At 75.2% G+C, this 49109-nt stretch carries 6 protein-coding genes (1 of these 6 only partly in view); all 6 read right to left on the bottom strand.

The window, feature by feature from the left end; genetic code table 11:
- Nucleotides 1–86: 86 nt before the first annotated feature.
- Nucleotides 87–10904, bottom strand: a complete 10818-nt coding sequence (locus tag ABZ877_RS31035) for a type I polyketide synthase (protein WP_361077853.1) — start codon at nt 10902–10904, stop codon at nt 87–89.
- 37 nt (nt 10905–10941) lie between these two features.
- Entirely contained in the window at nt 10942–21144 is a 10203-nt protein-coding gene (locus ABZ877_RS31030) for a type I polyketide synthase (protein WP_361077850.1), read from the bottom strand.
- 69 nt (nt 21145–21213) lie between these two features.
- A complete protein-coding gene (locus ABZ877_RS31025; RefSeq protein WP_361077847.1) occupies nt 21214–46290 on the bottom strand; it encodes a type I polyketide synthase in 25077 nt (8358 codons plus the stop codon).
- Between the two features lie 292 nt (nt 46291–46582).
- A complete protein-coding gene (locus tag ABZ877_RS31020; protein ID WP_361077844.1) occupies nt 46583–47368 on the bottom strand; it encodes a futalosine hydrolase in 786 nt (261 codons plus the stop codon).
- Nucleotides 47365–48432: a glucose-1-phosphate thymidylyltransferase gene (locus ABZ877_RS31015; protein WP_361077841.1), complete on the bottom strand. Its 1068-nt coding sequence runs from the start codon at nt 48430–48432 to the stop codon at nt 47365–47367. The genes ABZ877_RS31020 and ABZ877_RS31015 overlap by 4 nt, the downstream gene beginning before the upstream one ends.
- Nucleotides 48433–48527: 95 nt before the next feature.
- Nucleotides 48528–49109, bottom strand: partial view of a type I polyketide synthase gene (locus tag ABZ877_RS31010; RefSeq protein ID WP_361077838.1) — the 3' portion only. Its footprint extends 14280 nt past the window's final position; only the last 582 of its 14862 coding nucleotides appear in the window; its start codon lies beyond the right edge, outside the window; the stop codon is at nt 48528–48530.

Genomic DNA, 49109 nt, shown 5'->3' with positions numbered 1-49109 from the left:
CTTGGGCCCGTTTCCCCCACTCTGGCTTTACCGCCGTGGCGCCCCCACCGACGGCGGGGGGGGCCCCCTTCGGCTGTCGGCGGTGGTCAGGCGCCGAGGCCGGTCAGCCAGGTGTCGGTGGTCTCGGCGGTGGAGCGGGCGTGGTCCTCCATCATGGTGAAGTGGTTGCCGGGGACGTCGAGCACGGTGTGCGCCCGCTCCCACGACGTCTGCCACTCCTCGGGCCGCAGCTCCTCGCCGGGCGCGGCGGGCACCGGGGGCTCGGTGGAGCGGACGAGGAGGACCGGGCAGTCGAGCGGGCCCGGCTCCCATTCGCCGATCATCGCCACGTACCAGCTCATCGCGGTGAGCCGGTCCGTGTCCATGTGCGCGAACATCGACTCGCGGTCGAACATGCCGCCCAGCATCTGCTGGGAGAACCGCAGGAACGGTGAGTCCGCGCGCGGCATGTAGGTGTCGAGGAGGACGACGGCGGCCGGTGGGGCGCCCCGCTCCTGCATCCGCCGGGCCGTGGACAGCGCGAGGACGCCGCCGGAGGACGAGCCGAGCAGGACGGCCGGGGCGTCGCCCACCGTGCGGTGGACCGCGTCCGCGTGCAGGTCGGCGACGGCGTCGAAGGTGGCGGGCAGCGCCTCCCCGGTGCCGAAGCCCTGGGTGGGCAGCGCCCAGACGTCGCGCCGCCCGCGGAAGGCGGAGGCGAACCGGGCGTACTGGTGGACGCCGGCGAGGGCGACGTAGGAGCTGAAGCAGACCAGCGGGGCCGCGGCTCCACCGGCCGAGAGGCGGATCGCCTCGGGGACGGTGGCGAGTTCGTCCGGCGAGGTGAAGGTCGGGCGCAGTTCGGCCGCGGCCTGCAGCAGCGTGAACCCGTCGTCGACCCGGCCGTCCAGGCATGCCTGCTTGAACAGGCCGCCGATGGTGTCCTCGACCCGTACGGCGGTGGAGGGCGCCGCCGTACGGTCCTGGCCGCTGTCCGGGGCGGCCCGTTCGCCGAGCCTGCTGTGCAGGTGGGCGGCGAGCGCCTCGGGGGTGGCGTGGTCGAACAGCAGGGTGGGGGCGAGTTTCAGGCCGGTGGCGGTGGCGAGGTGGTTGCGCAGTTCCACCACGGTGAGGGAGTCGAAGCCCTGCTCGGTGAAGAGCCGGTCGGGTTCTATCCCGTCCGGTCCCGCGTGTCCGAGGACGGTGGCGGCCAACTCCCGCACCAGGCCCGTCAGCAGGGCGCGGCCCTCCTCGGCGGTGCGTCCGGCGAGGAGGTCCCCGGTGGTCGCGGCGGGGGCGTCGGCCGCGGCCCTGCGGGCGGGCGCCGGGGCGGCGGGCCGCACCATCGCCCGTACGCCGGACCGGCCGGAGGCGGCGGCGACGGCGATCACCGACGGGTCGGTGGTGGCGAGGGCGTCGTCCAGGAGGGCGAGGGCGTCCTCGGTGGCCAGAGGGCGCAGTCCGCCCCGGGCGAGCCGGCCGCGGTCGGTGTCGGAGAGGCGGCCGGTGATGCCGCTGTCGTCGCCCCACAGTCCCCAGGCGACGGAGGCGGCGGGCAGTCCGGCGCGGTGCCGCAGGGCGGCGAGTCCGTCGAGGAAGCCGTTGGCGGCGGCGTAGTTGGCCTGGCCGGGGGCGCCGAAGGTGCCCGCCGCGGAGGAGAACAGCACGAACGCGGCGAGCGGGTGCGTGGCGGTGAGGTCGTGCAGGTGCCAGGCGCCGTCGGCCTTCGGCCGGAGCACGGTGTCGAAGCGTTCGCCGTCGAGGGCGGTGAGGACGGCGTCGTCGGTGACGCCTGCCGCGTGGACGACCCCGGTCAGCGGCAGGTCGGCGGGGACGTGGGTCAACAGGCGTGCCAGGTCCGCGCGTTCGGCGGCGTCGCAGGCGGCCAGGTGGACCCGGGCGCCCAGGCCGGTGAGTTCGGTGACAAGGGCGTCGGCTCCGTCGGCCGCGGGTCCGCGCCGCCCGGCGAGGAGCAGGGAGCGTACGCCGTGCCGGGTGACGAGGTGGCGGGCGACGGCGCGGCCCAGGGTGCCGGTGGCGCCGGTGACGAGCACCGTGCCGTCCGCGAGGGCGGGCGCGTCGCCGGTCCCGGCCGGTGCGACGTCGGGGTGCAGGACACGGCCGCCACGGACGGCCGTCTGCGGGTGTCCGCAGGCGATGGCGGCGAGCAGGGCGAGGTCGTCGCCCTCCTCGACGCCGTCGGCCAGGTCCACCAGGTGGAAGCGGCCGGGGTGTTCGGCCTGACCGGAGCGGACCAGACCCCACAGGGCGGCGCCCGCCACGTCGGGCCGACGCACGCGCCCGGTGGTGTCGGTGACGGCGGAACGGGTGACGAAGGTGAGGCGGGCGTCGGCGTACCGTTCGTCGGCGAGCCAGCCGCACATCAGCTCGTGGGCGCGGGCCAGGTGGCCGCGGACGGCCTCGGGCACGACCTGACCGTGGGCCTCCGGCGCGGCGAGGACCACGTCGGGCAGGGTCATGCCGGTGTCGACGGCCTTGCCGAGGGCCTCCAGGTCGGCGTAGGTCTCCAGGTGGACCCCGGCCGCGTCGAGCGCGGCGGCCACCCGGTCGTCGCCCTCACCGAGGAGGATCCAGCGCACGGTGCGCGGAGCCGGGACCTCGGGGGCCGGGCGGACCTCCTGCCAGTCGAGCCGCAGCAGTTCGGGCCGGCTCGCGTCGACGGCGGCGGACACGGCCCGCAGGGTGATCGAGTCGGCGGTGGCGACGGGCCGCCCCATGGTGTCGGTGACCAGGACCCGGTAGCCGTGGTCGTGGCCGGCCGGGGTCAGGCGCACCCGCAGCGCGGTCGCGCCGGTGGCGTGCAGGGTCAGGCCGGTCCAGGCGAACGGCAGCATGGGCCCGGTCTCGTCCTCCTCCCGTGCTCCGGGGCGGCGGACGAGGAGCGTCTGCACGGCCGCGTCGAGCAGCGCCGGGTGCAGGGCGTGCCGCGCGGCGTCCTGCCGGTACGGCTCGGGGAGCGCGACCTCGGCGTACACCTCGTCGCCGCGCTCCCACGCGGTGCCGAGCCCCTGGAAGCTGGGCCCGTAGGCGAACCCGGCGGCGGCGAAGGCGGCGTAGGGGTCGGCGGCGTCGGCGATCTCCACCGCGCCCGGCGGGGGCCAGGCGGTGAGGTCGTCGGCCGGGGCGGACGGCGCTTGCGGGGCGAGAACGCCCTGCGCGTGCCGCCGCCAGTCGCCGTCGTCCCCGGCGGGCCGGGACCAGACGGTGAAGGCGCGGCGGCCGGTGTCGTCCGCGCGGTCGACGGTGACCTGGAGCCGCACGGCGCCCTCGTCGGGCACGACGAGCGGGGAGAGGAGCGTGAGTTCGCTCAGGTGGCCGCACCCGGTGCGGTCGCCGATGTGCACGGCGAGGTCGAGATAGCCGGTGGCGGGAAGGATGACCTGGCCGAGGACGGTGTGGTCGGCGAGCCAGGGGTGGCTGCGCAGGGAGAGCCGCCCGGTGAACAGCAGCTCGTCGGAGTCCGCCCGGGTGATCTCCGCGCCGAGGAAGGGGTGTTCGGCGGTGCGCAGTCCGGCGGCCTCGGGGTCACCGGCCGGTTCCACGGTCGGCAGCCAGTACCGCTGCCGCTGGAAGGCGTAGGTGGGCAGCGGCACGACGCGGGCGCCGGGCAGCATGGCCGCCCAGTCGGGTGCGACACCGTGGGTGAACAGCGTGCCGACGGCGGTGAGCAGACGCTCCACCTCGGGCTTGTCACGCAGCACGGCGGCGACGAAGACGGACGCGTCCGTGCCCGACGCCTCCTGCTCGCCGAGCGCGCTCTCGGCGAGCGTGGTGAGCGGGCCGTCGGGTCCGACCTCGAGGAAGCGGCGTGCGCCGAGGCCGTGCAGGTGGGTGACGCAGTCGTGGAAGCGGACGGCTTCGCGTACGTGGCGTACCCAGTACTCGGGGTCGGTGAGCAGTCCGGGCGTGACGCTCTCGCCGGTCAGCCCGGAGACCAGGGGCAACGTCGGTTCGCTGTAGGAGACGCGGGCGGCGACGGCACGGAAGTCGTCGAGCACCGGGTCCATCAGGGGCGAGTGGAAGGCGTGGCTGACCCGCAGCCGGGTGGTGCGGCGTCCGGCCGCCGAGAAGTGGGCGCAGATCTCGTCCACGGCCGCCTCGGTGCCGGAGACCACGGTGGCGTCCGGCCCGTTGAGGGCGGCGATGCCGATCTCGTGCTCGCGGCCGGCGAGGAGCGGCGCCACCTCGTCCTCGGAGGCCCGTACGGAGGCCATCGCCCCGCCGGACGGGAGCGCCTGCATGAGGCGGCCACGGGCGGCGACGAGGGCGCAGGCGTCGTCCAGGTCGAACACGCCCGCCACGTGAGCGGCGGCGATCTCACCGATGGAGTGCCCGGCCACGAGGTCGGGCCGCACGCCCCAGGATGCGAGCAGGTGGTGGAGGGCGACCTCGAAGGCGAACAGGGCGGGTTGCGCGTACTCGGTGCGCTGGAGCAGCTCGGCGTCGTCGCCGGACAGGGCCTCGGCGAGTCCGGGGACGCGCGCGCAGACGGCGTCGAAGGTCTCGGCGAACACCGGGAAGGCGGCGCGCAGTTCGCGGCCCATGCCGAGGTGCTGGGCGCCCTGCCCGGTGAAGAGGAACGCCGTCCGGCCACCGGAGCGGGCCGTGCCGGCCGGTCGGGCCCCCTCCGCCAGCTCCCTCAGCTGGGCGGTGAGCGTGTCGTGGTCGGCGCCGACGAGGACGGCCCGGTGCGTGAAGGCTGTCCGGGTGGTCGCCAGCGCCAGCGCGGTGTCGGCGGGCCGGACGTCGCGGTGCGCGGTGACGTGGTCGAGCAGCCGGGCGGCCTGGTCGCGCAACGCCTCCTGACCGCGGGCGGACAGGACCCAGGGCACCGGACCGGTCCAGGCGGCCGGTTCGTCGCTGTCGGCTCCCTCGCTCTCGGGTTCCTCGGGCGGGGCTTCCAGGACGACGTGGGCGTTGGTACCGCTGATGCCGAACGAGGACACTCCCGCCCGACGCGGACGCCCGGCCGTCTCCGGCCACTCCCGCGCCTCGGTCAGCAGCGCCACAGAACCCTGCTCCCAGTCCACGTGCGAGGACGGCGCATCCACATGCAACGTCGCGGGCAGCACACCGTGTCGCATCGCGAGCACCATCTTCATCACACCCGCCACACCGGCACCCGCCTGCGTATGACCCACATTCGACTTCACCGACCCCAGCCACAACGGCCGGTCGGCATCACGCCCCTGCCCATACGTGGCGAGCAACGCCTGCGCCTCGATCGGGTCACCCAACCTGGTGCCCGTGCCATGGGCCTCCACCGCGTCCACGTCCCGCGCGGACAGCCCGGCGGAGGCGAGGGCGGCGCGGATGACCCGCTGCTGCGAGGGCCCGTTCGGTGCGCTCAGCCCGTTGGACGCACCGTCCTGGTTGACCGCCGAACCCGCCACCACCGCGAGCACCGGATGCCCATTGCGGCGCGCGTCCGACAACCGCTCCACCAGAAGCAGGCCACCACCCTCCGAGAACCCCGTACCATCCGCCGCATCGGCGAACGCCTTGCACCGGCCGTCCGCCGCGAGCCCCTGCTGGCGGCTGAAGTCCACGAAGAGACCCGGGGTCGACATCACGGTCACGCCGCCGGCGAGCGCGAGGTCACACTCCCCGGCGCGCAGGGCCTGTGCCGCCAGATGCAGGGCGACCAGGGACGACGAGCAGGCCGTGTCGACGGTGACCGCCGGCCCTTCGAGGCCGAACGTGTAGGACATGCGGCCCGACAGGACGCTGGCCGAGTTGCCGGTGCCGAGGTGGGCGCCGACCTCGTCACCGGGTGCGAGGGGACGGGACGTGTAGTCCTGGTAGTTGGTGCCCGCGAAGACCCCGGTACGGCTTCCGCGCAGGGAACGCGGATCGATGCCCGCCCGCTCGAACGTCTCCCACGCCATTTCGAGCAGGAGCCGCTGCTGCGGGTCCATCGCGAGGGCCTCGCGGGGCGAGATGTTGAAGACGCCGGGGTCGAAGTCGGCGAAGCCGTCGAGGAAGCCGCCGGTGCGGGTGGAGGTGCGGCCCGCCCTGCCGGGCTCGGGGTCGTACAGGGCGGCCACGTCCCAGCCCCGGTCCTCGGGGAAGGGCCCCATCGCGTCGGCGCCGTCGCGCAGGAGCCGCCAGAACCGCTCGGGGGTGTCGGCGTCGCCGGGGAAGCGGCAGGCCATCCCCACGATGACGACCGGGTCCTCCTCGGTGGCCTGCGGGCGGGCCGGGACAACGGCGTCGTCGGGCACGGCGCGGTCGGCGGCCGGGGCGAGGCGCTCGCTGAGGTGTTCCGCGAGCGCGGCGGGGGTCGGGTAGTCGTAGACGAGGGTGGCGGGCAGGCGCATGCCGGTCGCCTCACCGAGGGTGTTGCGCAGCTCGACGGCGGTGAGGGAGTCGAAGCCGAGTTCGCGGAAGGCGCGGGCGGGTTCGACGTCGTCGGGGCTCGGGTGGTTGAGGACGTAGGCGATGTGCGCGCAGACCAGTTCGAGCAGGGCCTGGCGGCGGTCGGCCTCGCCGAGGGCCGCGATGGCGGTGAGCACGTCGTCGCCGTCGTCGGCGGAGCCGCTGGGCGCGGCGGGTCGCCGGTCCCGCAGCCGTTCGAGGTCGGGGAGGCCGGTGTAGAGGCGGCGCGGGCGGCCCTTGTCGAGTTCGGCGCCGAAGACCTCCCAGTCGATGTCGGTGACGACGAGGGTGGTGTCGTCCTGTTCGAGGGCGTCCTGGAGGGCGGTGAGGGCGCCGGCGGGGTCCATGAGGCGGACGCCGTGGCGCTGGAGGCGTTCGCCGACGGTGCCGGAGGCCATGCCGCCGTCGGCCCAGCCGCTCCAGGCGATCGCGGTGGCGGGCAGGCCGCGGGAGCGGCGGTCCTCGGCGAGGGCGTCGAGGTAGGCGTTGCCGGGGGCGTAGTTGCCGTGTCCGGGGCTGCCGAAGACGCCCGACGAGGAGGAGAAGAGGACGAAGGCGGACAGGTCGAGGTGGGCGGTGGCGGCGTCCAGGTTGCGGGCGCCGCCGACCTTGACCCGGAGGACTTCGGCGAGGCGGTCGGGGGTGAGGGAGCCGATCACGCCGTCGTCGAGGACGGCGGCGGTGTGGAAGACGGCGGTCAGGGGCCGTTCCTCCGGGATGGACGCGAGGAGGGCGGCGAGATCGGCCGGGTCGGCGATGTCGCAGGCGACGAGGTCGGCCGTGGCGCCGGTGGCCGTGAGTTCGGCGAGCAGTTCCTCGGCGCCGTCGGCGTCCGGGCCCGAGCGGCTGGCCAGCAGGAGGTGTGCGGTGCCGGTGCGGGCGAGCCAGCGGGCGACGTGGCGGCCGAGGGCGCCGGTGCCGCCCGTGACGAGGACGGTGCCGTGCGGGTTCCAGGCGCGGCGGGCGGGCCGTCCGCCGATGGCGGCGCGTTCGAGACGGCGGCCCAGGACGCCGGTGGCGCGGACGGCGACCTGGTCCTCGTGATCGGTTCCGGCGAGGACGGCGACGACCCGGTCGGCGGCGCGCGCGTCGCACTGCTCGGGGAGGTCGACGAGGCCGCCCCAGCAGTCGGCCTGTTCGAGGGCGACGACGCGGCCGAAGCCCCAGACGAGCGCCTGGGCGGGGTGCTCCGGCGCGGCGTCGGTGCCGGTGGCGACGGCGCCGCGGGTCAGGAACCACACCGGGAGACGGGCGTTGAGGTCGTCCATCGCCTGGACGAGGGCGACCGTGGCGGCGAACCCGGCGGGGAGCTGCGCGTGGTCGGGGTGCGGTGTGTCGTCCAGGGCGAGCAGGGAGAGCACGCCGCGGGCGTCGGTGACGGAGTCGGCCAGCGCGGCGGCGAGGTCCGCGCGGTCGGCGGCGCCGTCCACGACGACGGGCAGGCACTCCGCGCCCGCGCGGGCCAGCGCATCCCGTACGGCGGTGGCTTCGGGTCCGTCCTCGTGTCCGCGCGGCACAACGAGGGCCCAACGCCCGCCGAGCGAAGGCGTGTCGGTGACCGGGACCGGCGCCCAGGCGATGCGGTAGCGCCAGCGGTCGGCGGTGGCGCGGTCGGTGCTGCGGCGCCGGTATCCGGCGAGGGCCGGGGCCAGGGTGGCGACGGTCGCCTCGTCCAGGTCGAGGGCGGCGGCGAGGGTGGTGAGGTCACCGGAGTCGACGGCTTCCCAGAAGGGACCGTCGGCCGTGTCCGCGTCAGCCCCGGAGTCTTCGTGGGCGCTGAAGGCGGGCCAGTAGCGGCGGCGTTGGAAGGTGTAGACGGGCAGGTCGACGCGGTGGGCGGGTTCGTCGTGGACGGCGGTCCAGTCGACCGGTCCGCCGCGCACGGCGAGCGCGGCCACGGAGGCGAGGAACCGCTCGGGTCCGCCCTCGGAGCGGCGCAGGGAGCCGAGGACCGCGCCGTCGGTGATGCCGAGGTCCTCCAGGATGTCGCCGACGGCGGTGGTGACGACGGGGTGCGGCCCCGCCTCGACGAAGACGCGGTGCCCGGCCTCGGCGAGGGAGCGCACGGTGTCCTCGAAGCGGACGGTGCGGCGGATGTTCTCGTACCAGTAGGCGCCGTCGAGGGTGGTGGTGTCCTCGACGCGGGCGCCGGTGACGGTGGAGTGGAAGGGGATCTCGGCGGGGCGTGGACGCACGGGCGCGAACCCGGCGAGCAGAGCGTCTTTGACCTCCTCGACCTGGCCGCAGTGCGAGGCGTAGTCGACGGGGACGCGGCGGGCGCGGATGCCGTCGTCGGTGAGGCGGGTGAGGAGTTCGGCGAGCGGTTCGGCGTCGCCGGAGACGGTGACGGAGCGCGGTCCTGTCACCGAGCCGACGGAGATCCGGCCCTCGTACGGTGCGAGGAGCCGCTCCACCTCGGCGAGGGGCAGCGGGACGGCGACCATGCCGCCGCGCCCGGTGATGGCGGTCAGTTCGCGCGAGCGGGTGACGACGACGCGGGCGGCGTCCTCCAGGGTGAGGACGCCCGCGATGTGCGCGGCGGCGATCTCGCCCTGGCTCTGTCCGGCGACGGCGGCCGGGCGCACCCCGCACGCCATCCACAGGCGGGCGAGGGCGACGCAGACGACGAAGAGGGTGGGCTGGACGACGTCGAGGCGTTCGAGGGGCGGGGCGCCGGGGGCGCCGCGCAGGACGTCGAGGACGCGGTAGTCGGTGAACGCCTCGACGGCGGTGGCGGCTTCGTCGAACGCGGTACGGAACCGGGCGTCGGCGGCGTGCAGTTCGAGGGCCATGCCCTCCCACTGGGGGCCCTGGCCGGGGAAGAGGAAGACGGGGTCGCCCTCGGTGTCGGCGACTCCGCGCACGACGGCCGGGTCGGGTGCGCCGTCGGCGAGGGCGGTCAGGCCGCGCAGGAGCACGTCGAGGTCGGGGGCGACGACGGCGGCGCGGTGTTCGAGCGCCGGGCGGGTGGCGGCGAGGGACCAGGCGAGGTCGGCGGGGCGGCGCGCGTCGTCCGGGGCGGCGCGCAGATGGGCGGCGAGGCGGGCGGCCTGCGCGCGCAGGGCGGCGGCGGTGCGCCCGGAGACGGTGAAGGCGCGAGGGCGGGGGGCCTGGTCGCCGGGTACGGCGGTGGCGTCCTCGGCGGGCGGGGCCTGTTCGAGGATGACGTGGGCGTTCGTGCCGCTGACGCCGAAGGAGGAGACGCCCGCGCGGCGGGGCCGGTCGCCGGTGTCGGGCCAGGTGCGGCTCTCGGTGAGGAGTTCGACGCGGCCCGCGCTCCAGTCGACGTGCCGGCTGGGCCGGTCGACGTGGAGGGTGGCGGGCAGCCGTCCGGCGCGCAGCGCGAGCACTGTCTTGATGACGCCCGCGACTCCGGCGGCGGCCTGCGTGTGACCGATGTTCGACTTCACGGAGCCGAGCAGCAGCGGCCGGTCGGCGGGCCGGTCCTGGCCGTAGGTGGCGAGCAGGGCCTGGGCCTCGATGGGGTCGCCGAGGGTGGTTCCGGTGCCGTGCGCCTCGACGGCGTCGACGTCGGCGGGCACGAGGCGCGCCGCCTTCAGGGCCTGCCAGATGACACGTTCCTGCGAGGGGCCGTTGGGGGCGGTGAGGCCGTTGGAGGCGCCGTCCTGGTTGACGGCGGAGCCGCGCAGGACCGCGAGGACGGGGTGGCCGTTGCGGCGGGCGTCGGAGAGCCGTTCGACGACGAGGACGCCCGCGCCCTCGCCCCAGGCGGTGCCGTCGGCGGCGTCGGCGAAGGCGCGGCAGCGGCCGTCCGGCGACAGGCCGCGCTGCCGGCTGAACTCCAGGAAGATCGTGGGCGTCGACATGACGGTGACGCCGCCCGCGAGGGCGAGGTCGCACTCCCCCGCGCGCAGTGCTTGCGCCGCTAGGTGCAGGGTGACCAGGGAGGACGAGCAGGCGGTGTCGACGGAGACGGCCGGGCCCTCCAGGCCGAGGGTGTACGAGATCCGGCCGGACAGGACGCTGGGCGAGTTGCCGACGCCGTCGTCGCCCGCGTTGTCGGAGTGGCTGAGCAGTGTCGGGTAGTCCTGAAGGTTGGTGCCGGAGAACACGCCGGTACGGCTGCCGCGCAGGGCGAGCGGGTCGATACCGGCGCGTTCGAGGGCCTCCCAGCAGATTTCGAGCAGGATGCGCTGTTGCGGGTCGGTGCCGACGGCCTCGCGGGGCGAGATGCCGAAGAACCCGGCGTCGAAGTCGGCGACGCGGTCGATGAATCCGCCGGTACGGGTGTAGCTGCGGCCCGGGGTTCCGGGCGTCGGGTCGTAGAGCGCGTCGGTGTCCCAGCCTCGGTCGCGCGGCCACTCGGTCATGGCGTCGGTGCCCTGGTCCAGCAGGCGCCACAGGTCGTCGGGGTCGCTGACGCCGCCGGGGAAGCGGCAGCCCATCGCGACGATCGCTATGGGCTCGCTTTGTTGTGCCTCGGCCGCGGCCAGGCGCTGACGCGTCTGGTGCAGGTCGGCCGTGACCTTCTTCAGGTAGCCGAGGAGCTTGTCCTCATCGGTCATGTGTTCTCACCCGTTCTCAGGTCCCGTGGCCGTCTCGTCAGGAGATGCCGAGGTCGTTCTCGATGAAGTCGAAGATCTCGTCCGCGCCCGCGGAACGGAGCCGGTCGCTCACGTCGCCGCCGTCGGCGGCGGTGGGGGCGGTGCTGACCGGGCCGCCGAACCGCCCAAGGAGGGACTGGAGCCGGGCGGCGATGCGGTCGCGCCGGGTGTCGTCCTCGGGCAGCCCGTCGAGGGCGGCCTCCAGGGAGTCCAGTCCGGCGAGGACCGCGGCCGCGCCGTCGGTGTCCTCGGTGAGCCGGCCGCGCAGATATCCGGCGAGGGCCTGCGGGTTCGGCTGGTCGAAGAGGAGCGTGGCGGGCAGGGCGAGGCCGGTGGCGGCGCCGAGACGGTTGCGGAGCTCGACGGCCATGAGGGAGTCGAACCCGAGCGCGTTGAACGCGGTCGTGGCGCCCACCCGGTCGGTGCCCGTGTGCCCCAGTACGGTGGCGGCCTCGGCCCGCACGAGAGCGGTCAGGGTGCGTTCGCGCTCGGCGGCGGACTGTCCGGCGAGCCGGTCGCGCAGGGCCCCGGGCGCGTCCGTGCCGGTCTCCGGGCGCTGGGCGAGCACGTCGCGGACCTCGGGGAGGTCGGCGAGGAGCGGGCTGGGCCTGGAGGTGGTGAAGCCGGGGGCGAAGCGGGCCCAGTCGATGTCGGCGAGGACGAGGGCCGCGTCCGTGCGGGCCGTGGCCCGGCCCAGGGCGTCGGCCGCCTTGACGGGGTCGAGCGGGTTGACGCCGCTGCGGCGCATCCGGGCCTCCGTGTCGGCGTCGGCGCTCGCCATGCCGCCGCCGCTCCAGGGGCCCCAGGCCAGGGAGGTGCCGGGGCGCCCGGCGGCCCTGCGCGACTCGGCCAGGGCGTCCAGGTAGGCGTTGGCGGCGGCGTAGTTGGCCTGGCCGATGGTGCCGAGGGTGCCGGAGACCGACGAGTACAGGACGAACGCGGTGAGGTCGCGGTCGCGGGTCAGCTCGTCGAGGTTGCGGGCGGCGGCCAGCTTGGGTCGCAGGACGCGGTCCAGGGCGCCCGCGTCCATGCCGTCCAGGAGCCGGTCGTCGAGGACGCCCGCGGTGTGCACGACGGCGTCCACGGGGTGCTCCGCGAGGAGGGCGGCGAGGGCGTCGCGGTCGGCGGTGTCGCAGGCGGCCAGGACGAGTTCGGTGCCGGTGCCTTCGAGGGCGTCCTTCAGACGGGCCGCGCCGTCCGAACCCGCGCCGGACCGGCTCACCGCGACGATGCGCTTGGCGCCCCGCGCGGCCAGCCAGGTCGCGGTACGCAGGCCGAGCGCGCCGGTGGCCCCGGTGAGCAGGACGGTACCGGTCCAGTCCGGGCCGTCCGGGGTCGCCCCGGCCGGGGCGTGCTCGATGCGGCGCAGGAAGGTACCGGCGGACCGGACGGCGACCTGGTCCTCACCCTCGCCCGAGGTCCCCGCGAGGGCGGCCACGAGGCGCCGGGCCACGTCGGCCGGGACCGCGGTGCCGGTCCCGGCGGGCAGATCGACAAGACCGCCCCAGAGCTGGGGGTGTTCCAGGGCGGCGGTCCGCCCCAGACCCCACACGGCGGCCTGCTCAGGCACGGCGGGAGCCTCGGCACCAAGAACCCCGACGGCCCCTGCGGTAACGGCCCACAACCGAACCGGGTCGTCCCCGGCGGCCCCATCGGCAAGCGCCTGAAGCAGAGCGGCGCTCGCGGCCAGCCCAGCGGGAACGGCTTCGTGCCCGGGCAGCGGCTCGGTGTCAACGGCGAGCAGGGAGAGGACGCCTGCCCAGGTGGGGGTGAGGTCTCGGTTCGGGCCGTCGAGGACGGGCACCGGACCGGCGGGATCGCCGCCCGCAGCGACGCCCTCGCCCTCCCGGCGCAGACCCGTGAGGGTCGCGGTCAAGTCGGGTCGGTTTGCTGTGGCGCAGTCCACCGGGAGGACCCGGACGTCCGCCCCGTGCGCGGCGAGCGCGTCCGTGACGGACCGCGCCCACGGCGTCCCGGCAAGGCGGCTCGGGACTGCCACCAGCCAAGTCCCCGTCAGCGTCGCGGCGCCGTCCTCCGCCGCCGGGCGCCACACCACGCGGTGCTCCCAGCGCCGCATCTCACCCCGCGTACGGTCCTCCTCCCGCCAGGCGGCGAGCGCGGGCAGGACGGTGCTGAGCGGGGCGTCGGTCGGGACGGAGAGGCGTTCGGCGAGGGCGGTGGGGTCGGCCGACTCCACGAGGTCCCAGAACGCGGAGTCATCGCCGGACGCGGTCGGGGCCGCGGAGGATTCCAGCCAGAACCGCTCGCGCTGGAAGGCGTACGTCGGCAGCGGCACGGTCCGCGCCTCCGTGTCGAGCGGCGCGGCGGGCACGTCGGCCCGGCCCTCGACGTGCAGGGTCGCGGCGGCCAGCAGGGCGGTGCGCTCCTCGGGCCGGTCACGGCGCAGCAGGGACACGGCGGTGACGGCGGCGGAGTCGGTGACACCGTCCCGTACGAGCGTGGTGAGGGTCGTGTCGGGGCCGAGTTCGAGGTAGTGGGTGACACCCGCGGCCTCAAGCGCGCCCACCCCGTCGGCGAAGCGGACGGCCTGGCGGACATGGCGTACCCAGTAGTCGGGGGTGACCAGGTCGTCGCCGGAGGCGAGCGCGCCGGTGAGGTTGGAGACGACGGGCACCGTCGGGGCCTCGTAGCGGACGCGCGCGGCGACGGCCCGGAAGTCGTCGAGCATGGCGTCCATGAGCGGCGAGTGGAAGGCGTGCGAGACGCGCAGGCGCCGGGTCTTGCGGCCGCACCCGGCGAATTCGGCGGCGATCGCGTCCACGTCAGCCGCCTGCCCGGACACGACCACTGATACGGGGCCGTTGACGGCGGCGATCGCGACGCGCTCGGTGCGGCCGTCGAGGAGCGGCAGGACCTCTTCCTCGGTGGCCTCAAGGGCGGCCATGGCGCCGCCCTCGGGCAGGTTCTGCATGAGTCGGCCCCGCGCGGCGACCAGGGCGCAGGCGTCGGCGAGGTCGAAGACCCCGGCGGCGTGCGCGGCGGTGAGTTCGCCGATGGAGTGGCCGCCGAGGACGTCGGCCCGTACGCCCCAGGAGGTGGCCAGGGCGTGCGCGGCGGTGCCGAAGGCGAACAGGGCGGCCTGGGTGTAGGCGGTGCGGTCGAGGAGCGCGGCCTCGGCGCTGCCCTCGGCGGCGAAGACGACGTCGCGCAGGGGCGGTCCGTCGAGGTGGCGGTCGAGTTCGGCGCAGACGGTGTCGAAGGTCTCGGCGAAGACGGGTTGCGTGGCGTGGAGTTCGCGGCCCATGCCGGGGTGCTGGGCGCCCTGGCCGCTGAAGAGGACGGCGAGCATGCCGCCGTCGGCGGTGCCGGTGGTGACGTGCGGGGCGCTCTCCCCGGCGGCGACGGCGGCGAGTCCGGCGAGGAGTTCGTCCCGGTCGGCGGCGACGACCGCGGCCCGGTGCGCCTGCGGGGCGCGGGTGGCGGCGAGGCTGTGCGCGAGGTCACGGGCGTCGTAGGCGTCGTCGTCCTGGAGCACATGGGTGCGCAGGCGGGCGGCCTGGGCGCGCAGCGCGTCCGGGGTGTGTCCGGAGACCGGGTGCACGCGCGGCACGGCGGCGGGCGCGGGCCGTTCGGGGGCGGGTGCGGGGGCGGGCGGTTCCTCCAGGACGACGTGGGCGTTGCTGCCGCTGATGCCGAAGGAGGAGACACCGGCGCGGCGCGGCCGGTCGTCCCGGGCGGGCCAGGGGCGGGGGTCGGTGAGCAGTTCGATGGTGCCGCTTGACCAGTCGATGTGCGGGGAGGGCGCGTCGACGTGCAGGGTGCGCGGCAGTTCGCCGTGGTGCATCGCCATGACCATCTTGATGACGCCGGCGGCGCCCGCGGCGGCCTGGGTGTGCCCGAAGTTGGACTTGGCCGAGCCGAGGAGGAGGGGCTGGTCCTCGGTGTGTTCGCGGCCGTACGTGGCGAAGAGGGCCTGCGCCTCGATGGGGTCGCCGAGGGTGGTGCCGGTGCCGTGCGCCTCGACGGCGTCGACGTCGGCCCCCGACAGACCGGCGGAGGCGAGGGCCTGCCGGATGACGCGTTCCTGGGAGGGACCGTTGGGGGCGGTGAGGCCGTTGGAGGCGCCGTCCTGGTTGGTGGCGGAGCCGCGGACGACGGCGAGGACGGGGTGCCCGTTGCGGCGGGCGTCGGAGAGCCGTTCGAGGAGCAGCATGCCGACGCCCTCGGAGAAGCTGGTGCCGTCGGCGGAGGCGGCGAACGCCTTGCACCGGCCGTCGGCGGCGAGGCCGTTCTGCGCGGTGAACTCGGTGTAGGTGCCGGGCGTGGCCATGACGGTGACGCCGCCGGCGAGGGCCAGTGAGCATTCGCCCTGGCGCAGCGCGTGGGCGGCGAGGTGCAGGGCGACCAGGGCGGAGGAGCAGGCCGTGTCGACGGTCATGGTCGGCCCTTCGAGGCCGAAGGTGTAGGCGACGCGGCCGGAGATGACGCTGCCGGAGACGCCGAGCCCGATGTAGCCCTCCATGCCCTCGGGGATGTCGGCGAGCCCGGAGGCGTACCCGGAGCCCATGGCGCCGACGTAGACGCCGGTGTTGCTGCCGCGCAGGGAGAGCGGGTCGATCCCGGCGCGTTCGAAGGTCTCCCAGGAGGTCTCCAGGAGGAGCCGCTGCTGGGGGTCCATGGCGAGGGCCTCGCGGGGCGAGATGCCGAAGAGGGAGGCGTCGAAGTGGGTGGCGCCGTACAGGAATCCGGCTTCCAGGCCGGGCAGGCGGTCGAGGTCCCAGCCGCGGTCGGTGGGGAAGGCGCCGATGGCGTCGCCGCCCTCGGAGACGAACCGCCACAGGTCCTCGGGCGAGGAGACGCCGCCGGGGTACTGGCAGGCCATGCCGACGATGACGACCGGGTCGTCCTGTCCGGCGGCGACCGTGGTGGCGGCGAACTGCTCGCTCGTGCCGGCGAGTTCGCCGGCCAGGTGGCGGGCGAGCGCGCTGGGCCTGGGGTGGTCGAAGACGAGGGTGGCGGGCAGCCGCAGGCCCGTCTCGGCGTTGAGCCGGTTGCGCAGGTCGACGGAGGTGAGGGAGTCGAAGCCGAGGTCCTTGAAGGACTGCTCGCCGTCGACGGCGGCGGCCGAGCCGTGCCCGAGGGCGACGGCGGCGTGCTTGCGTACGACGTCGAGGAGGAGCCGTTCCTGGTCGGACGCGGACAGCCCGGCGAGCTTGCGGCCGAGCGCGGAGGAGTCGGTGTCGGCGGCGCGCGCCGCGCGGCGGGCGGGCGCGGGGACCAGGCCGTGCAGCAGGGCGGGCAGGCGTCCGGCGGTGGCCGCGGCGCGCAGGGCGGCGGTGTCGGTACGCAGGGGCGCGAGCAGCGGCTCGTCGCCGCTCACGGCTTCGTCGAGCAGGGACAGGGCCCGGGCCGGGTCGAGGGCGGGCAGGCCGGAGGCGGCGATGCGGCGCCGGTCGTCGTCGCCGAGCCCGCCCGTCATGCCGCTGTCGTGGTCCCACAGGGTCCAGGCCAGGGAGGTGGCGGGCAGTCCATTGGCGCGGCGGTGGTGGGCGAGGGCGTCGAGGACGGTGTTGGCGGCGGCGTAGTTCGCCTGTCCGGCGCCGCCGAGGAGGCCGGAGGCGGAGGAGAACAGGACGAACGCGGTGAGGTCGGCGTCGCGGGTCGCTTCGTGTAGGGCGAGCGCGGCGTCGGCCTTGGCCCGCAGGACACCGGCGAACCGCTCGGGGGTGAGCGAGCCGAGGACGCCGTCGTCGAGGACGCCAGCTGTGTGGACGACGGCGCGCAGCGGCCGGTCGGCGGGGAGCGTGGCGAGGACTGCGGCGAGGGCCTCGGGGTCGGCGGCGTCGCACGCCTCGACGCGGACGAGGGCGCCGTGGGCGGTGAGTTCGGCGGTCAGCTCGTCGGCGCCGGGGGCCTGTGCTCCGCGCCGGGAGAGCAGCAGCAGGGAGCGCACGCCGTGTGTGGTGACCAGGTGGCGGGCGACCAGCGCGCCGAGCGCTCCGGTGCCGCCGGTGATCAGGACCGTACCGTCCGGGTCCCAGGCGGGCTCCCGGTCCACGGCGGGCGTACGGGTGAGAGCCGGGGTCAGCAACCGCCCTTCGCGGAGCGCGAGTTGGGCCGCATCCCCCGAAGCGGCGACGGCTGCGGCGAGCGCGTCCCGTGAGGCGTCGGTGCCGTCCACGTCGGCGAGGACGAGGCGGCCGGGGTTCTCGGTCTGCGCGGCGCGGACCAGCCCCCACACGGCGGCGGCGGGCAGGTCCGTGACGTCCTCGCCGTCCACGGAGACGGCCCCGCGGGTGACGACGACGAGCGTGGCGCCCTCGGTCCGCGGGTCGGCAAGGAGCGCTTGGAGGTCGGTCAGCGTGCGGCCCGCCACGTCGGCGGGCGTCTCACCGGGGCGCGAGGCGGTGGGCAGGACGGCGACGGCGCAGGACGTGTGGTCGTCCCCGCCGAGCGCGGGCCACGCGGGGACGAGGCCGTCGGCCGGGCCCTGACCCGCCAGACGCCATCCCTCCGTGTCCGGCGCGGCGACGAGGTCGGTGTCGCTCCAGCGCACCGCGTACAGGGCGCCGTCGGCGGGCCGGGCCGCGTGCAGGGCCGCGTCCGCGACAGGGCGGCTGACGAGGGAGTCCACCGTGGCGACGAGGTCCCCGGCGCCGTCGGCGAGCGTCAGACGGATCGCGCCGGAGGGGCCCCGGTCGAGGCGGACCCGCAGCTCCGTGGCGCCGACGGCGTGCAGGCTGACGCCGCTGAACGCGAACGGCAGTCCCACCCCGCCGCTTCCGTTGCCGCCGTCCGTGCCGTCGCCGGTGAGCTGGGCGTGCAGGGCGGCGTCGAGCAGGGCGGGGTGCAGCCCGTAGCGGGCGGCGTCGCGGTGCTGGTCCTCGGGGAGGACGATCTCGGCGTACCAGGTGTCGCCTGAACGCCAGGCGGCGCGCAGGCCCTGGAAGACGGGGCCGTACTGGTAGCCCTGCGCGGCGAGACCTTTGTAGAAGCCGTCGAGGGGGACGGCGTGCGCGTCGGCGGGCGGCCAGGCGGTCAGGCCGGTCCTGGGTTCGGCCTCGGCGGGGACCGGAGCGAGGAGGGCGGTGGCGTGCCGGGTCCACGGGCTGTCGTCGTCGGCGTCGGGCCGCGCGTGGACGGTGACCGGGCGGCGGCCGGCGGCGTCGGGGGCGCCGAGCGCGATCTGGAGCTGGACGGCGGTGTCCTCCGCGAGGACGAGCGGCGCCTCCAGGGTCAGATCGTCGAGGAGACGGCAGCCGACCTCGTCGCCTGCGCGCAGTACGAGTTCGACGAACGCGGTGCCGGGCAGCAGGACGGTGCCGGAGACGGTGTGGTCCGCGAGCCACGGCTGGGTGCGCGTGGAGAGGCGGCCGGTGAGGAGCACCCGGTCCTCGTCGGCGACGCGGACGACGGCGCCGAGCAGCGGGTGCCCGGTGCCGGTCAGGCCCGCGCCGGTGACGTCGGCGGTGGTCAGGGCGGGACGGAGCCAGTAGCGGTCCCGCTGGAAGGCGTACGTGGGCAGGTCGACGCGCGGGTCGGCGGAGTCGCTGCCGAGCAGGGCGCCGAGGTCGACGGGTACGCCGTGCGCGTGGGCGGCGGCGACACCGGCGAGGAGCGTGGCCGCCTCGGGGCGGTCCTTGCGCAGCAGCGGTACGCACACGCGGTCGGTGGTGTCGTCGGGCAGGCAGGTCCGCGCGAGCGCGGTGAGGGTGGCGTCGGGGCCGAGTTCCAGATAGCGGGTGACGCCGTGGGCGGCGAGCCAGTCGACGCCGTCGGCGAAGCGGACCGCGTGGCGCAGGTGGCGCACCCAGTAGTCGGCGGAGGCGAGTTCGTCGGCGGTGGCGGGGCGCCCGGTGAGGTTGGAGACGACGGTGAGCCGGGGCGGGTGCGCGGTGACGGTCTCGGCGACCGCGCGGAAGTCGTCCAGGACGGCGTCCATCCGCGCCGAGTGGAAGGCGTGCGAGACGCGCAGGCGGCGGGTGGTCCGGCCGCGGGCGCCGAGTTCGGCGGCGACGGCCTCGACGACGGCCGCGTCACCGGAGATCACGGTGGAGCGCGGGCCGTTGACGGCGGCGACGGACACGGCGTCGCCGTGCGCGGCGAGCAGCGCGGTGACCTCGTCCTCGGCGGCCTCGACGGCGACCATGGCGCCGCCTGCGGGCAGCGCCTGCATGAGCCGGCCGCGCGCGGCGACCAGACGGCAGGCATCGGGCAGGGACCACACCCCGGCGACGTGCGCGGCGGACAGTTCACCGAGCGAGTGGCCGAGGACGTACTTGGGGGCGATGCCCCACGACTCCAGGAGCCGGAAGAGGGCGACCTCGATCGCGAACAGGGCGGGCTGGGCGAGGCCCGTCGCCCGCAGCGCCTCGTCGTCCGGGGCGCCGTCCAGGACCACGTCCCTCAGGGAGAGGCCGAGTTCGGGGTCGAGGTGGGCGCAGACCTCGTCGAAGGCGCGGGCGAAGGCGGGGAACGCGGCGTACAGCTCGCGTCCCATGCCGGGGCGCTGGGCGCCCTGCCCGGAGAAGAGGAACGCGGTGGCGCCGCGCAGGGTGCGGCCGGTGACGACTGCTGGGTGCTCCTCCCCGGCCGCGAGGGCGGCGAGGGCGTCGCGGGCGGCGGTCGTGTCTTCGGCGAGGACGACCGCACGGTGCTCGAAGGACTGCCGGGTGGTGGCGAGGGCGCGCGCGGTGACGTGCGGATCGTCGCCGGGGTGCGCGTCCACGTGGTCGAGGAGACGGGCCGCCTGTCCGCGCAGGGCGTCGGCGCCGCGCGCGGACAGCAGCCAGGGCGCGAGCGGAAGCCGTACGGGAGGGGTGTCGTCCCCAGCGGCCTCGGGCTCGGGCGGTTCCGGGGCGGCCTCCAGGATGGTGTGCGCGTTGGTGCCGCTGATGCCGAAGGAGGAGACGGCGGCGCGGCGCGGGCGGCCCTCGGTGACGGGCCAGTCGGCGGGTTCGGTGAGCAGCCGGACGTGGCCCGCGTCCCAGTCGACGTGGGTGGACGGCGTGTCGACGTGGAGGGTGCGGGGCAGCTTGCCGTGCTGGAGCGCCATGACCGTCTTGATGACGCCCGCGACTCCGGCGGCGGCCTGCGTGTGGCCGAGGTTGGACTTGAGGGAGCCCAGGAACAGCGGGTGCGCGGCGTCCTTGGCGCGGCCGTACGTGGCGAGGAGCGCCTGGGCCTCGATGGGGTCGCCGAGAGTGGTGCCGGTGCCGTGGGCCTCGACGGCGTCGACGTCGGCGGCGGTGATCCCGGCGTTGGCGAGGGCCTGTTCGATGACGCGCTGCTGGGCGGGTCCGTTGGGCGCGGTCAGGCCGTTGGAGGCGCCGTCGGAGTTGATGGCGGAGCCGCGCACCACGGCAAGGACGGGGTGTCCGTTGCGGTGGGCGTCGGAGAGCCGCTCGACCAGGAGCAGGCCGACGCCCTCGGACCAGCCGGTGCCGTCGGCGGAGTCCGCGAACGCCTTGCACCGCCCGTCCGGCGCGAGCCCCCGCTGCCTGCTGAACTCGAACAGCAGGCCGGGCGTGGCCATCACGGCGACACCGCCCGCCAGCGCGAGGTCGCACTCCCCCGCGCGCAGCGCCTGCACCGCCCAGTGCAGGGCGACCAGCGAGGAGGAGCAGGCGGTGTCGACGGTGACGGTGGGCCCCTCCAGGCCGAGGACGTAGGAGATGCGGCCGGAGGCGACGGAGGTGGCGTTCCCGGCGAGCATCAGGCCGTGCACGTCCTCGGGCACCTCGACCGGGCCCTGTCCGTAGCCGGAGGTGGCGGCGCCGACGAAGACGCCGGTGGCGCTGCCGCGTAGGGACTGCGGGCGGATTCCTGCGCGTTCCAGGACCTCCCAGGACGCCTCCAGCAAGATGCGCTGCTGCGGGTCGGTGGCGAGCGCCTCGCGGGGGCTCATGCCGAAGAACGCGGCGTCGAAGGAGGCGGCGTCATCGAGGAAGCCGCCCTCGCGGGTGGAGAAGGTGCCCGGCCGGTCGGGGTCGGGGTCGTAGCGGTCGGCGATGTCCCAGCCGCGGTCCTCGGGCAGCGGACCGATGGCGTCGCCGCCCTCGTCGACCAGGCGCCACAGGTCCTCGGGCGTCCGGACGCCGCCGGGGAAGCGGCAGCTCATCGCGACGATGGCGATGGGCTCGCGGCTCTTGTCCTCGACCTCGCGCAGCTTGCGGCGGGTCTGCCGCAGTTCGCCCGTGACCCGCTTGAGGTATTCCACGTACTTGTCGTCGTCAGCCACGTGTGTCACTTCCTTGTACAACCGGGCGGGCCGGGGCGTCGGGTGCGGGCGGAGGGACCGGCGGGGTGCTCATACGTCCCCCAGCTCGCGGTCGATCAGGTCGAAGAGGTCGCCCGCGGACTCGACCCCGGCCAGTTCCTCGTCCTCCTGTACGGGGGCGTCGGCCGGGGCGGCGGCGGGCTCGCCCTGCCAGTGGGCGAGGAGTTCGCGGAGCCGGGCGGTGACCTTGTCGCGGTCCTCGCCGGCCACGTCGGAGTCGCGCAGCGCGCCCTCCAGGCGGTCCATCTCGCCGAGGAGCGCCTGCGCGGTGCCGGGCGGCTCGGGCAGGGACATCTCGCCCAGCAGGTGCCGGGCCATGGCGAGGGCGGTCGGGTAGTCGAAGACCAGGGTGGCGGGCAGCCGGAGTCCGGTGGCGGACGCGAGCCGGTTGCGCAGTTCGACGGCGGTCAGCGAGTCGAAGCCCAGCTCCTTGAAGGTCTGTTCCGGGTCGACCTCGGCGGCCGAGCCGTGTCCGAGGACGGCCGCCGCCTGTTCGGCGACCACGTCGACGAGGAGTTGTTCGCGGTCGGCGGCGGACAGGGGAGCGAGCCGTTCGTCGAGCGTCCGCGGTGCCTGGGCGGCGGGCGTCGCGGGCGTGGCGGCGTTCGCGCGGCGCCGGGTGGGCGTGCGGACCAGGCCGCGAAGGAGCACCGGCAGGACGTCGTGGTGCTCGCGCAGGGCGGCCGGGTCGAGGCGCATGGGCAGCAGTGCGGCCCGGTCGGTGTCGGCGGCGGCGTCGAGGAGGCGCATGCCGTGAGCGGCGTCCAGCGGCACCATGCCCGTACGGGCGTGGCGTTCGCGGTCGGCGTCGCTCAGCTCTCCGGTCATGCCGGCGTCCGGCAGCCAGGTGCCCCAGGCGAGGGAGAGCGCGGGCAGGCCCTGGGCGCGCCGGTGGTGGGCGAAGGCGTCCAGGAACGCGTTGGCCGCCGAGTAGTTGGCCTGCCCTGCGCCGCCGAAGGTGCCCGCGACGGAGGAGAAGACCACGAACCGGGCCAGGTCGATGTCGCGGGTCAGCTCGTGCAGGGCGACCACGGCGTCCGCCTTGGGCCGCAGCGCCTCGGCGAACCGCTCCGGCGTCATCGAGGACAGCACGCCGTCAGCGAGGACGCCCGCGGTGTGCACGACGGCGGTCAGGGGCCGGTCGGCGGGGATGCCCGCCAGGAGCGCGGCGAGCGCGGTGCGGTCGGCGACGTCGCAGGCCGCGATCGTCACCTCGGCGCCGAGCGCGGTGAGTTCGGCGCGCAGTTCGGCCGCGCCGGGCGCGTCGGGGCCGCGTCGTCCGGCGATCAGCAGGTGCCGGACGCCCTGGTCGGCGACGAGGTGGCGGGCGGTGATCCGGCCGAGGCCGCCGAGCCCGCCGGTGAGCAGGACGGTGCCCTCGGGGTCGGGCGTCGTCGGCAGGGTCAGGACGACCTTGCCGACGTGGCGGGCCTGGCTGAGGAAGCGGAACGCGTCGGGGGCCCGGCGCACGTCCCACACGGCCATCGGCAGCGGCTTGAGGACACCGCGTCCGAAGAGGTCGACGAGGTCGGTGAGGATCTCGCCGATCCGGTCCGGGCCCGCCTCGACCAGGTCGAAGGCGTGGTAGGCGACGCCGGGGTGGTCGGCGGCGACCCGCGCGGGGTCGCGGACGTCGGTCTTGCCCATCTCCAGGAACCGGCCGCCGCGCGGCAGGAGCCGCAGGGAGGCGTCCACGAACTCGCGGGCCAGGGAGTCGAGGACGACGTCGAAGCCCTCGCCGTCGGTGGCGGCGCGCAGCCGCTCCTCGAAGTCCAGGTCGCGGGAGGAGGCGAGGTGGGCGTCGTCCAAGCCCGCGGCGCGCAGGGCGTCCCACTTGGCCGGGGACGCGGTGCCGTACACCTCGGCGCCCAGGTGGCGGGCGAGCTGGACGGCGGCCGAGCCCACACCACCGGCGGCGGCGTGCACGAGGACCCGTTCGCCGGGCTTGAGCGCGCCGAGGTCGACCAGCGCGTAGTACGCGGTGAGGTAGACGATCGGGACGGTGGCGGCCTCGGCGAAGGTCCAGCCCTTCGGGATCCGGGCGACCATCCGCGCGTCGGCGACGGCGACGGGCCCGAACGCACCGGCGAACATGCCCATCACCCGGTCCCCGGGCGCGAGGCCCGTCACGCCGGAGCCCACCTCGGTGACGACACCCGCGCCTTCGAGGCCGATCGCGGTGGCGTCGCCGGGGTACATGCCGAGCGCGGTCAGGACGTCACGGAAGTTGACTCCCGCCGCGCGCATCGAGATCCGTACCTCGTTCGGCGCGAGCGGCGCGGTGACCTCCGGGCAGGGCGCCAGGCGCAGGCTCTCCAGGGTGCCCTTGCGCTCGATGCCGAGCCGCCAGGCATCGGTGTCGGCGGGCGGGACGAGGGCCCGTTCGGCGTCGAACGGCACGATGCCGGGTGCGAGCGCCTTGCCGTCCTGGACGGCGACCTCGAAGGCGCTGTCACCGTCCAGGACGGCGGGCAGCGCGGCCAGCGACTCCCCGGCGCCGTCGGTGTCGACGAGGACGAACCGGCCCGGGTTCTCGGTGCGGGCCGCCCGCACCAGGCCCCACACGGCAGCCTGCGCCGGGTCGGCGGCCCGGGGCGCGGACGGGACGGCGCACCGGGTCACGACGGCGAGACGCGCGTGCAGGAACGCCGGTTCGTCCAGCCAGCGCCGTACGAGTTCCAGGACGCGGCCGGTCGTGACGCGGGCCGCGTCGGCTTCCGACCCGGAGTGGGTCGCCGTGACCGGTACGGCGTACAGGACGGTGCCGGGGACCTCGTCGGCCTCGGCGAGGGCGTCCAGATCGGGCACGGTGTGCGCGGTGTGCCCGGCGGCGCGCAGTGCGGCGGCCAGCTCGTCGGCCTCGCCCGCGCCGACGACCGTCCACGCGGTGGCCGGCGTGTCGGTGGCCGGGGTGGTGAGCGGCTGCCAGTCCAGCTCGTACAGGCCCTTCCGGTCGGCGGCGCCGACGGTGGAGCCTTCCAGGTCGCCGGTGAGTTCGCGCAGGGTGAGCGAGCCGACGGAGGCGACGGGGCGGCCCGCCGGGTCGGCGAGCGCGAGCCCGACGGCCTCGGGCCCCTCCTGGACCATCCGCACCCGCAGCGCGGAGGCGCCGACGGCGTCCACGCGGACGTCGTTCCAGGAGAACGGGAGCCGTCCCGCGTCCTTCATCGGTACGAACATCACCGCGTGCAGGGCGGCATCGAGGAGGGCCGGGTGCAGGTCGAAGGCGTCGGCGGCGGGGTCCGCGTCGGCCGGCAGGGCGACCTCGGCGAACACCTCGTCGCCGCGCGTCCACACCCGCGTCAGCCCTTGGAACAGCGGGCCGTAGAGGTGGCCCCGGTCGGCGAACGCCTCGTAGAACCCGTCGAGCGCGACCTCCTCACCGCCCTCGGGCGGCCAGGCGGTGAAGTCGTACGGTGCGGCGGACGGTTCGGCGGCGGGCGCGAGCAGGCCGCTGACGTGCAGCGTCCACGGGCTGCCCGGCTCGGCGTCGTCGGGGCGGCCGTGCACGGTCAGCGGGCGGGCCCCGGTGGCGTCCGGCGCCTCGACGCGTACCTGCACCCGCACGCCGCCCCGCTCGGGCAGGGTGAGCGGCGTCAGGATCGTCAGTTCGGCGACCTGCTCGCAACCGGTCCTGGCGCCCGCGTGCAGGGCCAGGTCGAGGAAGCCGGTGGCGGGGAACAGGGCGGTGCTGGTGAGGGCGTGATCCCTGAGCCACGGGTTGGAACCGAGCGCGAGCCGGCCCGTGAAGACCTGCGTGTCCCCGTCGGCGAGCTCCACGGCGGCACCGAGCAGCGGGTGGCTGCTCGCGCCGAGCCCGGCGGTGGTGACGTCGCCGAGCAGCACGGGCGGCTTCGGCCAGAAGCGGCGGCGCTGGAAGGGATAGGTGGGCAGTTGGGTGACGCGGGCGCCGGTGCCGTCGAAGAAGCGGGGCCAGTCGACGCTCACGCCGTGGGTGAAGGCGCGGGCGAGGGCGTCGAGGAGCGTCTCCCGCTCGTCGCGGTCCTTGCGCAGCACCGGTACGAAGAGGCTCTGCGCGGCGTCCGGCAGGCAGCTCTGCGCCATCGCGGTGAGGGTACCGTCGGGGCCCACCTCCACGAACCGGTCCGCGCCCAGCTCGGCGAGCGTACGGACACCATCGGCGAAGCGGACGGCCTCCCGCACGTGGCGCACCCAGTACTCCGGGTCCTGCAGCTCACCGGGGGCGGCGACCCGGCCGGTGACGTCGGAGACGACGGCCATCCGCTGCGGCGCGTAGGAGATTCCGGCGGCGACGGCACGGAAGGCGTCGAGCATGGGCTCCATGAGCGGCGAGTGGAAGGCGTGGCTGACCCGCAGCCGGGTGGTGCGGCGCCCCTCGGCGGCGAGCTTCGCCGCGATGCCGGAGACGACCTCCTCGGTGCCGGAGATCACCACCGAGCGCGGGCCGTTGACGGCGGCGACACCGGCGTCCGGGTGGTTCTCGAGGAGAGGCAGCACCTCGTCCTCGGTGGCCTCGACGGCGAACATGGCGCCGCCTTCCGGAAGTTCCTGCATGAGACGGCCACGGGCGGCGACCAGGGCGCAGGCGTCCTCCAGCGACATCACGCCCGCCACATGCGCGGCCGCGATCTCACCGATGGAATGCCCTGCTACGAAGTCGGGCCGCACGCCCCACGATTCGAGCAGGCGGTAGAGGGCGACCTCGACGGCGAACAGGGCGGGTTGCGTCCACTCGGTGCGGTTCAGCCGCTCGGCGTCGTCGCCGAGGACGAGCGCGCGCAAGTCGTCGCCGAAGTGGGCGCAGACCGCGTCGAAGGCGTCGGCGTAGACCGGGAACGCCTCGTAGAGCCCCGCGCCCATACCCGGACGCTGGGCGCCCTGACCGGAGAACAGGAACGCGGTCTTCCCGTCGCCCCGGTGGGTGCCGGTGACGGTGTGCGGGCCGGTCTCGCCGGAGGCGAGCAGCCGCAGCCCGTCGGTGAGGGCGGTGCGGTCGGCGCCGAGGACGACGGCGCGGTGCTCGAAGACGGCACGGGTCGCGGTGAGCGAGAGGCCGAGGTCGGCGGTGGTCAGGCCGGGGTTCCGCCCGACGTGGTCGAGAAGCTGGGCGGCCTGGGCGCGCAAGGCGTCGCGGCTGCGGGCGGAAAGGACCCAGGGCACGAGCCCGGTCGTCGCGGCCGGCGCCAGGGCGGCGGCGGAATCCTCGGCGGTGGCGGACTCCTCGGTGGCGGCAGGCTCCTCGGCGGTGGCGGACTCCTCTGGGACGGCAGACCCCTCGGTGGCGGCAGGCTCCTCGGCGGTGTCGGACTCCTCGGGGGCGGCAGGCTCCTCGGCGGTGTCGGACTCCTCGGGGGCGGCAGACCCCTCGGCGGCGGCAGGCTCCTGGGGGGCGGCGGACCCCTCGGTGGCGGCGGACCCCTCGGTGGCGGCAGGCTCCTCGGGGGCGGCGGACCCCTCGGTGGCGGCAGGCTCCTCGGCGGCGGCAGGCTCCTCGGCGGCGGCAGGCTCCTCGGCGGCGGCAGACCCCTCGGTGGCGACAGGCTGCTCCTCGGGGGCGGCTTCCAGGACGACGTGGGCGTTCGTCCCGCTGATCCCGAAGGACGACACACCCGCCCGGCGCGGACGCCCGGCCGTCTCCGGCCACTCCCGGGCCTCGGTCAGCAGCGCCACGGCACCCTGCTCCCAGTCCACGTGCGAGGACGGCGCGTCCACATGCAGCGTCGCGGGCAGCACACCGTGCCGCATCGCAAGCACCATCTTCATCACACCCGCCACACCAGCACCGGCCTGCGTGTGACCGACGTTCGACTTCACCGACCCCAGCCACAACGGCCGGTCGGCATCACGCCCCTGCCCATACGTGGCGAGCAACGCCTGCGCCTCGATCGGATCACCCAGCCGCGTGCCCGTACCGTGCGCCTCCACGGCGTCCACCTCGGCCGGCGCGACACCGGCATCCGCGAGCGCGGCACGGATGACCCGCTGCTGCGAGGGCCCGTTCGGCGCGCTCAACCCGTTGGACGCACCGTCCTGGTTGACCGCCGAACCCGCCACCACCGCGAGCACCGGATGCCCGTTGCGGTGGGCGTCCGACAGCCGCTCCACCAGGAGCAGGCCACCACCCTCCGAGAACCCCGTACCGTCCGCCGCATCGGCGAACGCCTTGCACCGGCCGTCCGCCGCAAGCCCCTGCTGGCGGCTGAAGTCCACGAAGAGGCCGGGCGAGGCCATGACGGTGACGCCGCCCGCGAGGGCGAGGTCGCACTCCCCCGAGCGCAGCGACTGCACGGCGAGGTGCAGGGCGACCAGGGAGGCGGAGCAGGCCGTGTCTACGGTGACCGCCGGGCCTTCGAGGCCGAACGTGTAGGAGAGGCGGCCGGAGACGACGCTGGCCGCGTTGCCGGTCAGCATGTAGCCCTCGAAGTCCTCGCCGGAGGCGGCGAGCATCCCGGTGTAGTCCTGGCCGTTGGTGCCTGCGAAGACTCCGGTACGGCTGCCGCGCAGGGAGCGGGGATCGATGCCCGCTCGCTCGAACGTCTCCCACGCCATCTCAAGGAGCAACCGCTGCTGCGGGTCCATGGCCACGGCCTCGCGGGGCGAGATGTTGAAGAACGCCGGGTCGAAGCCGCCCGCGTCGGTGAGGAAGCCGCCGGTGCGGGTGGAGACGGTGCCGGTCTTGCCGGGCTCGGGGTCGTGGAGGGCGTCGAGGTCCCAGCCGCGGTCCTCCGGGAAGGGGACGAGGCCCTCCTCGCCGTTGAGGAGCATGTTCCACAGTTGTTCGGGGGTGGAGACGTCGCCGGGGAAGCGGCAGCCCATGGCGACGACGGCGATCGGGTCGTCGTGCGTGGCGTCCCGGCGCGGGCCGTGCTCAGCGGCGTCCGTCTCCGTGTCGTCGGCGACTTCGGCGACTTCGGCGACTTCGGCCAGGAGGAAGTCGGCGAGCGCGCGGCAGGTGGGGTGGTCGAAGACGAGGGTGGAGGGCAGGCGCAGGCCGGTGATGCGGTTCATGCCGTTGCGCAGTTCGACGGCGCTGAGCGAGTCGATGCCCAGGTCGGTGAAGGGCTGTTCCGGGTCGACGGCGTCGGCGGCGGGGTAGCCGAGGACGCCGGCGACGTGGCCGCGCACGATCTCCAGGACGGCCCCGGCCCGTTCGTAGTCGGGCAGGGTTGCCAGGTGGGCGTGGAGCGAGGAGGTGTCGTCCACGGTCGGGCCCGCGCTCTGCCGGACGGCGTCCAACGCCGCGCGGGCGGCGGGCAGTTCGTCCAGCAGATGGCTGGGGCGCGGTGCGGTGAAGGACGGGGCGTACGTGTCCCAGCGCAGGTCGGTGACGACGACGTGGGTGTCGCCGAGGTCGAGGGCGCGGCCGAGCGCCTCGCAGGCGACGGCGGTGTCCATGGGGTGGACGCCGTGGCGGCGCATGCGGTCCCCCGCGCTGTCCCCGACCATGCCGCCGTCGGCCCACAGGCCCCAGGAGACGGCGGTGACGGGCAGTCCGGCGGCGCGGCGTTCGGCGGCGAGGGCGTCGAGGTAGGCGTTGCCGGGGGCGTAGTTGCCGAGTCCGGCGCCGCCGAGGACGCCTGCCGTGGAGGAGAACAGGACGAACGCGGAGAGGTCGAGGTCGCGGGTGAGGTCGTGCAGGGCGCGGGCGGCGCTCGCCTTGCCGCGCAGGACGGGGTCCATGCGGTCGGGCGTGAGCGCGTCCACGACGCCGTCGTCCAGGGAGCCTGCCGCGTGGAACACGGCGTCCAAGGGCTGGTCGGCGGGGATCGCGGCGAGCAGTTCGGCGAGGGCGGCGCGGTCGGACACGTCGCAGGCGGCGAGGGTGACGTCGACGCCGCGGGCGGCGAGTTCGTCGCGCAGCTCGGTCGCGCCGGGCGCCTCGGCGCCGCGCCGGCCCGCGAGGACCAGGTGGGTGGCGCCCCGGTCGGCGAGCCAGCGGGCGACATGGCCGCCGAGGGCACCGGTGCCTCCGGTCACGAGGACGGTGCCGCGCGGCCGCCAGGTCTCGGCGGGAGCGTCGGCGCCGGGCGCGTGGACCAGGCGGCGGCCGTGGGCGCCGGTCGCGCGCAGCGCGATCTGGTCCTCCCCGCCGGGCTCGGCCAGGACGGCGGCGAGCCGGGTGGCGGAACGGCTGTCGAGGTCGGCGGGCAGGTCGACGAGGCCGCCCCAGCGGTCGGAGTGCTCCAGGGCCGCGACCCGGCCGAGGCCCCAGACGAGGGCCTGGGCGGCGTCGGGCGCGGGGTCGGCGCTGCCGACGGCGACGGCTCCGCGCGTGGCGCACCACAGGGGCGCGTCGATGCCGAGGTCACCGAGGGCCTGGATCAGCGCGAGGGTGGTGGCGAGGCCGACGGGGACGGCTACGTGGCTGGGGTGGTCACGGGTGTCCAGGGCGAGCAGGGAGAGCACACCTGCGACACGTGTGTCGTCGTCGCTGGTGAGCAGGTCGGCGAGGGTTGTCCGGTCGGGGGTGTTGTCCGGAAGGACGATCCGGCGGACCGCGCGGGCGCCGCCCGCGGTGAGCGCGTCGGCGACGGCGACGGCGGTCGCGCTGTGCCCGGCCTCCTCGGCGGGGGCGACGAGCAGCCACGTACCGGTGAGGGTGGCCGCGCCGGTGTCGAGGGGGCTGAAGGCGATCCGGTAGCGGAGGGCGTCGGTCGTGGCGCGTTCCCTGCGGGTGCGCCGCCACTGGGACAGGGCGGGCAGGACGCTGCTGAGCGGTGCGTCGGCGGGCAGGTCGAGGCTGTCGGTGAGGCTCTCCAGGTCCTCCTGCTCGACGGTCTCCCAGAACCGGGCCTCGACGGAGTCCGCCGTGAGGGCGCCGCTCGCGGCGAGGTCGGCTGCTGCCGCCTCGCGGACGGTGGGCCAGTAGCGCTGGTGCTCGAAGGCGTAGGTGGGCAGGTCGGTGCGGGAGGCGCCGGTGCCGTCGAAGACGGTCTCGAAGTCGATGTCCACGCCGTGCACGTGGGCCTCGGCGAGCGCGGCGAGGAACTGCCGCAGGCCGCCCTGGTCACGGCGGAGCGAGCCGAGGACGGCGCCGTCCACGCCGGCCGCGTCGAGGGTCTCGCGCAGTCCGACGGCGAGCACGGGGTGCGGGCCGACCTCGATGAACGTACGGTGTCCCGCCGCGATCAGACCGCGTACGGCGTCCTCGAAGCGGACGGTCTCGCGCAGGTTGGTGTACCAGTAGGCGGCGTCGAGCCCGGTGGTGTCCTGCCAGTCCCCGGTCAGCGAGGAGCGGAACGGGATCTCCGCCTCGCGCGGGGCGATGCCGTCGAGAGCGTCGAGGACCGTGTCGCGGATCGCCTCGACCTGCGCGGAGTGCGAGCCGTAGTCGACGTTGACCTTACGGGCCCGGACGCCGTCCGCGACCAGGGCCTCGTGCAGGGCGTCGAGAGCAGCGGCCTCACCGGATACGACGACGGACGCGGGGCCGTTGACGGCGGCGACGGCGAGGTGCTCCGCCCACGGCTCCATGCGGGCGCGGGTCTCGTCGGCGGGCAGCGGCACGGACATCATGCCGCCGGTCCCCGCGATACGCGTGATGGCGCGGCTGCGCAGGGCGACGACGCGGGCGCCGTCCTCCAGGGTGAGGGCACCGGCCGCGCAGGCGGCGGCGATCTCGCCCTGCGAGTGGCCGACGACGGCGGCCGGTCGGACGCCGTGCGCGCGCCACAGCGCGGCGGTGGCCACCATCACGGCCCACAGGGCGGGCTGGACGACGTCCACGCGGCCGAGGTCGGCGGCGCCCTCGTCGCCGCGCAGCACGGCGGTCAGGGACCAGTCGACGTACGGGGCGAGCGCCTGCTCGCAGCGGTCGATCCACTCGGCGAACACCGGTGACTCGTCGAGCAGTTGACGTCCCATGCCCGCCCATTGGGCACCTTGCCCGGGGAAGACGAGGACGGGTTCGGCGCCGCCCGGCAGCGCGCCGGCGACCGGGACGGGCGTGGTGAGCGGCGCGTCGGCGGCGAGGGCGGCCAGGGTCTCGTCGAGTGCGGCGGGGTCGTCGGCGAGGACGGCGGCGCGGTGGGTCAGGGCGGCGCGTCCGACGGCGAGGGTGTAGCCGACGTCGGTGAGCGGGGTGCCCGGGTGGGTGCGCAGGTGGGTACGGAGGCGGGCGGCCTGGGCACGCAGCGCGGCCGGGGTGCGGGCGGACAGCAGGACGGGGACGGCGGGCAGGGTGGTACGAGCGGCGGGCTTCTCCGCGCTGTCAGGGGCTTCTTCCACGATGACGTGGGCGTTGGTGCCGCTCATGCCGAAGGAGGAGACACCGGCGCGGCGGGCGCGGCCCGTCTCGGGCCAGGGCTGTTCCTCGGTCAGGAGGCGGACGTGCCCGGCGGTCCAGTCGACGTGCGGGGTCGGGTTGTCGGCGTACAGAGTGCGCGGCAGCACGTTCTCGCGCAGCGCCATGACCATCTTGATGACGCCGCCGACACCGGCCGCGGCCTGGCTGTGCCCGATGTTGGACTTGAGGGAGCCGAGCCAGAGCGGGCGTTCGACGGGCCGGTCCTGGCCGTACGTGGCGAGGAGCGCCTGCGCCTCGATGGGGTCGCCGAGGGTGGTGCCGGTGCCGTGCGCCTCGACGGCGTCGACGTCCTGCGGGGACAACCCGGCGGAGGCGAGCGCCTGCCGGATGACGCGCTGCTGGGAAGGCCCGTTGGGGGCGGTGAGGCCGTTGGAGGCGCCGTCCTGGTTGAGGGCGGAACCGCGGATCACGGCGAGCACCTGGTGGCCGTTGCGGCGGGCGTCGGAGAGCCGCTCCAGGACGATCATGCCGACGCCCTCGGCCCAGCTCGCGCCGTCCGCGTCCGCGGAGAACGGCTTGCAGCGGCCGTCCTCGGCGAGGGCGCGCTGCCGGCTGAACTCGATGAGGGAGCCGGGCGTCGACATCACGGTGACGCCGCCCGCGAGGGCGAGTTCGCACTCACCCTGGCGCAAGGACTGCGCGGCGAGGTGCAGGGCGACCAGCGAGGACGAACAGGCGGTGTCGACGGAGACCGCGGGGCCTTCGAGTCCGAGGGCGTAGGAGATGCGGCCGGACAGCACGCTCGGCGAGTTGCCCGTACCGACGTAGCCCTCGAAGTTGTCGTCGGAAGCGGCGAGGATCGTCACGTAGTCCTGGTAGGTGACACCGGCGAACACTCCGGTGGCGGAACCGCGCGCCGCGACCGGGTCGACACCTGCGCGCTCCAGCGCCTCCCACGACACCTCCAGGAGCAACCGCTGCTGCGGGTCCATGGCGAGGGCCTCGCGGGGGCTGATCGAGAAGAACGCCGGGTCGAAGCGGCTGGCGTCGTGCAGAAAGCCGCCCTCACGGGTGTAGACGGTGCCCGGGTGGTCGGGGTCCGGGTGGTAGAGCCGCTCGGGGTTCCAGTTGCGGTCGGTGGGCAGCGGCGAGATGCCGTCGGCCCCGGCCCGGACCAGGTTCCACAGGTCCTCGGGGTTGGCTATGCCGCCCGGGTAGCGGCAGGCCATGCCGACGACGGCGATCGGGTCGTCGTCAACGGCACGCCGTACGGGGCTGGGTGCGGCGGCGTCGGCCTCGTTGAACAGGTCGTCGGCGAGGTGGCGGGCGAGCGCGGCCGGGGTGGGGTGGTCGAAGACGAGGGTGGCGGGCAGAGTGACGCCCAGCGCGGCGCTGAGCCCGTTGCGGAGCTCGACCGCGGTCAGCGAGGTCAGCCCGAGATCGGTGAACGGACGTGCCGGCTCGACCTCATCGGGCCCGCCATGACCGAGCACGGCGGCGACACACTCACGCACGCTGACGAGCAACGCCCGCTCCCGCTCCGCGCCGGGCCGCGAGGCGAGGCGTTCGAGGAGAGTGCCGGGGGGTTGCGTACGGGTGGCGGCGCGACGGCGGGGTGGTGGGGTGGCGGTCTGGTGGGGGGCGGGGCTCGGAGTGGTGCTCGGGCTGGTGTGCAGGCCGGTGGCCGGTGTGGCGGCCAGGTCGGTTCCCTGGATGGTGGCCGAGCCGGTAACGGGGGCGGTGAGGGGCTCGGCGGACGGGGCAGTCCCGGGGGTGGCACCCGACTCGACAGCCGCGCCGGGCTGCTGACCGGTGGCCTGCTCGACGGACAAGGCAGTCCCGGGCACGGCACCCGACACGGCAGCCGCGCCGGGCTGCTGACCGGTGGCCGGTTCGGTGGACAGGGCAGTCCCGGGGGTGGCGCCCAACTCGACAGCCGGGCCGGGCTGCTGGCCGACGGCCTGCTCGGCGGGCAGAGCAACCCCGCCAGCGGCACCCGACACCACAGCCGCGCCGGGCTGCTGGTTGGTGGCCGGTTCGGTGGACAAGGCAGTCCCAGGGACGGCACCCAACTCGACAGCCGGGCCGGACTGCTGGCCGACGGCCTGATCGGCGGACAGAGCGGTCCCCCGAGCGGCGGTCGCCGCATCAACCGGGGCGGTTCCCTGGCCGGTGACCTGCTCCGCGGGCAGCGCCACCTCATGGGCCGTGCCCGGCGCAGCAGTCGAGACGGCCTCCTGGGCCGCGCCTGAAGCAACGGACGAGACGGCCACCTGGGCGGCGCCCGGAGCAGCGGACCAGGCGGCCTCCTGGGCGGCGTCCGGCGCAGGCCCCTCACCCGTAGCCCGCGGAGCGGTAGCGCTCGGGGTCGGGCGTAGTGACAGGGAGTCGATTGTCAGGACGGGGTCGCCTATCGCGTCGGCGGCGGTCAGGGTGAGGGTCTTGGGGCCGGTGCGCTGGAGGCGGATGCGGAGGGTCGTGGCGCCGGTGGCGTACAGGCGGGCCGGGCCTGCGGAGAAGAGCACGTGTCCGTCGCCCAGGCCGTCGAACGCGCCGAGGCCCAGCGGGTGCAGCGCGGCGTCCAGAAGTGCCGGGTGGAGGTCGTGGCGGGCGGCGTCGGCGGTCGCGGACTCGGGCAGCGTGACGTCCGCGTACACCGTGTCGGCGTCCTGCCAGGCGGCCGTGAGCCCCTGGAAGACGGGGCCGTAGTCGAGCCCGGCCTCGCGCAGCCGCACGTAGAGGCCGTCGACGGGGAGTTCCCGCGCGCCGGGTGGCGGCCAAGCGGTGAGGTCGTGGGCCGGAGCCGGGACCGGTTCCGTCTCGGCGGTCAGTACGCCGGTCGCGTGCCGGGTCCACGCCGCGCCCGTGTCCCCGGCGGGCCGCGCGTACACGGCGAACGCGCGGTCGCCACGGGCGTCGGGGGCCTCGACGCGGAGTTGGAGGGCGACGCCGTCGTGCTCGGGCAGCGCCAGGGGACGTTCGAGGACGAGTTCCCCGACCTGCGGGCGGCCCGCGTGCACGCCTGCGACGAGGGCGAGTTCGAGGAGGGCGGTGCTCGGGACGACGGCGGTGCCGTCGATGCGGTGGGCGGCGAGCCAGCTCGCGCCGCCCACGGTGAGGCGGCCGGTGAGCAGCAGGGTGTCGTCGGCGGCGGACGGCACGACGGCGCCGAGCAGCGGGTGTTGGGCGGGGACGAGCCCGACGGCGGCCGGGTCGGAGGTGGGGGTGGGCTCGATCCAGTACGGCCGGTGCTGGAAGGCGTAGGTGGGCAGGTCGACGGGGCCCGCGCCGGGCGCCACCGTGTCGAGCACGGCACGCCAGTCGACGTCGGTGCCGTGGGCGTACAGGGCGCCGACGGCGCTGAGCAGCGTCTCGGTCTCGTCGCGGTCGTCGCGCAGCGCGGGTACCGCCACGGGTGCGGCCCCTCGCCAGGCGCCCTGCGCGAGGGCGGTCAGCGTGGTGTCGGGGCCCAGTTCGAGCAGGCGGCCGGCGCCGGTCTCCTCCAGCGCGGTGACACCGTCGGCGAACCGTACGGCGTGCCGGACGTGCCGGACCCAGTACTCGGGGTCGGTGAGTTCGCCGGGTTCGGCGAGGCGGCCGGTGAGGTCGGAGACGACGGGGATCCGCGGCTCGGCGTAGTCGACGGTGGCCGCGACGGCCCGGAACTCGTCGAGCATGGGTTCCATGCGCGGCGAGTGGAACGCGTGGCTGACCCGCAGCCGGGTCGTCTTGCGGCCCTGCGCGGCAAAGTGAGCGGCGACTTCCAGGGCCGCGTCCTCGTCACCGGAGACGACCACGGAGCGGGGCCCGTTGACGGCGGCCACCCCGAGGGCGTCCTCGCGCCCGGCGAGCAGCGGCAGCACCTCTTCCTCGGCGGCCTGGAGGGCGATCATCGCGCCGCCCTCGGGCAGCGCCTGCATGAGCCGGCCGCGTGCGGCGACCAGGCGGCAGGCGTCGGGGAGCGTCATCACCCCGGCGACGTGGGCGGCCGCGATCTCGCCGACGGAGTGGCCGAGGAGGTGGGCGGGCCGCACCCCGAAGGATTCCAGGAGCCGGTAGAGGGCGACCTCGACGGCGAACAGGGCGGGCTGCGCGTACTCGGTGCGGTCGAGCGCGGAGGCGTCGTCGCCGTGCACGACGTCGGCGAGCGGCCGGGGCAGCAGCCCGTCGAAGTGGCCGCAGACGGCGTCGAAGGCGTCGGCGTACGCGGGGAAGGTCTCGTACAGGCCGCACCCCATGCCGGGCCGCTGGGTGCCTTGCCCGGCGAAGAGGAACGCGAGGCCGCCCCCGGTGAGGGTGGACCCGGTGACGGCGGCGGGGCCGGTCCCGCCCGCGGCGAGGGTTTCGAGCGCGGCCAGCAGGGCGTCGCGGCCCGTGCCGGTGACGACGGCCCGGTGTTCGAGCGCGGCCCGGGTGAACGCGAGGGCGTGCGCGACGTCGGCGGCGCCGAGTCCGGGGCGCTGTTCGAGGTGGGCGAGGAGCCGGGCGGCCTGGTCGCGCAGGGCGGGTGCGCTGCGCGCGGACAGCAGCCAGGGCAGGGCGGTGGGACCGGTGTCGGCGTCGTCCCGGCCTGGTGCCGGCGGCTCGGTCGCCGTACGGGCCGGTTCGGCTTCGGGTTCGGGTTCGAGTTCGGCGAGGACGACGTGGGCGTTGGTCCCGGAGACGCCGAACGCGGAGACCCCCGCGCGGCGTACGCGGTCACCGCCGCCGGGCCAGGCGACGGCTTCGTCGAGCAGGCGGACGCGGCCGGCCTGCCAGTCGACGCGGGAGGAGGGGCGGTCGGCGTGCAGGGTGCGCGGCAGTACGTTCTCGCGCAGCGCCAGGATCATCTTGATGACGCCGACGGCACCGGCGGCGGCCTGCGTGTGCCCGAGGTTGGACTTGACCGAGCCGAGCCACAGGGGCCGTTCGGCGGGCCGGTCCTGACCGTACGTGGCGAGGAGGGCCTGTGCCTCGATGGGGTCGCCGAGGGTGGTGCCGGTGCCGTGCGCCTCGACGGCGTCGACGTCCTGCGGCGAGAGCCCGGCGGAGGCGAGCGCCTCCCGGATGACGCGCTGCTGCGAAGGCCCGTTGGGGGCGGTGAGCCCGTTGGAGGCGCCGTCCTGGTTGACGGCGGTGCCTTCCACGACGGCCAGGACGCGGTGGCCGTTGCGGCGCGCGTCGGAGAGCCGTTCGACGACGAGCACGCCGACGCCCTCCGCCCAGCCGGTGCCGTCGGCGTCCTCGGAGAACGCCTTGCAGCGGCCGTCGGGCGCGAGCCCGCCCTGGAGGCTGAACTCGACGAAGGCGCCGGGGTCGGCCATGACGGTGACACCGCCCGCGAGCGCGAGGTCGCACTCGCCGGAGCGCAGCGACTGCACGGCGAGGTGCAGGGCGACCAGCGAGGAGGAGCAGGCGGTGTCGACGGTGACGGCGGGCCCCTCCAGGCCGAGGGCGTAGGAGACGCGGCCGGAGACGACGCTGCCCGCCTGGCCGGTCAGCAGATGCCCGCCGAGCCCCTCCGGAACCTCGGTGAGCCCGGTGGCGTATCCGGAGCTTCCGGCGCCGACGAAGACGCCGGTGCGCGAGCCCTTCAGCGCGGTCGGCGCGATCCCGGACCGCTCCAGGGCCTCCCAGGAGGTCTCCAGGACGAGCCGCTGCTGCGGGTCGAGGGCCTGGGCCTCGCGCGGGCTGATGCCGAAGAACGCGGCGTCGAACGCGGAGGCCTCCGCCAGGAAGCCGCCGGACGCGGTGTCGCTGGCGTCGAGCAGGGCCGACAGGTCCCAGCCGCGGTCCTCCGGGAACCCTCCGGCGGTGTCGCCGCCCGCGGCGAGCAGCTCCCACAACTGGTCGGGGCTGTCGATGCCGCCCGGCAGACGGCAGCCCATGCCGACGATGACGACAGGATCGGTGCCACTGTCCGTGCCGGTGGCCCGCGCTGTCCCGTCGTGCCGCTCCTGCGCGGCGCCGAACAGTTCGTCCCGCAGGTGGGCGGCGACGGCGAGCGGCGTCGGGTGGTCGAAGACGAGGGTGCTGGGCAGCGCGACACCGGTCTCGGCGGTGAGGTCGTTGCGCAGTTCGACGGCGGTCAGCGAGTCGAAGCCCATCTCGCGGAAGGCGCGCCCGACGGTCACGGCGGCCGGGTCGCTGTGCCCGAGCGCGGCGGCGGCCCGGCGGCACACCAGGTCGAGCAGGGCCGCCTCGCGCTCCTCCGCGCCGAGCGACGCGAGCCGCTCGCGCAGCGCGCCGCCCGCTCCGGTGCCGGGGGTACGGGCCGACGGGGCCATGGCCCCGCCGGTCAGGGCGGCGAGCAGGGGGCTGGGGCGGCCGGTCGTGAACGCGGGCGCGAACCGCTCCCAGTCCACGTCGGCCACGACCACGGCGGTGTCCCGGGCGGCCAGGGCGCGGCCGAGAGCGGTCAGCGCGGCATCGGGGTCGAGCGGTCGCAGCCCGCGGCGTTCGAGCAGCGTACGGGCGGTCTCGTCGGCGGCCATGCCGGTGCCGCCCCACGGCCCCCAGGCCACGGACGTACCGGCGAGGCCACGGGCCCGGCGGCGTTCGACCAGGGCGTCCAGGTGGGCGTTGGCGGCGGCATAGGCGGCCTGGCCGCCACTTCCCCACACACCGGCGATGGAGGAGAACGTCACGAACGCCGACAGGCCGCTGTCGCGGGTCAGTTCGTCGAGGTGGTCGGCGGCGTCCGCCTTGGCGGCGAGGACGGCCGCGAGCCGCTCGGGGGTGTACGCGGCGATCACGTCGTCGTCGAGGACGCCCGCGCAGTGCAGCACCGCGTCGACGGGGTGCTCGGCGAGGAGCGCGGCGACGGCGTCACGTTCGGCCATGTCGCAGGCGACGACCGTCACCCGCGCCCCGAGCGCGACCAGCTCCTCCCGCAGCTCGTCCGCGCCGGGCGCCTGGGGCCCGCGCCGGCTGGTCAGCACCAGTTCCCGGGCGCCCTGCTCGACGGCCCAGCGGGCGACCCGGGAGCCGAGGGCACCAGTGCCGCCGGTGATCAGGACGCGTTCGGGGGCCGTCCACGCGCCGGTCGCGGCGGGCGCGGGCGCGGGGACGAGCCGGCGGGCGTAGGCGTCGGTGCCGCGCACGGCGACCTGGTCCTCGTCGGCGGCGGCGAGCACGGCGGCGGCCCGGGCAAGGGAGCGCCGGTCCGCCCGCGCGGGCAGGTCGAGCAACCCGCCCCAGACGTCCGGGTGTTCCAGCGCGGCGACGCGCCCGAGCCCCCACACGGCGGCCCGCGCGGGCTCGACCACGGCCTCGGTCCCGCCACCCACGGCGACGGCACCATTGGTCACCAGCCACAACGGCGCCCCGAGCGCCGCGTCGGCGTGGGCCTGCACGACGGTGAGCGCACCGCCGACGTCCGGCAGGCACGACAACACCCCGGCCACGGGCTCCGGTTCGGCGCCCACCGCACGCAGCATCTCGGCGAGCGCCTCCCGCTCCACCCCAGCGGCGCACCGCACGCGCTCGACCCCCGGCACGAACTCCTCGATGCCGGGCAGAGCGGGCTCCTCACCGGCCTGGAGCAGCAGCCACCGCCCGTCGACCGTGGGGCCGCCGCCCGCCTCCAGCCGCTCCCACCGCACGCGGTACCGCCAGGAGTCCGCCGTGGTCCGCTCGACCTGCTCACGCCGCCACGCGGCCAGCGCGGGAACGACACCGTCGAGGACATCGCCGTCGACGTCGAGGACACCGGCGAGTTCGGCGGCGTCCCCCCGGTCCACGGCCTCCCAGAACGCGGCCTCCCCGGCCGTCGCCACCGCGTCCGCACCGGGTACGGGGTGCGCACCGCGCCGGGGTTCGGGCCAGTACCAGGAGCGCTGGAAGGCGTACGTCGGCAAGGGCGCGGGCCGCGCCCCGGCGAAGACCTTGTCCCAGCCGACCGGAACGCCTGCGGTGTGCAGCGCGGCCACGGCGGCGTACAGCGCGTCGGCCTCGGCCCGGTCCTTGCGCAGCACGGGTGCGCAGACCGCGCGCTCGGCGTCGGCGAGTGCGGTGCGGGCGAGGGCGGTGAGGGTGCCGTCGGGGCCGATCTCCAGGAAGCGGGTCACGCCTTCGGACGCGAGCGTGTCGACGCCGTCCGCGAAGCGTACGGCTTCCCGCACATGACGCACCCAGTACTCGGCCGAGGTCAACTCACCCTCAGTGGCCAGCCGTCCGGTCACGTTCGAGACGACAGGGATGGACGGGGCCGCGTACGTGATGCGCTCGGCCACCTCCCGGAAGGCGTCGAGCATCGGCTCCATGAGCGGTGAGTGGAAGGCGTGCGAGACGCGCAGGCGTGACGTCCGCCGACCCTGCCGCTTGAGCTCAAAGGCAGCCTGTTCGACGGCCGCCTCCGCACCGGCGATCACCACGGCCTGCGGGCCGTTGACGGCGGCGAGGGACACGCCGTCCCCGAGCAGCGGCAGCACCTCGGCCTCGGCGGCCTCCACGGCCACCATCACGCCGCCGGCGGGCAATTTCTGCATCAACCGGCCCCGCGCCACGACCAGGGCGCACGCGTCCTCCAGGGACATCACCCCGGCCACATGTGCGGCGGCGATCTCACCGATCGAGTGGCCCATCAACAGGTCCGGCCGAACCCCGAAGGACTCCACCAGCCGGAACAGCGCGACCTCGACGGCGAACAACGCGGGCTGCGTCCACTCCGTACGGTTCAGACGCTCGGCGTCGTCACCGAAGACGACGTCCCGCAACTCCTCCCCGACCTGCGCGCACACCGCATCGAAGGCTTCCGCGAACACGGGGAAGGCGACGTACAGCTCGCGCCCCATCCCGAGCCGCTGAGCCCCCTGCCCCGAGAACAGGAACGCCGTGCGGCCCTCGTCGACCGTGCCCGTGACGGCGCGCGGGTTCGGCTCGCCCTGCGCCAACGCGGTCAGCCCGGCGAGGAGTTCCTTGTCGTCACGGCCCCAGACGACAGCCCGGTCCTCAAAGGCCGTACGCGTGGTGGCGAGGGCGGCACCGATCTCGACGGCGTCGACCCCGGACGCGGACCGTACGGCTTCCAGCAGGCGGGCGGCCTGGGAGCGCAGGGCGTCGGTGCCTCGGCCGGACAGCACCCACGGCACCACCGGCATGGCGACAGACTCGACCGGCTCCACACTCTCGTGGGGCGCCTCCTCCAGGATGACGTGAGCGTTGGTACCGCTGAGGCCGAAGGAGGACACGCCCGCGCGGCGCGGACGCTCACCAGCGGGCCACTGCTGCTGCTCGACGAGCAACTGCACCGATCCGGATGACCAGTCCACATGCGAGGACGGCTCATCGGCGTGCAGGGTCGCGGGCAGCAGGCCGTGCTGAAACGCCTCCACCATTTTGATCACACCTGCGACACCGGCGGCGGCCTGTGTGTGGCCGAGGTTTGACTTCACTGACCCGAGCCACAGCGGCCGGTCCCCGGCTCGCTCCTGCCCGTACGTGGCGAGAAGTGCCTGCGCCTCGATGGGGTCACCCAGCTTGGTGCCGGTGCCGTGCGCCTCCACCGCGTCCACGTCCGTAGCCGACAGGCCCGCCGAGGCCAGCGCCGCACGAATCACGCGCTGCTGCGAAGGCCCGTTGGGAGCCGTCAAGCCGTTGGAGGCGCCGTCCTGGTTGACCGCCGAACCCCGCACCACCGCCAGGACGCGGTGTCCGTTGCGGCGGGCGTCGGACAGCCGCTCCACCAGCAGCACGCCGACGCCCTCGCCCCAACCCGTGCCGTCCGCGCCCTCACCGAACGCCTTGCACCGGCCATCACCCGCGAGCCCGCCCTGCTTGCTGAACTCCACGAACGCGCCCGGCGTGGACATCACCGTCACACCACCCGCCAGCGCCAGATCACACTCCCCCGCCCGCAGGGCTTGGGCGGCCAGGTGCAGGGCGACCAGCGAGGACGAGCAGGCCGTGTCCACCGTCACCGCCGGACCCTCAAGCCCCAGCACATACGAGACCCGGCCCGAGGCCACACTCGCCGCGTTCCCGGTGCCTACGTAGCCGCCGAAGTCCCCTTCCGACAGGCTCAGCAAGGCCGGGTAGTCCTGGCCGTTGGTCCCGGCGAAGACGCCGGTCCGGCTGCCGCGCAGCGCGCGCGGGTCGATTCCGGCCCGCTCCACCGCCTCCCACGACGCCTCCAACAGCAACCGCTGCTGCGGATCCATCGCCAACGCCTCACGCGGCGACACCCCGAAGAACTCCGCGTCGAAACCGCCGACGCCGGACAGGAAGCCGCCGCGTGCGGTGTGGCTGGCATAGGGGTTGTCCGGGTTGGGGGCGAAGAGCAGGTCGAGGTCCCAGCCGCGGTCCGTCGGGAAGTCGCCGATGCCGTCGCGGCCGTCGGCAAGGAGGTCCCACAGGTCCTCGGGCGACTCCACGCCGCCCGGGAAACGGCACGCCATCCCGACGATCGCCACCGGCTCGTCCACCGCGGCCACGGTCGTCGGGGCGATCGAGGTCTCGTCCCCGAACAGCTCGCTGTGGAGGTACGTGGCAAGGGCCTGGGGGGTCGGGTGGTCGAATACCACCGTCGCCGGGAGGGTGAGGCCCGTTGCGGCTGCCAGGACGTTGCGCAGCTCCACCGCGATCAGCGAGTCGACGCCCAGGTCACGGAAGGCCCGCTCCGCGCCGACCCGTTCGGGGCCGGGGTATCCGAGAGCGGCGGCGGCCCGGGTCCGTACCTCGGTGAGGAGTTCACGTCGGCGGGACTCGGGGTCGAGGTGCTGGAGGCGGGCTCGCAGGCCGGTGGTGGCGGTCTCCACGGTCGTACCGGGCTCGGCCGGGGCAAGGAACACCTCGCCGAGCATCGGGCTGGGGCGTACGGCGGTGAAAGCGGGGCCGAAGCGGTTCCAGTCGATGTCGGCCACCAGGGCGGTGGCGGAGGTGTCTCCCGCGCAGGCCGCGAGGGCGTCGAGTGCCTGGTCCGGGTCGAGCAGGCCGACACCGCCGCGCAGTTGGCGCCCCTCGGCGCCGGTGTCGGCGGCCATGCCGCCGCCCGCCCACGGTCCCCAGGCGATCGAGGTGGCGGGCAGGCCCGCGCTCCTGCGCTGCTCGGCGAGCGCGTCCAGCAGGGCGTTGGCGGCGGCGTAGTTGGCCTGCCCGGCGGAGCCGACGGTGCCCGCGAAGGAGGAGAACAGGACGAACGCGGAGAGGTCGCGGTCCCGGGTCAGCTCGTCGAGGTGGCGTGCGCCGGTCACCTTCGCGGCGAAAACTGTGCTGAAGGCTTCCGGGGTAAGGCCGTCGAGGACGCCGTCCTCCAGCACACCCGCGGTGTGGACGACCGCATCGACGGGGTGGGCGTCGAGCAGGGCAGCGACCACCGGACGGTCCGTCAGGTCGACAGCGGCGAAAGTCACTTCGGCGCCGAGGTCGCGCAGTTCCGCGCGCAGCGTCTCGGCTCCTTGCGCGCGTTCACCGCTGCGGCTGACCAGGATCAGGTGGTCGGCGCCGTTCCGCGCCGCCCAGCGGGCGACCCTGGCGCCGAGCGCGCCGGTGCCACCGGTCACCAGGACCGTGCCGGACGGCTGCCAGTCGGTCGTCCCGGCCCCGGGCCGCGTCGCGACGAGACGGCGGCCGAACAGTCCTCCGGGACGGATCGCGGCCTGGTCCTCGCGCGCGCCGCCCGCGAGCAGGGCGACGAGGCGGACGGTCGAGCGCCGGTCGAGGGCCGGCGGGAGGTCCACGAGGCCGCCCCAGCGGTCGGGGTGTTCCAGAGCGGCGACGCGGCCGACACCCCAGACTGCGGCCTGGTCAGGGAGCGGGGCCACGTCGTTCGGGGTGGCGGCGACGGCGCCCCTCGTAAGAACCCAGACGGGGGCCTGTACGCCCGCTTCGCCGAGCGCCTGGGTCAGCAGGGCGGTGGCGAGGACGCCACAAGGCACACCGTCGGTCTCGCCGCCTTCGAGGGCGAGCGTGGACACGACGCCGGTGACATGGTCGTCCCCGACGGCGGTGGCGACGCGGTGGGCGAGTTCGGCCCGGCTGTCGGCCTGGTGGTGGTCCACGACGACCAGTTCGGCGCCGGCCTCGGTGAGCGCGGCGCCCAGCGCGCCGCCCCAACCGTCGTCGCCTTCGAGGCTCGCGGGCCGCACGAACAACCAGCGGCCGGACAGGCGCGCGCCCTCGCCCAGACCGGTGACGGTGCGCCAGACGACACGGTGGTACGGGTTCGCCGCGTCGACGGCCGAACCGTCCTCGGCGTACGAGCGCTCAAGCCAGTAGCGCTCGCGGCGGAAGGCATAGGTGGGCAGCTCGACCGTGCGCGCTCCGGGCAGGAGCGCGGGCCACCGCACGGCGGCACCGCGCAGGTGCAGCCGCGCGAGGGCGGTCAGGAGGGTGTGCGTCTCGGGCCCATCCTTGCGGAGCACCGGCACGTGCAGCGCGTCACTGTCCGGAGCGCAGTTCTGGGCGAGGGCGGTGAGGGTGCCGTCGGGGCCGATCTCCAGGAAACGGGTCACGCCCTCGGACGCGAGCGTGCCAATACCGTCCGCGAAACGCACGGCTTCCCGCACATGCCGGACCCAGTACTCGGCCGATGCCAACTGCCCGTCAGCAGCGAGCCGTCCGGTCACATTCGAGACGAGGGGAATGGAGGGGGCCGCGTACGTGATGCGCTCCGCCACCTCACGGAAGGCATCCAGCATCGGCTCCATCAGCGGCGAGTGGAAGGCGTGCGAGACGCGCAGGCGCGACGTCCGCCGACCCTGCCGCTTGAGCTCCGAGGTGGCCTGTTCGACAGCCGCCTCCGCACCGGCGATCACCACGGCCTGCGGACCATTGACAGCCGCAACCGAGACCCCGTCACCGAGCAGAGGCAGCACCTCGGCCTCCGCCGCCTCCACGGCCACCATCACGCCACCGGCAGGCAACTCCTGCATCAACCGGCCCCGCGCCACCACCAGCGCACACGCATCCTCCAGCGACATCACCCCCGCCACATGCGCGGCAGCGATCTCACCGATCGAGTGACCCATCAACAAGTCCGGCCGAACCCCGAACGACTCCACCAGCCGGAACAGAGCAACCTCAACCGCGAACAACGCAGGCTGCGTCCACTCCGTACGGCTCAAGCGCTCAGCGTCATCACCGAAGACGACACCGCGCAACTCCTCCCCCACCTCCGCGCACACGGCGTCGAAGGTCTCCGCGAACACCGGGAAAGCGTCGTACAGTTCGCGCCCCATCCCAAGCCGCTGCGCCCCCTGCCCCGAGAACAGGAACGCCGTCCGGCCCTCCCGGGTGGTGTCGACGAGGGTGCGGGTATCGGGCTCGCCCTGGGCCAGTGCGGTGAGCGCGGTGAGGAGTTCGGTCCGGTCGCCGCCCTGGACGACGGCCCGGTGTTCGAAGGCCGTGCGGGTGGTGGCGAGGGAGGCGGCGAGGTCGTAGAGGTCGGTCTCCGGGTGTGTGTTCAGGTGTGCGGCGAGGCGGCCGGCCTGGGCGCGCAGGGAGTCGTCGTCGCGGGCGGACAGGAGCCACGGGAGGACGGGGAGGGAGGCGCGGGGCGCGGGTTCCTGCTCGCTGGACCCGGCGTCCTCCGCGTCCTCGGGGGCCTGTTCGATGACGGCATGGGCGTTGGTGCCCGAGAGGCCGAAGGCGGAGACGCCGACGCGGCGCGGGTGGTCGGTGGCGGGCCAGTCGGTGGGCCGGCTGAGGAGCTGGACGTGTCCGGCGCTCCAGTCGACGTGGGTGGAGGGGTTCTCGGCGTGCAGGGTGGGCGGCAGGACGCCGTGGCGCAGGGCGAGGACGGACTTGATGACGCCGACGACACCGGCGGCGGCCTGGGTGTGGCCGATGTTCGACTTGGCGGAGCCGAGCAGCAGCGGTCGGTCGGCGGGGCGGCCCTGGCCGTAGGTGGCGAGGAGCGCCTGGGCCTCGATGGGGTCGCCGAGGGCGGTGCCGGTGCCGTGTGCCTCGACGGCGTCGATCTCGGCGCCGGGGATTCCGGCGTTGGCGAGCGCGGCGAGGATGACGCGCTGCTGGGAGAGGCCGTTGGGGGCGGTGAGGCCGTTGGAGGCGCCGTCCTGGTTGACGGCGCTGCCGCGCAGGACGGCGAGGACCTGGTGGCCGTTGCGGCGGGCGTCGGAGAGCCGTTCGACGATGAGTGTGCCGGCGCCCTCGGCCCAGCCGGTGCCGTCGGCGTCGTCGGAGAAGGCTCTGCAGCGGCCGTCGCCCGCGAGGCCGCCCTGCTGGCCGAACTCGATGAACGCGCCGGGGCTCGACATGACGGTGACGCCTGCGACGGCGGCGAGGGCGCACTCCCCGGACCGCAGTGACTGGGCGGCCAGGTGCAGGGCGACGAGGGAGGAGGAGCAGGCGGTGTCGACGGTGACGGCGGGTCCTTCGAGGCCGAGCGTGTAGGCGACGCGGCCGGAGAGGACGGACATGGAGTTGCCGGTGAGCAGGTGGCCGCGGACGTCGTCGGGGATCTCGCGCAGGCCCGAGGTGTAGCCCTGGTCGCTGCATCCGACGAAGACGCCGGAGCGGCTGCCGCGCAGGCCGGCGGGGTCGATGCCGGCGCGTTCGAAGGCTTCCCAGACCACTTCGAGCAGAAGGCGCTGCTGCGGGTCCATGGCGAGGGCTTCGCGCGGGGAGATGTCGAAGAAGGCGGGGTCGAAGGAGGCGGCGTCCGCGACGAAGCCGCCGCGCCGCCGGTCGCCGTCGCCGTCGGCGTCGGGGGCGGGCCAGCCGCGGTCGGCGGGCCAGTCCGTCACCGCGTCGGTCCCGGAGACGAGCAGCTCCCAGAAGTCGTCGGGTGTGCGTACGTCGCCGGGCAGGCGGCAGCTCATGCCGACGATGGCGACGGGTTCCTGCTCGCGGGCCTCCATCTGCCGCAGCTTGCGGCGGGTGGTGTGGAGATCGACGGTGACCCGCTTGAGGTAGTCCCGAAGCTGCGCTTCCTTCGTCATGGACTGCCCCCATGCTGTTCGGTTCGGTGACGGAGCGGCGGTCCGCGCCCGGGCCTGTGCGCGTCGGTCCCGTGGCGCCCGGTGGGGGCACGGGACCGACGCTCGGCTCCGAGTGCGGTGGGGACAGCATGACCCGGGGGAAGGGGGTGTTTCGGTGGCCGGAGGGGTTCTCTGGGGAAACGCCTGAACTTCGGGGGCGACCGTGGTGCACGGAGGTGTTCACAAGGGCGTTCACGCAGGCCGGGGCGGTGCCCGGAGCCGTTCGCACGCAGCGGGGGCCCGGACTCGCGGGTCAGGTGTAGGGCGGTTGGGCACCCCGGGCGAGGGCGGAGTTGAGCACCGCGAAGGCGTCGCGGAGGGCGGCGAGGGCGTCGGGGACGCGCCAGGCGGCCCGGTCCCGGGGGCCGACGGTGTTGGAGACCGTACGGACCTCGAGGAGGGGGATGCCGTGGAGGGCGGCGGCCTCGGCGGCGCCGAAGCCCTCCATGGCCTCGGCGGCGGCCGCGTGGCGCCGCTGGAGCGCCCTGGCGCGTTCCGCGGTGCCGGTGACGGTGGAGACGGTCAGGACCGGTGCGTGGACGGCGCCGAGGACGCGGGCTACGGCGGCGGACAGGTCGGGCGGGCAGGTGTGCTCGGTGACGCCGAAGCCGAGGCTGTCGACGGAGAGGAAGCCGTCGGGTGTCTCGCAGCCGAGGTCGGCGGCGATGACGCGGTCGGCGACGACGACGGAGCCCACGGCGGCGACCGGTGCGAATCCTCCGGCGATGCCCGCGCAGATCACCAGGTCGTACGGGGCTTCCCGGACGGCGGCCGCGGTGAGCGCGGCGCCGGTGGCGGCGGCCGCGGCGGCGGGGCCCACTCCGCCGGCCAGCAGGTCCGCGGTGAGGGGGCGGCGGCGGACGCCGGACGCCATGCCGAAGGCGTCCCCGCAGGAGACGTTGTCGTGGCCGGTGACGCGCAGCAGTGTGCGGCCGGGCAGGCCGGGCGCGGTGACCGGAGTGGCGGGGCCGAGGCCGTGCGCGACGGCGTCGCGCTCGGTCTCGACGGCCGTGACGACGAGGAGGCGGACGGGGTTCATGAGGAGATCTGGACCTGCCCGTGGTCGCCGATGACGAGACGGTGGGCGGCGGGCAGCCGGGGTGTCAGGGTGACTTTGACGTTGCGGCCGACGAGGGAGCCCGCAACGCGCCTGATGTGGTCGAAGGAGGACTCCCGCAGCACGATGGAGTACTCGATCTCGCTGTGGAGGATGCGGCACTCCTCGGCGACGGAGGTGGACGGGCCGATGTAGGAGTCGGTGACCACGCTGCCCGCTCCGACGATGGCGGGGCCGACGATGCGGGAGCGGCGGACCTCGGCGCCCGCCTCGATGCGGACGCGTCCGATGATCTCGCTCTCCTCGTCGACGAACCCGTCGACGCAGGGCTGGAGCCGTTCCAGGAGGGTGCGGTTGACCTCCAGCATGTCGGTGACGTTGCCGGTGTCCTTCCAGTAGCCGGTGATGACGGTGGAGGACACGTTCATCCCCTGGTCGATCATCCACTGGAGGGCGTCGGTGATCTCGAGTTCGCCGCGGGCGGAGGGCTCGATGGCGGCGACGGCCTCGTGGACGGCGGTGGTGAACAGGTAGACGCCGGCGACGGCGAGGTCGCTGCGCGGACGGCTCGGCTTCTCCTCCAGGTCGATGACGTTGCCGTGGTCGTCGATGACGGCGACGCCGAAGGCCGTGGGGTCGCTGACCCGGGTGAGCAGGACGTGGGCGTCGCGGGGGTCCTTGCGGAAGTCGTCGACGACGTCGCTGATGCCGTCGAGGACGAAGTTGTCGCCGAGGTACATGACGAAGTCGTCGTCGCCGAGGAAGGGCTGGGCGATGAGGACGGCGTGGGCGAGCCCGAGGGGTTCGCTCTGCGGGATGTAGGTGATGTCGAGTCCGAAGGCGGAGCCGTCGCCGACGGCGGCCTTGATCTCCGGGGCGGTGCTGCCGACGATGACGCCGACTTCGGTGATGCCGGCCTCGGCGATGGCTTCGAGGCCGTAGAAGAGGATCGGTTTGCCTGCGACCGGGACCAGTTGTTTGCTGGAGGTGTGGGTGATCGGTCGCAGCCGCGTACCGGATCCCCCCGCGAGCACGAGAGCCTTCATGTTCCATCCAGATCACGGGTGACGGGTGGGGAGTGGTGGCCTTGTGGCCGCCCGGCCGCGACGTCGGGTCGCGGCCGGGACGGCCGGCCTTGCGTTCAGGCCTCGTCGAGGTCGCCCTCGAGGAAGGCGCGCAGTTCGTCGTCGGAGACCTCGTCGGCCTCCGTCAGAGCTGCCGGGGTGTCGGGGAGGTCCTGGGTGCCGTCCAGGCGGTCTAGGAGGCCGCGCAGCCGTGCGCGGAGCTGGTCGTGGAGCGTGTCGTCCACGGTCGCCCCGGCGAACTGGGCTTCGAGCGCGTCGAGTTGGTCGAGGATCGGGGGCGTGGCGGGCCGGTCCGCGGGGGCGATGCGCTCCAGGAGGTGCGCCGCGAGCCGCTCCGGTGTCGGGTAGTCGAACATCAGGGTCGCGGGCAGTCGTACGCCCGCGAGGGCGCCGAGGCGGTTGCGGAGTTCGACGGCGGTGAGGGAGTTGAATCCGCTGTCCAGGAAGCCTCCGTCGGGGTCGAGGGCGTCGGGGCTGTCGTGGCCGATGACGAGAGCCGCTTGGGTGAGTACGGCGGTGAGGACGGCGGAGTGCCGTTCGGCGGGGGCGAGTTCGGCCAGGCGGGTGCGCAGGTCGTTCGCGGTGGGCGCCTGCGAGCCGGTCGGTGCCGGCTCGGCGGCCGGGCGCCGGGTGCGGGC

The sequence above is a fragment of the Streptomyces sp. NPDC046939 genome (genome assembly GCF_040644575.1).
In the GTDB taxonomy this organism is placed as follows: Bacteria; Actinomycetota; Actinomycetes; order Streptomycetales; family Streptomycetaceae; genus Streptomyces.
Note: the sequence above shows the minus strand (reverse complement) of the source record. Positions and strands in the feature narration are given on the sequence as shown.

What these genes read in the sequence shown, in the direction of transcription:
- ABZ877_RS31025 (WP_361077847.1), bottom strand. Translation starts at nt 46,290, where the DNA reads ATGACGAAGGAAGCGCAGCTTCGGGACTACCTCAAGCGGGTCACCGTC.
- ABZ877_RS31020 (WP_361077844.1), bottom strand. Translation starts at nt 47,368, where the DNA reads ATGAACCCCGTCCGCCTCCTCGTCGTCACGGCCGTCGAGACCGAGCGC.
- ABZ877_RS31015 (WP_361077841.1), bottom strand. Translation starts at nt 48,432, where the DNA reads ATGAAGGCTCTCGTGCTCGCGGGGGGATCCGGTACGCGGCTGCGACCG.
- ABZ877_RS31035 (WP_361077853.1), bottom strand. Translation starts at nt 10,904, where the DNA reads ATGACCGATGAGGACAAGCTCCTCGGCTACCTGAAGAAGGTCACGGCC.